This window comes from Asticcacaulis sp. P4_H10, from assembly GCF_056400965.1.
Genome location: NZ_JBFUKH010000011.1, coordinates 54,756 through 111,549, shown reverse-complemented (window position 1 = coordinate 111,549; position 56,794 = coordinate 54,756). Strand labels below are relative to the sequence as shown.

Genomic DNA, 56,794 nt, shown 5'->3' with positions numbered 1-56,794 from the left:
TATCGGCGCCGAGCACGAGAAGTTCGCCTTCCATCTCGATACCCTGCGCCGCCCGGCCTATGAAGGCCCGAACGGCATCGAGGCCATGCTCAACGGCATGACGCGCTTTGGCTGGGCGCCGGTCTACGAGAAGGACAAGGTCATTGCCCTGAGCCGAAAGGGCGCCTCGGTGTCGCTCGAGCCCGGCGGTCAGTTCGAACTGTCGGGTGCGCCACTCGAGACCATCCACGACATCTGCGACGAGACAGGCCAGCATCTTACGGAGGTCAAGACCGTCGCCTCTGAACTGGGTCTGGGCTTTGTCGGTGTCGGGTTTTCACCGCTGTGGACACGCGAAGAAACGCCGGTCATGCCCAAGGGCCGCTACAACATCATGCGGTCGTACATGCCGAAAGTCGGCAATCTCGGCCTCGACATGATGCTGCGCACCTGCACCGTTCAGGCCAATCTCGACTATGAGTCGGAGGCCGACATGGTGCTGAAGTTCCGCGTGTCGCTGGCCCTGCAACCGATCGCCACGGCCCTGTTCGCCAACTCGCCGTTCACAGAAGGCAAGCCGAACGGTTTTGTGTCGGCACGCGCCAATGTCTGGACCGACACTGATCCCGACCGTACCGGCATGCTCGATTTCGTCTTCCAGGACGGTTTCGGCTTCGAGCGCTATGCCCGCTATGCGCTTGATGTGCCGATGTATTTCGTCAAGCGCAATGTGCCGGCCAATGGCGGCTATATCGACGCTTCGGGCCAGGATTTCAAAGCCTTCCTCAAGGGGGACCTGCCGGCGCTTCAGGGCCAGCGCCCGACCATGGACGACTGGGCCGATCACCTGACGACCCTGTTCCCGGAAGTCCGTCTCAAGAAGTATCTCGAAATGCGCGGCGCCGATGCCGGGCCGTGGAGCCGCCTGTGTGCGCTTCCGGCGCTGTGGGCCGGCCTGCTGTACGATCAGACCGCGCTCGAAGCCGCCTGGGAACTGGTCAAGGACTGGACCGTCGACGACCACAACACCCTGCGTGGCATGGCGGCTAAAACCGGCCTGAAGGGCGAGATCGCCGGCCGTCCGGTCAAGGACTGGACGATGGACGTGCTCAACATCGCTCGCGAAGGCCTGAAGGCGCGGGGACGCCTGTCCGGGGGCTTCGTTGATGAAACCGGCTATCTCGGTGAGCTGTTCGATATCGCCGATTCGGGGCTTACGCCGGCCGATCGCCTGCTCGAAAAATACCACGGCGAATGGCAGGGCGACCTGAGCAAACTCTACGCCCAGGAAGCCTATTAATCGGCCATGGGAAGGCTGGTTGCATTCGCAACCGCACGAGTGTCGTGATTTTGAAGTCCGTGCGATTTTGATATCACGCTCCGAGACGAACTTCGAAATCGAGAACGACACTAGAATCAATAAGTTGCTAGTGTCCTTTCGATTCTGAAATTCGCCTTGAGGCGATATCAAAAGCGCGCGAATTTCAGAATCGGGACACTAGAGATCGTTGCTTGCAAAACGATCCAATTGCTGATCTTCTCGCAAAAAAGTCGCGCGCCCGACAGCGCGACGCAATGCCCTTTGCGAGATCAGTATGCTCAATATCGTCCTCTGTGCCGGGATCCTCGTCACGATCCTGACCGCTATCCCTGTGCTCCTGCAGATGCGAAAACACCCCAAGGGGCTGTATGTCTGCTTCTTCGCTGAGTTCTGGGAGCGGTTTTCCTACTACGGCATGCGCGCCCTGCTGATCTACTACATGGTCAGGCATTTCCTGTTCAGCGATGAACGCGCCAATTCCGAGTACGGCTCCTATACGACGATGATCTACCTGATGCCCCTGCTCGGCGGCCTGATCGCCGATCGGTGGCTGGGCACGCGCAAGGCGGTCATGCTGGGCGCCGTCCTGCTGGTCCTGGGGCATTTCGGCATGACCTTCGAAGGCAAGCCGCATATCCAGACTCTGACCTATCAGGGCGCGACCTATGAGTTTGTCACCGAAGGCATCGGCCAGTCGCGTGTGGTCAAGCTGGATGTCGGCGGCAAGCAGTATGTCACCATCGGCCGTTCCGATGGCGGCCAGAGCATTCAGGGCCTGCCTGCAGACGCGCCTCTGCCGGCCGAGTTACCGGCGGGCACGTTCGAAAAGGGCGTCAAGAAGGTAACGCCGTGGGCCGAACAGGCCTTCTATCTGTCGCTGTCGCTGATCATCATGGGTGTCGGCTTCATGAAGCCCAATATTTCATCGATCGTTGGCCAGCTCTATCCGGACAAGGACCCGCGCCGCGACGCCGGCTTCCAGTTCTACTATTACGGCATCAATCTCGGTTCTTTCTGGGCGGCGGTCGTGTGCGGCCTGGTGGGGGAAACGGTCGGTTGGTGGGCTGGCTTCGGTCTTGCCGGTATCGGCATGCTGGCCGGGTTGATCTTCTTCACCCTGGGCAAGCCGTGGCTGGCGGGAAAGGGCGAGCCGCCGTCGCCTGAGACGCTGAAGGAAAAGGTCGGGCCGGTCAGCAAGGAATGGCTGATCTACCTGTTCGCCTTTGCCTGCGTGCCGGTCGTCTTCCTGATGGTCCAGCGCAACGCCATCGTCGGCACGACTCTCACCGTCGGGACAGTGGCGATCATCGGCTATGTCATTTGGCAGATGTTCACCAAGTACAATGTCCAGGAAAGATTCCGGCTGCTGCTGGCCATGACGCTGTCGGCCTCGTCCGCCGTCTTCTATGCCATATTCGAGCAGTCCGGCTCGTCGCTTAGCCTGTTCGCCGAACGCAACACCAATCTCAATATCCTGAGCGCGCCGGTGATCATCGGCAACTGGGTCCTGGCGTCGCGTGACCAGCTGGCGGCCATGACCCTGCCGGCCAATCATATCTGGGTCGACATGGGGCTGACGCCATCTCAGACCCAGACCTTCAATGCCGGCTTCATCCTGATCGTGGCGCCGATCTTTGCCTGGCTTTTCACCTTCCTGGGGCGGCGCGGGCAGGACCCGGATCCGTTGAAGAAATTCGGCTTTGGCCTGGTCAATGTCGGGCTTGGCTTCCTGGTGCTCGTCTGGTTCGCCGGCATGGCGGACGCGCAATGGCGGATGCCGATCTACTTCCTCATGCTGACCTACTTCTTCCACACGATCGGGGAGCTGACCCTGTCGCCGATCGGCCTGTCGCAGCAGACCAAGCTGTCGCCGCCGACGATCGTTGCGACCATGATGGCCATCTGGTTCCTGGGACAGTCGAACGGCCAGTACGTCGCCGCCATCATCGCGCGGTTCGCATCGACCGAGACCGTTGGCGGCGTGGTGCTCGACAACAAGGCGGCGCTGATGTCGTCGCTGAATGTCTTCAACTATATCGGCTGGCTGGGTGTCGTCGTTGGTGTGCTTCTATTCGGGCTCAGCTTCGTTATCGGCAAGTGGGCCTATGGCGCGAACGACACGACGGTTGATGAGGCGGTGACGAAAGAGCACTGAAAAACTTATGGGGTGTGGGGTCCGTGACCCCACGTCTTCCCTGATCCAATAAAAAAAGCCCGCCCCTAAAAGGGCGAGGCTTTTTTATTGGAAAAGAAAGGCTTGCGGGGGCACAGCCCCCACACCCCATAAGTTTACAGGTCCTTGCGTACGCGCACGATCACCCACGGCTTCTGTTCGTAGTGCGTATACTGCTGCTGCTCGACCGCGCTCTTCTCGCGCAGGTCCGCCCAGGTCGTCCGGTACTGCTCATAATGGCGGCGCTGCGGGTTCTGCAGCACAATGCCATAGGTCAGGCCGTTGGTCGTCTTATACTCGGCCCACCAGGCATACCAGGGTGTCGACCTGTTACGGTACAGCTCACGCGCATGGTACTGCGACGCGTTGTTCATGCTGTTGATTTCAACACCCCAGCTGGTCCGGTACTTCACCAGGTTCTGGCTGAAATTGATGTTGTAGTTGTCCGGGTTGATGTTCGAGATTGGCCGGCCGGCCCCCGTGATCGGATCGGTGACCTGCGTCCAGCGCCGCGTATAGTCGAGCTTGAGCAGGCCGCCCTTGATCTTCAGCTTGTCGAGCGGCAGGTTCAGGGTCGTTGACACCGCGTCGATCCGGCCGTTGCCGATATTGCCGCGGGCATCATAGACGCCGTCAGCCGTGACGATGGCCAGCCGGTCGAGCGTGTCCTCAAGGTCATTGCGCTCGAACGTCACCGAGATCGCGCCCTTGTCCCAGAACTTGTAATCGAAGGTCAGGGCGTGCTGCCATTGCTTCTGCGGCACGACGCCGGGATTGCCGGCCTTGATGACCTGGTCCAGCAGCGACACGGACGACGCGAAGTCGCCAAAATCGAGCTGGCCCAGGATACGTTCCGACCGCCAGGTCAGTTTCCACTTGTCGTTCGGTGACCACACCGCCTGGATCTTCGGCTTGGGGTAAACGAAGGACTCGGACCGGTTTTCCTGTTTCACCGAAATGGTCGAGGTCTCGACCTTCAGGGCCGCCTCGATATTCAGTTTCGGTGTGGCCTGCCAGTTGGAGACGACGAAATATTCGTTGCGGTCTTCCTCGACGGTCACGACGTCGGAGGGCACATTCTGTTCATTGCCATCCTCGGTATAGAGCGAGGCGTTGTCGAGGCTGTTATAGACGCTCTCGGCGCCGAACTTGAAACTCAAGCGTTGGTTCAGCTGCCAACTCAGCTTGGCGGAAAAGATATGCTCGTCTGTCAGGGCCAGGGCGGTGTAGGTCGCCTCGAAACCCGGTTGGCTATAGACGTCGGTCTGGCTTTCGCGCTCGTGCGTGCGCAGTGCGTTGAGTTCCAGGGTCAGCGACTTGGTCAGCTTGCGTTCCCATTGCACGCCGATCTCGCTGTCGATCTCCTTGAAATCGAGGTGCTCGGTACCGTCATTGGTCGAATCGTACCGCGAATCCATGTCGTAATAGATCGGGTTATAATTGCCGTTGAAGGCCAGCTTGCCGCCCATGAAGGGCCGCGAATGTTCAGCCTTGATCATGTTGCCCTGGCCACCGCCGATCTGGTCGATATACATGTACTCCGGCATCGTATCCGACATGTCGGGCGTATAGGTGTAGCGGTGGCCGTTGAAGACGCCGTTGTCATTGAAACGGAAGGCTTCGACGTAGATATCCGTCGTCTTGCCGTCGCGATTGCGGCTGTACGAAAAGAAGCCCGCGGGCAGTTCGTCGTGCGGATAGAACTTGACGTTGCCGCCGAAATTGATCGTCGCCTTGCCGTCCTTCTTGCGGACGATATTCACGACCTTGCCGTAGCCTTGCATGTCGATGCCGGGGGCGCCGCCGCTGATCAGCTCGATATACTCGACCTGGCTGGCGCTGATCGTGTTCAGCGTCGTGTCGAGACCGCCCTTGCTCACCGGACGCTGGCCGTCGACCAGCACATTGCCCGCCGCGCCGGCGAAGCCGCGAACTTCCTGTCCCGACGAAAAGCTGAAGCCCGGCACGTAAAAGACCATGTCGAGCGCAGTGGTGACCTGGAATGGCTTGAAATAGTCGGGTTCGTAGCGGACGACCTGATTTTCCCCGGCAACCGGCTGAGCGGTTTGCGCACTGACAGTGGCGCAGGCCGCGAAAGCGGGAAACGCCACGCAGGCAAACAGGATGGCTTTTCGCAAAGACGAACGCATACGGCGAGGACTTCCAGGATGGACGGCGGTGGGAAGCCCGGTGCCCCCACGTGCTCAGGGATTATGTTTCAACAGCAATTACACAAGTTAAATGGCTGTAATGTTAATGCCCGGCCATTGATGCAAATTGCACGGCTGAAACAAAAAACACCGATTTTCTGAATATTATTCAGGCGTTCCTACGGCGCTCTTCGTAGAGGAAAATCGTATATGATGACAAAGATTTAATGTGAAATCGTGTGGGTATTAGCGGCGCCTGCGGAATGTGCTGCGCGTCGAGCGCATATCGTTCGTAGCCGTGGCGTGCAGCTCATAGGCGTCGCGCGCCTCCGAAAAGTCGAAGCGGGGCGGCGCCTCGACCGGCGCAGGTTCGGTACGCCACAGGCGGCGGGCGAGGTTGCCGAGTATCATCATGGCAGGAAACATGTTGTCCTCCGTTCGATCATTACGAACGGTAACAGCAAGCCGCGTGCCACACCCCTTATTGTATCAGGCGCTCGTGCCGCCGACCGTTAAGCCTCTGATGCGCAAACTCGGTTGGCCGATGCCGACAGGCAGGGACTGACCCGCCTTGCCGCAGGTGCCGACGCCTGGGTCGAACTTGAAGTCGTCGCCAATCATATCGACTTCGCGCATCGCCGCCGGACCGTCGCCGATCAGGGTGGCGCCCTTGACCGGCGCGCCGATCTTGCCGTCCTCGATCAGGTAGGCCTCGGTGCACTGGAAGACGAACTTGCCATTGGTGATATCAACCTGGCCACCGCCGAAATTGACGGCATAAAGCCCGCTTTTGGTGTTGGCGATCATGTCGGCCAGCTTGTCCGAACCGCCGCGCATGAAGGTGTTGGTCATGCGCGGCAGGGGCTGGTGGGCATAGGACTGGCGGCGGCCATTGCCGGTCGCCTTGACGCCCATTTGCCGCGCCGACAGCCGGTCGTGCATGTAGCCGACGAGCGTACCGTCCTCGATCAGTGTGGTGCACGAGGTTGGCGTGCCTTCGTCGTCGATATTCAGCGAGCCGCGCGCGTCGACAACCGTGCCGTCATCGACAATCGTGACGCCGCGTGCTGCCACCTGGGTGCCCATCTTGCCAGAAAAGGCCGAGGTGCCCTTGCGGTTGAAGTCGCCTTCGAGGCCGTGCCCGACGGCTTCGTGCAGCAGGACGCCCGGCCAGCCTGGCCCAAGCACGATATCCATCTCGCCGGCAGGGGCCGGCACGGCCTCGAGATTGACCAGGGCCTGGCGAATGGCCTCATCGACCTGGGCCTGCCACTTTTCCGGCGCGGTGACGTCGAGCCACGAGATGCGCCCACCGCCGCCGCTCGAGGCGGTTTCGCGCCGGCCATTCTTCTCAAGCGATACGCTGACATTGATGCGCACCAGCGGGCGATAGTCGTGATAAAGCTCGCCGTCCGGGCGGATAATGGTGATCGCGCGCTTGTCGGCGGCCATCGAGGCCGAGACCTGGACAACGCCAGGGTTGCGATCGCGGGCATAGGCGTCGATGGCCTGGAGCAGGGCGATCTTGTCGGCGAAGGCCATCTCGCCCAGCGGATCGTGCGCCTTGTAATAGCTCTGGTTGCTGCGCACCGGGTTATCGCGGGCGATCGTCACATCGACATTGCGGCCGCGCTTGGCGAGGACGGCGGCCTCGGCGGCGCGCTTGACGGCTTCGACCGACAGTTCGGCGCTGTTGGCAAAGCCGATGGTCTCACCGGCGACGACGCGAAAGCCGAATCCCTGGTCGGCGCCGTAGTTGGACGACTTGAGGCGGCCATCGTCGAACAGGAGTGATTCCGTCTCGCGCTTCTCGACGAAGATTTCACCGTCGTCAGCACCTTCAAGCGCCTCTTCCAGCACGGTCTGAGCGGCGTGCAGATCGAAGTCGCCCCAATCGGTAGGGGAGGTCATGGCGGTGTCGGGCATGGAGAGACTCAAAAGTATGAAAGTGCATCTGTTTGCGTCTATTTAGGCACAGCACACGCAAATGGCTAGGGAAAGGCGATCTTCCTTTCGGAATAGCGTGATCCGGGCACGAAGCGGGGTGCGCCCAGGGCAGGTGCGCACCGCGCTGCGACAAAAGACCGCATTGGCGACATGGATACGCCAAGCCGTCCTCAGAAAGCATCAAAACCGTCTAGAGAAAGCGAATGTGGCGCGAATTTGCCCTTTGCATTTGACTGCGAACGCATTATGGGAACGTTTCGGATCAGGTGGGACATTCACGTCCAATGCGTCCGCGCATGTCTGCGTTTCGACGCAGGCCCATCCGCGAACTTTCCGGCGCAAGGCCACGGCCTTGCGCGGCATCTCACAGTAGGGGCCTCAGGCTTGCGCCTTTCCAAAGGCGCCCGTGGTCAGTCAAGACGAGGATTTGCGAATGCGCAACAGAGGGCTGTTCGGGGCCAAGAGCCTGACAGGGGTCGTGTCCGGGGCCGCGATGTGGCTGGCCGCCACCGCTGCTCTTGCCGCCAAGCCGGTGAACTATGGTCAGCCGACGGACGGTGAGATGGGCCTTCAGCCCGGCGTCACCGAACTGAAGCATGATGTGACCTGGTTCTACAACGGGCTGCTGTTCCCGATCATCACCGCCATCAGCCTGCTGGTCCTGGGCCTGCTGATCTGGATCGCCATCCGCTACAACACCAAGGCCAACCCCAAGCCGGCCAAGTTCTCGCACAATACGCTGATCGAGATCATCTGGACGGCCGTTCCGGTCCTCGTCCTCGTGGTCATCGCCTGCTTCTCGCTGCCGCTGCTGAAGAAGTTCAACGACATGCCCGAGCCGGACGTCGTCGTGAAGGCCACCGGCAACCAGTGGTTCTGGACCTATGACTACCCTGAACTGGGAGTCACCGACGTCGAATCGCGCCTCCTGCCCGAAGCCAACGACATCAAGAAGGCCAAGGCCGCCGGCGTCCTCTACCTGCTGTCGACCGACAACAAGCTGGTCGTGCCGGTCAACAAGGTCGTTCACGTCCAGACGACCGCTGCCGACGTCATTCACGCCTTTGCTGTTCCGGCGTTCGGCGTCAAGGTCGATGCCGTTCCGGGCCGCCTGAACAACATCTGGTTCAAGGCCGAACGCATCGGCACTTATTACGGCCAGTGCTCGGAACTGTGCGGCAAGGACCATGCCTACATGCCGATCGAAGTCCAGGTCGTCTCCGAAGCCGATTTCGACGCCTATATCATCAAGGCCGGCGGCAAGACCCGCGCCATGCTGAAGTCTGAAGCGGCCGCCTCGGCCCAGGCTGAAGCCGCGGCTGCCGCGACCGCCGCGGCTGCGGCCTCCGCTTCGGCGGCAGCGCCCGCCGCTGAACCGGCGGCAACGCCGGCTGCTGCCACCACCGCTGCGGCTCCGGCCACTGCGGCCGCCAAGCCCGCTGCCACTGCTGCTCCGGCGGCGACGCCCGCCGCTTCGGCGACCGTGAACTAAGTTAAGTAAAGAGAGACACCTGACATGGCCACCGCTGCCGCCTCTCATGGTCACGACGACCACGATCACGACCACAAGCCGGGTTTCCTTGACCGTTGGTTCTTCACGACCAACCACAAGGATATCGGCACGCTCTATCTGATTTTCGCCATCTTCGCCGGCCTGGTCGGCGGTGCGTTCTCGGGCTTCATCCGCTGGGAGCTCTATGAGCCCGGTCTTCAGGTCTTCCAGGCTGGTTCTCTGCTGGATCACCTTGGCCTGTTCGACCTGAAAAACCCCGACAACGCCAAGCACGCCTTCAACTCGGTCGTCACGGCGCACGCCATCCTGATGATCTTCTTCATGGTCATGCCGGCCATGATCGGTGGTTTCGGCAACTGGTTCGTGCCGATCATGATCGGTTCGCCGGACATGGCCTTCCCGCGCCTGAACAACATTTCGTTCTGGCTGCTGATCGCCTCCTTCATCCTGCTGGTCGTTTCGGTCCTGACCCCGTCGGGTCCCGGCGCAGGCCAGCACGGTTTCGGCGGCGGCTGGACCATGTACCCGCCGATGTCGTCGCACACCGGCTCGCCTGGCCCCGCCATGGATCTGGTGATCTTCAGCTTCCACCTGTCGGGTGCGTCCTCGATCCTGGGCGCCATCAACTTCATCACCACCATCTTTAACATGCGCGCTCCGGGCATGACCCTGCACCGCATGCCGTTGTTCGCCTGGTCGGTTCTGGTCACGGCCTTCCTGCTGCTGCTGTCGCTGCCCGTCTTCGCCGGCGCCATCACCATGCTGCTGACCGACCGTAACTTCGGCACGTCGTTCTTCGATCCGGCCGGCGGCGGCGATCCGGTCATGTACCAGCACCTGTTCTGGTTCTTCGGCCACCCGGAAGTGTACATCCTGATCCTGCCGGGCTTCGGCATCATCTCGCACATCGTATCGACCTTCTCGAAGAAGCCTGTCTTCGGCTACCTCGCCATGGCCTACGCCATGGTCGCCATCGGCGTCGTCGGCTTCATCGTGTGGGCGCACCACATGTACACCGTGGGTATGAGCTTCGACCTGCGCGCCTACTTCGTCCTGGCCACGATGGTCATCGCGGTCCCGACCGGCGTGAAGATCTTCTCGTGGATCGCCACCATGTGGGGCGGCTCGATCTCCTTCACCGTCCCGATGCTGTGGGCGATCGGCTTCATCTTCCTGTTCACGGTAGGTGGCGTCACCGGCGTCGTCCTGTCGAACGCCCCGATCGATTACACGCTGCACGACACCTATTACGTCGTGGCGCACTTCCACTACGTCCTGTCGCTGGGCGCCGTCTTCGCAATCTTCGCCGGTTTCTACTACTGGTTCGAAAAGATGTTCGGCATCAAGTACAACGGCTTCCTGGGCGGCCTGCACTTCTGGATCATGTTCGTCGGCGTGAACATCATCTTCTTCCCGCAGCACTTCCTGGGCCTGCAAGGCATGCCGCGCCGCTATGTCGACTATCCCGTCGGTTTCACCTTCTGGAACCAGGTTTCGTCGATCGGCTATGCGATCACGGCTATTGGCGTCATCGTCTTCTTGATCATGTGCGTCGAAGCCATCATCGCCCGCCGCAAGGGCGTGGCCAATCCGTGGGGTGAAGGCGCAACGACGCTGGAATGGACCCTGTCGTCCCCGCCGCCTTATCACCAGTTCTCCGAACTGCCGGTGATCAAGGACGAGGACGAGCATCACTAATCTGGTCCTTTAAGGAGCAGATCACATTTCGGGGGTGAAGGTCTTCAAGGGTCTTCACCCCTTCGTTCATTGAGGTATAGACGTGCCAATGGCCGCTGCCGACGACAAGAAAAAGCCGCTGAAGTCCGACGCGGACTACATCGCCACCCTGCCGCAGGACTATGCCGCGACGGACCGTCGCGCGCTGCCGGGCGACTATTTCCAGCTGCTGAAACCACGTGTCATGTCGCTGGTCGTGTTCACCGCCCTGACCGGCCTGATTATTGCGCCAGGCAATATGGACCCGTTCCTGGCCTTCGTATCTGTACTGTGTATCGCGCTGGGCGCGGGTTCGGCCGGGGCGCTCAACATGGCGCTGGAAGGCACGACCGACGCCTTGATGCGCCGGACGAGGCTCAGGCCCGTTGCCGCCGGTCGCATTACCCGCAACGACGCCATGACCTTTGGTGGTGTCCTGGCCTTTTTGTCTGTCCTGACCATGGGCTTTGCACTCGATAGCTGGCTGGCGGCCGGGCTTCTGGCCCTGACCATCGTCTACTATGTCGTCTTCTACACCATGATCCTGAAGCGCCGCACGCCGCAGAACATCGTCATCGGTGGCGCGGCCGGGGCTTTCCCGCCGGTCATCGGCTGGGCCGCAGCAACCGGCGCCGCCCCCATGGAAGCGTGGATTCTCTTCGCCATCATCTTCCTGTGGACGCCGCCGCATTCGTGGGCGCTGGCGCTGTATACCGCTGAAGACTACGCCAAGGCCGGCATTCCCATGATGCCGGTGGCCAAAGGCGCCAAATCGACGCGGCTGCAGATCCTGCTCTACAGCCTGGTCATGGTGCCGGTCGCCTGCCTGCCGGCGGTGATCGGGCCCGAAGGCGGCAAACTCGGCGGTATCTTCTACGCCGTCGTTTCCGTGTTTGGTGGCGCGATCTTCCTGTACATGGCGCTCCGCGTCTTTCTGTCGCGGGCCGGGGACCACCCCGAAGGTGGCGAGCAGAGCCTTTACGATGTTAAAAAGGAAGCCTTGTCGGCGCGCAACCTGTTCGCCTTCTCCATCTTCTACCTGACCGCGCTGTTCGCGACCCTGTTGATCGAACATGCCCTGAAAGGGTTCTTCCAGTGACGGACGCCCCGAAAACCGTTGATGACAAGGCCGCCTATCTGAAGGCGCAGAAGCAGCGCAACCTGTTCATCGCGCTGGGTCTGGTGCTGTTCGTCGTGCTGATCTTCTTCATCTCGATGTCGCGTATGGCGACCGGGCTCAAGCGCGACGCCTATCTGCGCTCCGTCGCCGCCGAATCTGCCGCAGCCTCAAAGGCGGCGGCGTCCAAGGTATCGCAATGAGCAAAAATGGCCGCCTGGTGCTTTGGCTGGTACTGGCCACGGCGGCCATGGGCGGCCTGGCTTTCGCCAGTGTACCGCTTTACCGTGCCTTCTGCCAGGCGACGGGCTATAACGGTACCATCGGCAAGGCCGCGACCGCAGCGCCGACGACCGTCTCCGACCGAATCATCGAGGTCCGTTTCGACACCAACACCAATGGCGTGCCGTTCAAGTTCAAGGTCGACAAGCCATCGCAGCGCACGCGCGTCGGGCGTACGGCGATGATGAAATTCACGGTCACCAACATTTCGGACAAACCCGTGACGGGCAGGGCGGTGTTTAACGTGCTGCCCGAGCCCATGGGACCTTATTTCCGCAAGCTGCAATGCTTCTGCTATGACAATCAGACGATTGCAGCGGGCGAAACGCGCGAATTTCCGATGGTCTATTTCCTCGATCCGGAACTGCTGAAAAACATCGATACCCGCGATCTGACTGACGTGACCCTGTCCTACACCTTCTACGAGGCCAAGGGCGACGAGAAATAAGGCTACGCAAAGGCAAAAACCGAGGAATGAAGCTGGTCTTTGCATTGTGTTTCAGAATGAATTGGCATAAACGGAAAATTCCGATTTTCCGGCCACAAAGGCAACAGCCGCGCGGGCACCGACGCCTGCCGCGGACAATAAGGTGAGTAGACTGACACATGTCCAATCACGGCGTTAAGCACGACTATCACATCATCAACCCCAGCCCGTGGCCGCTGCTGGGTTCAGCCTCCGGCGTCCTGTGGGGCCTGGGTCTCGTCGTTTGGTGGCGCGGCCTGTTTGGCATCCCCAAGGGTGAGTGGTGGCTGTTCGCGATTGGCATCGCCGGCATCCTGCTGACCATGGTCTTCTGGTGGCGCGACGTCATCAAGGAAAGCCGCCGTGGCGACCACACCCCGGTCGTTCAGCTGGGCCTGCGCTATGGCATGATCATGTTCATCGCTTCCGAAGTGATGTTCTTCGCCGCCTTCTTCTGGATGTTCTTCGAAATGTCGTTATTCGCGGGCCACCGTTCGGGGGCCCACTCGGCCATCGAAGAAGTGCGTGCCGCATGGTCGACCTGGCCGCCGAAGGGCGTCGAGACACTTGATCCGTGGCACCTGCCGCTGCTCAACACCCTGCTGCTTTTGACTTCGGGCACGACTGCGACCTGGGCGCACCATGCGCTGCAGGAAAACGACCGCAAGGGTGCCGTTTGGGCGCTGGTCCTGACCGTGATCCTGGGTTCGGTGTTTACGCTGGTCCAGGTGTCGGAATACATGGAAATCATCCACCACCACCTGTTCTTCAACGAAGAGGCTGCCAATTCGGGCCTTTTCGGTTCGGTCTTCTTCATGGCGACCGGCTTCCACGGTTTCCACGTCCTGATCGGCACCATCTTTCTGATCGTCTGCCTGCTACGCGTCCTGGCCGGTCACTTCACGCCGAAGAAGCACTTCGGTTTCGAAGCCGCCGCCTGGTACTGGCACTTCGTTGACGTGGTGTGGCTCTTCCTCTTCGCCTTCGTCTACGTCGTGTTCGGCGGCTACAAGGGATGACAGAGGCCAATGGCCGCAAGGGCGGGTTCCTTGCGGCAGCCCTCGGCCGGTGTCCTGTCTGCGGGCAGGGAAGGCTGTTCAAATCCTATCTGAAGATCGCGGAGGCCTGTGGCGTTTGCGGTGTGGATTTCAAGGCGGCGGAGACCGGTGACGGTCCCGTCGTCTTCGTCATTCTGATCGCCGGCTTTGCCGCCTGCGTCGGACTGGTCATCAGCCTGCTGGGCCTGGGATGGCCTGTCTGGCTGTTGCTGAGTGTCTGGCCGGCCTTCGCGGTTATTCTCAGCCTGATCCTCATGCCGATGCTGAAGGGGCTGATGATCGCCTCACAACTCAAGCACAAGGTGCGCGACGAATGATGCGCCTGATCAATCCCCTGCCGCGCGGTCTGCTCGTGGCCACCGTCATTGCTTTCGCCATTCTTGTCGGTCTCGGCACCTGGCAGATGGCCCGCCTGCAGTGGAAGAACAATCTCATAGCCGAGATGGCGCGCACCGAAGCGCTGCCGCCAGTGCCGGTCGCGAAGGCGTTGGCAAAGGGCCACGCCGACTGGCGTTCGGTCGCGCTGCCATCGTGCCCCGTTGCGCCCGCGCGCATTATTCCCATGCACTCGACCATGGGGCCCGTCGCAGGCTACCGTCTGCTGACCGCGTGTCCGATCGCACCGGGCCAGCCCGACATGCTGGTTGACCTTGGGTTTTCGGAAAACGCGGACAGCGCGCCGGCCAATACGGCTATCTTGCCCGTCGGCCGTCTGCGCCCGGTCGATAAGCCGTCAGCCTTTGCCCCTCTCAACGATCCAGCAAAAAACGACTGGTACAGCCGCTCGACCGCCGAAATGGGCCAGGCGCTAAAAACGCAGCTGCGGACTGACTATTTCCTCGTGCTCGACGTCAAGGCTTCGAACCTCGCAGGTCCCGCCGTTCAACAGGCGCCGATGACCGCGCCGCTCGCCAACCGCCACCTTGAATACGCCCTGACCTGGTACGGGCTGGCCGTGACCCTGCTGGGTATGGTTTTCGCCTTCGCCGTCCAGCGTAATCGTAAGACATGATTTCCATACTCGACAATCAAACCCTCTATCGCTTCGACAACGGCCTGACCTTGCTGGTCGATCCCATGCCCGGCCTTAAGACCTTCGCGCTCAATGCGCTGATCCACGGCGGCACGCGCTTTGAAACCGAGGCGCAGTCCGGCTGGGCGCACCTGCTGGAGCACATGGTGTTCAAGGGCGCCGCCGGCCGTGACGCGCGGCAACTGGCCGAAGCCATCGAACACCGCGGCGGAACGATCAACGCTTCGACCGGCTATGAGCATACGCGTTTCGAAGTGCGGGGACTGAACGCGCTGTTGCCATTGGCGCTGGAAATCGTGTCGGACCTGATGTTCCGCTCGGACCTCAGGCTTGAGGAACTGAAGCGCGAGAAGAAGGTCGTCGAGCAGGAGATTCACGAAGCCTATGACACGCCCGACGACCATGTCTTCGACCTGTTGCAGGAGGCGATGTTCGAAGGCCAGGCGATCGGCCGTCCCATCCTGGGCACGCGTCAATCATTGAAATCGGCTGCGCCAGATAATCTGCGGACCTTCGCGCGCCAACTTTATGCGCCGCACCGGATCGTCATCTGTATTTCGGGCGGTGTCGATCCGGCCGAGGTCTACGCCGCCGCCAAGCCCTTGTTCGACACGGTGCCGGACGAGAAGGGGCTCGACGTCCCGGAAAAGCTACGCTTCACACCCGGCCATCGCCTGCAAAAACGCAAGATCGAACAGGCCAACCTGACGCTCGGTTTCGAAGCCGTCAGCCGCTATCACCCGGACATCATACCCTTGCGCCTGTTCAGCGAGATCCTGGGCGGTGGCATGGCTTCACGTCTGTTCCAGGAAGCGCGCGAGGCGCGGGGACTGGCCTACGCCATCGATGCCTGGGTGACGCCCTATCGCGACGGCGGCGTCTTCGGGCTTTACGCTGGCTGCGCGGCCAAGGACGTCGCGCCGCTGGCTGAACTGATCCGCAAGGTCATGGGCGAGTTGGCGGCCAATCCGACCGTGCCGGAGCTTGAACGCGCCCGGGCGCAGTTCCAGACCTCGCTGTTTCTCAATCACGAAGGGGCCGCGTCGCGCGCGGCGACCTTCACCAGCCAGTTGTCGACCTTCGGCAAGGTTTTCGGCCTCGACGAGGTTGCGGCTGAAATTGAGCGGGTCGGATTGGATGACCTGGTGCGCGTCGGTCAATCATTGAGTCAGCAGACTCAATTCGCCAGCGCCCTGCTTGGGCCAGCCGGCATGGCGGCGATCGCGGCTTAAGCGTTACCGGATGTTCCGGACAGATGGGCCGGATCGACGCCGAGGCTGGCCAGGGCGCGGACCCACAGATTTTCGGTATCGCCGCCGAACAGCAGTTCGTGCGTCGCCGGCGCGACAATCCAGGCATTCTGGCTGAGCTCGGCCTCAAGCTGGCCTGGGCCCCAGCCTGCATACCCCAGCGCGATCAGGCTGTGTTGCGGCCCCTGGCCCTGCGACAGGGCGACGAGGATGTCGCGCGAGGCGGTTAAGCCGACCGGATCGCCGTCGTCACCGGCAGGTGGCGTAAGTGGCAGGGTGGCCTCTTCAATCTGGAAATCAAGACTATGCAGGACAAAGCCGCGGTCCATCTGGACCGGGCCGCCGCGAAACACCTTTTGCCCGGCAAGCATGGGGTTACGCAACGCGCCGCCTTCGGGGATATTCAGTTCACGCAGCATGACGCGGAAGTCGAGGCCGCTAATCGGCTGGTTAAGAATAATGCCCATGCCGTGCAGCGGATCGTGGCGGCACAGATAGATAACGCTATGCGCAAAGGATGCGTCGCCCAGTGTCGGCATGGCGATGAGCAGGCTGCCCTGATACGAGGTGTACGCTTCGCCTGAAACAGGCATTTCGGGTTGTGAAACCGTACCGCCGCCGTGAATCATAGGATGTCCTTATCTTCGCGCCCCGGATGTTCGCGTCGGATGCAAACGTGCCGGGAATTTGCTTGGTATCCTATCACATTACCCTATATGTGGGGGCGTGTCGCGGGCGCACATTTTGCGTGATAACCCCGACAAAACATATCGAAAATTGATCCTGACCTGTCGCAACCAAGCGGCGAGTTCGATCAAAAAGGAGATGCACATGACAGTGAAACCCGGCGACGCCATCCCCGAAACCACACTGACCATCGTCGAGGAAGATGGCGGCAAGCCTGTATCCTCAAAGGATTTCTTCGGCGGCAAGACCGTCGTCCTGTTCGCCGTTCCGGGGGCCTTTACGCCGACCTGCAGCGCCCGCCACCTGCCAGGCTTCAAGGACCATGCTGCAGACTTCTCGGCCAAGGGCGTCGATACCGTCGCCTGCATCTCGGTAAATGATTATTTCGTGATGAAAGCGTGGGCGAAAGATCAGGGAATTGCAAACGAAGTGGTCATGCTGGCGGATGGCAATGCTGGCTTTGCCAAGGCGGTTGGGCTGGAACTGGACGGTACCGGGTTCGGCATGGGCCCGCGTTCGCAACGCTACGCCATGATCGTAAAGGACGGTGTGGTCGACAAGCTGTTCGTCGAGGAAAAGGGCCAGTTCAACGTGTCGTCGGCCGAGTACGTGCTGGAGCAGTTGTAAAGGCGAGGGGACAAGTCCCCTCGACCCGATAACGCGACAGCGTTTAAGCGTTTAAATAACAAAGAGCCGGGCACCTTAAGGGCGCCCGGCTCTTTGTTACTTAATGGGTTAGACTCTACCGGGTATCGAGGTCGAGGAGGCTCGCTTCCTCGCCTTTAAAACAACTCGTCTTCCAGCGCCATCAGCGCTTCCGCGCCACCCTTCATCTTGGCCAGGTGCGCATCGGCGTCCGGCAGGATGCGTTCCAGGAAGACACGGCCAACCGCCAGCTTGGTTGTGAAGAATGGATCGCTCAATCCATTATTGATTTCTTCCTGCGCCGCCTTGGCCATCATCGCCCACATATAGGCCGAGCAGGTCAACCCGAACAGGTGGAGATAGTCGAGCGATCCGGCTGCGGCATTGTCGGGATTGCCCATGCCGTTCTGCATCAGCCACATGGTGCCGTCCATCAGCTTGGCCTTGGTCTCCTTCAACGCCTTGATGTAGGCGGGCACGATCGAAGCCGACTCTTCGGCGGCGACGTAAGCATCGATTTCAGCAAAGAAGGTTTGCAAGGCGCGGCCGCCCTTGGACGGCAGCTTGCGGCCGACGAGGTCCAAAGCCTGGACGCCATTGGTGCCTTCGTAGATCAGGGTGATGCGGACATCGCGCATATATTGCGAGGCCGGGAAGTGTTCGGTAAAGCCCGAACCGCCGTGGACCTGCATGGCGTCCTGGGTGACTTTCAGGCCCTTTTCGGTCAGATAGGCCTTAATTACCGGCGTCAGCAGGCTCATGTAATCGCTTGCTTTTTCACGGGCTTTTTCGTCTTCGGCGACGTGCTGGAAGTCGGCCTGCAAAGCGCCCCAGACCAGGAAGGCGCGTCCGCCTTCGATATGGGCGCGGCTTTCCAGCAGCATGCGGCGGACGTCGGGATGTACCAGGATGCTGTCAGCGGGCTTGTCGGGCGATTTGGGGCCGGTGAGGGCGCGCCCCTGCAGACGGTCCTTGGCGAACTGGCTCGCGGCGACATAGGCCGCGTGACCGATGGCCAGGCCTTGCAGGCCCACGCCGTAGCGCGCCGAATTCATCATGTAGAACATGATCTTCAGGCCCTCGTGCTCGCTGCCGAGCAGGAAGCCCTTGGCGTCTTCATAGACCATGACGCAGGTCGAATTGCCATGGATGCCCATCTTGTGCTCGAGACCGGCGCACTTCAAGCTGTTGCGCTCGCCCGGATTGCCGTCGGCGTCGGGCAGGAACTTGGGCACCAGGAAGAGCGAGATGCCCTTGACGCCGGCAGGGGCGCCTTCGATGCGCGCCAGGACCAGGTGACAGATGTTCGAGGTAAAGTCGTGCTCACCGGCCGAGATCCAGATCTTCTGGCCGCTGATCCGGTAACTGCCATCACCATTCGGCACGGCCTTAGAGCGCAGCAGGCCGAGATCGGTGCCGCAATGCGGCTCGGTCAGGTTCATCGTGCCCGACCACTCGCCGGAGATCAGCTTGGGCAGGTACAGCGCCTTCTGTTCGTCCGTGCCGCCGGCATGAAGCGCCGAGATGGCGCCTTCGGTCAGGCCGGGATACATCCCAAACGCCGACGAAGCGCCCGACAGCATTTCCGAGAAGGCGGTGTTGACGAAATGGGGCAGGCCCTGGCCGCCATATTCGGGATCATTCGACAGGGCGGTCCAGCCGGCTTCGGTTAGGGCCTTGTAAGCTTCCTTGTAGCCCTTGGGCGCCGTCACGCTGCTGTCGGCATTGAGGACGCAGCCTTCCTTGTCGCCGGTGATGTTGATCGGGTGGACAACCTCTTCGGTGAACTTGGCGGCCTCTTCCAGAATGGCCATGACCGTCGCGCTATCGGCGTCGGCAAAGCCTTTCAGGTTGTTGTACTGGTCAGTCTTGAAGACGTTCTCGATGAGGAACTGATAGTCGCGAACCGGGGCCTTGTAGCTCATTTCGGTTATCCCTGTGTCTTAGGTTTATTGTCCAAGCGATATCCGAAAAGTGCGTAGCGGTTTTCGGAAAAATATCGCGTAAAAGCAAATAAATAGAAGCTGATCATCCAGTGTTGGATGATCAGCTTCTACGCTTTGGATTGTTGAAGGTTTTCGCCTTCGATCTTCTGAACCTGTTCCTCCAGCCAGACGCAGCCGGCCTGCATGTCGGAAATGGCCGCGTCGATGTCCTCGCGCTGGCGTTTGAGGGTCTCAATCTGTTTGCGGTACTTACCCAGGGTCGCCTTCATCTGCGAGGCGCCGTGGTCCTTCGGGGTGTAGAGGTCGAGGATTTCGTGGATTTCGACCAGCGAAAAGCCGAGGCGCTTGCCGCGCAGGATCAGTTGCAGGCGCGCACGGTCGCGGGCGCTGTACAGGCGCGTCTGGCCCTTGCGTTCCGGGCTGATGAGGCCCTTGTCCTCATAGAAACGCAGGGCGCGCGCCGTCACATCGAATTCTTTAGAGAGCTGGCGAATAGAGTAGGTGCGGTTGTCCATCTGGTGGTTGCCGTCCTTTTTGCTTTGTCGCGATATCAGGCCGACGCCGCACAGGCGTTCCTGGCACTTCCGGCATATCGCTCTTGGTTATGATGGAATATCTTTACATTGACGTAAACGTCAAGATATTTGTATTCGTGATCACGGTCAAGCAGCAAGTGACCGCAACGTCAACTTTTCCGCATAAGGATGCCATAGGAGCTTGTATGATTGACGCCGTCTGGCAGGCCGTGTCATCTGCTTACCGCGTGGAACCCGGAGCGCTGAGATGGCCAATACACACAGCCTTATGACGGCGCTGGGCGTGGCTTGCCTGACGGGGCTGTTCGGCTGCGCGACCCCGACGCCGCGCAAGCCGAAGACGATCGATCCTGCCGTTCTGGCCGCCGGCATGTGCGGATCGCCGCAAGCCGCAGCCACGACCAGCACGAAGACTATGCCGGTGTTCAAAGGGCTGGCGCAGGTCCATTATCCGACGGGCGCGAAGGACCCGCAGGTCCAGGTCTATTTCGATCAGGGTTTGGCGTTGCTTTACGGCTTTGAGTACAAGACCGCCTACGACAGCTTCAAGGCCGCGCGCGACCGCGACCCGGAATGCGCCATGTGCGCCTGGGGGATGGCTATGGCGTTGGGGCCAAATATCAATAATGGAGCGATGAGCGAAAAAAACGCCGCGGAGGCGCGGGAGCTGGTGGCATTGGCGCTCAAGGCTAAGGATCTGAGCGCCAGGGACCGGATGCTGATCGATGCCCTGGCGATCCGCTACACAGAAAAGCCACCGGAAAAGCAGGGCGGGGGCTTTGCCGAAAAGTACGCCGATGCCCTGTTCGCCGGATCGGCGCGCTGGCCTGAGGACGACTTTATCGCGGTGCTGGCGGTTGAGGCGGCGATGACGGCGCGGCCATGGGATTACTGGGAGCCGGGCGGTCACGTCGCCCGGCCGTGGGCCGCCAAGGCCATGGCCCTGGTTGAGACGGTGTTGAAGCGCAACCCGGACCATCCCGAAGCCATTCACCTCTATATCCACCTGACCGAAGCTTCGGACCGGCCGGAACGCGCCGAGCCCTATGCCGACCGGCTGGGTGTCGTGGCGTCCAATTCGCCGCATCTGGTGCACATGCCCAGCCACACCTATTACCCCATCGGGCGGATCGGCGACGCGATCGACGTCAATCTCAAGGCCATCGCTGTCAATGAGGGCATGGCGCGCGATCTGGGTGAAAAACCGGCCTATTATGGCTACTATTACCACCACGCCACCTTCATCATGTCGGCGGCGCAACAGGTCGGCGATGCTGCCAATGCATTGCGGTTGGCCGGTGAAATCGAAGCTGGGACGCCGCAATCCAGCATCAAGCCGGGAAGCTGGGATGAGGCCAAGCTGCTGATGACCTTGCAGGCGCGCGCTCAGTTCATGACGCCGTCAGAGGTTCTGGCGCTCAAGGCGCCGGCGGCAAAATTGCTTATACTGACGACGGTCTCGCGGTCGGCGCGTATTGAGGCGATGGTGGCCCAAGGCAATGTCGCGGGTGCGCGCAAGGAGCTGGTCGCGTTGAAAAAGGCACGAGCGGCCAATAAGGAAACCGGCGATGCGGCGCTAATAGCGGAGCGCCACGAGCACCTGGCATCGGGGCGTATCGCCATGGTGGCGGGGCAGATGGCCGAGGCAGAAACATACTTCAAGGCCGCAGCCGAGGCTGAAAAGCGCCTGAGCTATAATGAGCCGCCACTGGCCGACCGACCGGCGCAGATCGACCTGGGTCGGCTCAAGCTTGCGGCCGGGGACGGGAAGGCCGCCCTGGCGGCGTTCGATGCGGCTCTGAAGGTACGTCCCGGCAATGCCTATGCTTTGTGGGGCAAGGCGCAGGCGCAGAGCCTGCTTGGCGATGCCGCGGGCAGCCAGGCGACCACCGCTGCGTTCCATCGTGTCTGGCGCGGCGGCAAGGCGCCGGTTGTCCTTTAACATTGACGCCTTTGACCATGGGCCGTAAAGCGGACGCCTCTTCGGTATCAGAAAGGCTTTCGGTTCATCATGTCGTCACTTGCCACCCTTGCTTACGCCGGCCGCGCATGGCCGTTTGAACAGGCCCGCGCCCTGATCGCGCGCCTGATCAAATCGCGTCTCAAGGATGCGGCCGAGCAGAAACGGGCACTTAGCCTGATCGAAGCCGGCAAGACGGATGAGGCGCTGCATGAAAATGAGGCGCTGGGCCGGCCGGTGATCTTCGAGACCGGCTACGGGCCTTCGGGCCTGCCGCACATCGGAACCTTCGGCGAAGTGGCGCGCACGACCATGGTGCGTCAGGCGTTCGAAGCCATGACGGGCGGGCACTGGAAGACGCGCCTGATCTGCTTCTCGGACGATATGGACGGCCTGCGCAAGGTACCGGAAGGTATCCCCAATCCTGAGATTCTGCGTGAAGACCTGTACAAGCCTTTGACCGTGGTGCGCGATCCGTTCGGTGAGCACCCTTCGTTCGGCCAGCACAATAATGCGCGACTGAAGAAATTTCTCGATGGCTTTGGATTCACTTATGAATTTCTGTCGTCGACCGATTGCTACAAGGGCGGTGTCTTCGACCAGACCCTGCTGACGGCGCTTGATCGTTTCGACCAGATCCAGGCGGTTATGCTGCCTACACTTGGGCCGGACCGGCGCGCGACCTATTCGCCCTTCCTGCCGATCTCGCCGAAGACCGGCCACGTGCTTCAGGTGCCGACCCTGGAACGTGATGTCGCGCGCGGCACGATCGTGTTTGAAGAAAATGGTGAAAAGTTCGAGGTTCCTGTAACCGGCGGCCACGTCAAGATGCAGTGGAAGCCGGACTGGGCAATGCGCTGGGCGGCCCTGGGTGTCGATTATGAGATGGCCGGCAAGGACCTGATCGACTCGGTCAAGGTGTCGTCTCAGGTCTGCAAGGTGCTTGGTGGCATTCCGCCCGAGGGCTTTAATTACGAGCTGTTCCTGGACGAGCAAGGACAGAAGATATCGAAGTCCAAGGGCAACGGCCTGACCATGGAAGACTGGCTCCGTTATGGTGCACCGGAAAGCCTCGGCTACTACATGTTCCAGTCGCCGAAGTCGGCCAAGAAGCTGTATTTTGATGTCATTCCGCGGGCGACGGACGAGTTCTTCCAGCAACTGGATGCCTTCCCCAAGCAGGAAGAGGCCAAGCAGATCGAAAACCCGGTTTGGTTTGTCCTGCGTGGTGACACGGCTATCACGTCGCCACCGGTGACCTTCGGGCTGATGCTCAATCTCGTGTCGGCGGCCAATGCGTCGGACAAGGAGACGCTATGGGGCTTCCTGCGCGCCTATATTCCAGGCGCGACTCCGGAGAGTGAGCCGGTGCTGGATCGTCTGGCGGGCTATGCGCTGAACTATTTCGAAGACTTCGTGAAGCCGTCGAAATCGTTCCGTTTGCCGGACGACAAAGAGAAGGCGGCGTTTGAAGACCTCATCCAGCGCTTTAAGGCGTTGCCGGCGGATACGCGCGATGCTGAGGCCTTGCAGAACCTCGTGTTTGAAGTCGGAAAGGTCCATGAATTCGAACCTTTACGCGCGTGGTTTCAGGCGTTGTATGAAGTTTTGCTTGGGCAGTCGCAGGGGCCGCGATTCGGGTCGTTCGTGGCGATCTTCGGGCTGGAGCGGACGATTGCCTTACTGGAGCAGGGCGTGCGCGGGGAGCTTGTGGTAGCCGCTTAAGCGCCGTATGACTAAGGGGGCGTGGGGTCCGTGACCCCACAAACCTTTCTTAGTTCCTTGTCGTGGCCTTCGCCCTTATGGGCGAGGCCTCGACAAGGAACTAGGTAAGACTTGGGTCACAGGCCCCACACCCGATAAGTTATCCGCGCCAACGGAGGCCCCATGCTGCGTCGTGCCCTTGCGTTCAGTTGCGTACTCCTTGCTCCCACCCTTGCCCACGCCGCGCCGAAACCGGCGGCCATTGATGCCGAGGTCCGCAAGGTCCTCGATGCGACGAAAGCCAATGGTCTCGCTATCGCCGTGATAGACAACGGCAAGGTCGGCTACACCCAGGCCTATGGTATTCGCAATGCCAAGGGGGAGCCGCTGACCCCCGACACCGTCATGTACGGCGCCTCGCTGACCAAGGCGGTTTTCGCGTACGCGGTTCTGCAACTGGTAGACCAAGGCAAACTTACGCTCGATACTCCGTTGCCGGAACTGCTTGATAAGCCGTTGCCCGAATACGACCCGGAAGCCATCTATCCCGACAAGTATGGACCTTACAAAGATCTGGCCAATGAACCGCGCTGGAAGCAGATCACGCCGCGCATCGCCCTGACGCATGCGACCGGCTTTGCCAACTTCTCCTGGCTGGAGCCCGATCAAAAGCTGCGCATTCATTTCGACCCCGGCGCCCGATATGCCTATTCCGGTGAGGGGCTGATCCTGCTGCAGTTTGCTATCGAGAACGGCAAGATCAAGCAGGATCTCGGCGACCTGACGCAAGCCAACTTCACGCGATTAGGCATGACACGGACCAGCCTGAAATGGCGGGATGACTTCCGGCCCAACCTGGCCGACGGCTGGAACGATGCCGGAGAGGTGGGCGAACACGATGAGCGGTCAAAGGTCCGCGTTGCCGGATCGATGGATACGACCATTACCGACATCGCCAAGTTCACCGCTGCCCTGGTGCGTGGCGATGGGCTTACGGCCAAATCGCGCGCTGAAATGGTCAGGCCGCAGCTGAAAATCACAACGGCGCACCAGTTCCCGCCGTTTGCGCCAGAATTGCCGGCGGATCAGCAACGCAAGGACCTCTATGCCGGTCTGGGTGTCGTCGTGTTCGATGGGCGGCAGGGCCATGGCTTCTACAAGGGTGGGCACGACGGTCAGACGGCCAATACAATGGTCTGCGTCGAAAAAGGTCGGCGTTGCGTTGTCATCCTGTCGAACGATGTCCGCGCCGAAGCCGGCTTTGCCGATCTGGTAAAGTTCGTGCTCGGTGACACGGGCGTGCCGTATGAATGGGAGTATGGCGACCGCGCCGGAAAGTCGTGACTCGGTCGACTTATGGGGTCTGGGGTCTGGGGCCTGTGGCCCCAGGCCTTCCCCGATCCAACATAAAAGGCTTGTGGGGGCACGAACCCCAAGCCCTGTTAGCGATCCGAGAGCAGGAAATGCGTCTGGAGTGTCGCGATCGGATGTGACTTCTGGTCCTGCCACGCCTGGACCTCGACATTGGCCACCGTTCGCCCGACACGATTGATGACAGCCCGCGCAAAGGTATCAACCGGCCGGCCGGTGCGCAGGTACTGGATGCTGACATCGATCGGCTTGGGCACATGGTGGAAGGTTTCGCTCAGGAACAACTGCGCCATGGCCGTCATCTCCATGAAGGCGCTGATGACGCCGCCATGCAGGGCAGGAATCATTGGATTGCCGATCAGGTGCGGCGCGTAGGGCAGGCGCGCCGTCAATTCATCGCCGGCGAGATCCAGCCGCATGCCCAGAAAGCCGGCGAATGGAATGGCGTTCAACACGTCTTCGGGGTTCAGGCGCTCGATGGGGCGGGAAAGTGTCGGGGCAATATCCTGTGTCATGATCCTACCCTTTCGGCGTCAGGGACGGCGACGCGATGATAAAGGCCGCCTGGGCCGCCGCCACAGGATCGTCCGGCGTGTCTTCATAGGCGAAGGCGCGCACGAAACCGATCGAGCGTGTCAGCTTGTAGCATTTCGCAGTCACCAGCAGGTCGCGGTCCGGTTCGGCGGCGCGCATATAATCGATGCGCAGGTCGAGCGTCGCGATCGGTTTGAACTCATTGATCAGGTCCCACACTGCCATGCCCGATCCATTGTCGAGCAAGGCCGTGACCACGCCCGACGCAATGACCCGCGTTTCCGGATCGCCGATCAGGTCGGCGCGCCACGGCAGTCGCATGGTTACGCCATCATCCGAACGGCCGTCATAGACGGCGCCGATGGCCTTCATATAGGGCGTGTTGTCGATGATGGTTCCGAACATGTCGGAAAAGGCAGCCTGGTCCATGGCGTCACCGTGTGTAAACCTGCCCGATTTTCGCGCATCTTGACGCGAACGTCAAAGGTTTCGCGTCAAAAATACCTTGCAATCGACGGCCAAAGGGCGTTTTTAGAAACCTGTACTCCCCATTCCTTAAAGGTTTCCGCTCGTATGTCCGCGTCTCTGGATCAGGTTCCCGCCAATCGTTCCGCCCTTGTCCTGTTTTCGGGCGGGCAGGATTCGAGCGTATGCCTGGCGTGGGCGCTGAAACACTATGATCGCGTGGAAACCATCGGTTTCGACTACGGTCAGCGCCATTCGATCGAGATGACGACGCGCCTGTCCGTGCTGGCCAGGTTCCGCGAGGCCTTCCCGCTGGCGGCCGAAAAGCTTGGCGAAGACCATGTCTGTGATCTGAAAGGCTTCGGCGCCGTGGCGGAATCGTCGCTGACGCGCGAAAGCGAGATCGTCATGACCGAACGCGGACTGCCGTCTTCGTTCGTGCCGGGGCGCAACCTCGTCTTCTTCGTCTATGCGGCGGCCGTTGCCGACCGGCGCGGCATCGACCACCTGGTCGGCGGCATGTGCGAAACCGACTATTCCGGCTACCCCGATTGCCGCGCCAATACGCTCGACGCCATGGAAAAGACGCTGGTCCTGGGTGTCGAGCGGCCGTTCCGCATCGATACGCCGCTCATGCAGCTCAACAAGGCCCAGACCTGGGCGCTGTCGTTCGAGCTGGGCGGCGACCCACTGGTCCAACTGATCCTTGAAGAAACCCACACCTGTTACGTCGGCGCCCGCGGTGAGCGCCACGCCTGGGGCTATGGCTGCGGCGAATGCCCGGCCTGCCAGTTGCGCAAGACCGGCTTCGAGCACTTCCTCGAAATCCGCCAGGCATCGCAGGGTAGCTTCGCGAAGTAGTTTCGATGTATAGCTTCAAGGAAATCTTCCTGACCCTGCAGGGCGAGGGCGGCCAGGCCGGCCGCGTCAATGTCTTTGCACGCTTTGCTGGCTGTAACCTGTGGACCGGCCGTGAGCAGGACCGCATCACCGCCGCCTGCGACTTCTGCGACACCGACTTTGTCGGCACCGACGGCGAAAACGGCGGCAAGTTCGCGACACCTGCCGACGTCGTGGCGGCTATGGATGCCGTCTGGGGGCCGGGGACAACCAACAAGGCCGTAGTCTTCACCGGCGGCGAACCCCTGCTGCAACTCGATCTGGAGCTGATTGCGGCGGTCAAGGCAGCCGGCTATTTCATCGCCGTCGAGACCAATGGCACGATCGCGGCGCCGGCTGGTATCGACTGGGTCTGCGTCAGTCCCAAGGGGCAGAACCGCCTGAAACAGACGCGCGGCCAGGAGCTGAAGCTCGTCTGGCCGCAGGACGGTGTCGACCCTGCCGAGTTCACAGGCCTCGACTTCGAACGCTTCTACCTGCAACCCAAGGACCCGCTGGGGTCCGACAAGTCGCTGACGCCCGCGCACAATCAGGCAGTTATCGACTATTGCCTTACGCACCCGCAATGGCGGATGAGCGTCCAGACCCACAAGCTGGTCGGCCTTAAATAATCCGTTCCGGCGAATCTGATGCGCACGGGACGCGGCCCTCGTGAAAATGGCATCCGATATGAAAGCTGCTGTTGCCGGACACGACCCCAAATTATAGGACTTTTTGCAAACGCAGCCGAACGGTGCGATCAGAACGAAGGCAGGGGACGGATGAACAGGCCAATCTTAGCAGCGCTTGCGGCGACACTTATCTTCATGGCCGGCAATGCCTCTGCCGCCGAGCCGACGCCTGCGCCGACCGTCGCACTCACCGGCGAAAACGCGCTCGAGGAGATGTCGCCGGGCTGGAACCTCGGTAATTCGCTGGAGGCTATCGGCGGCAATCCACCTTACAGTGTCTCGCAGGAGAGCGCCTGGGGCAATCCCAAGGTGACGCAAGACTTGATGAACAGCGTCAAGGCGGCGGGCTTCAAGAGCGTGCGTATCCCGGTGTCGTGGAACCAGTATGCCAATCGCGACGCTACGATCCGTCCGTTCTGGCTGAGCCGCGTCCAGGAGGTCGTCGACTATGCCCGCAAGGCGGGGTTGTACGTCGTCATCAATGTCCATTGGGACGGCGGCTGGCTGCAGCCGACCTATCAGGACCAGGACCAGGCCAATGCGCGCCTGGTTGTCTTCTGGAAACAGATCGCCACCCATTTCAAGGATTATGACGATCACCTGCTGTTCGCCGGCACCAACGAAGTCATGGTCACCAATGTCTATTCGGCGCCGACGACTGAGAACTGCAAGGTGCAGAACGGCTTCAATCAGATGTTCGTCGCTGCCGTGCGCACCACGGGCGGGAACAATGCCGATCGCTGGCTGGTCGTGCAGAGCTACAACACCAATATCGACCACGCGGTGTCATGTAACATCAAGATGCCGGGAGACACGGTCGATCACCGGCTGATGATGGAGGTCCACTATTACGACCCGTACAATTTCACGCTGAACACCAACAGCAAAACCTGGCAGTGGGGCAAGAACGCGACCGACAAATCCGCGACCGAGACCTGGGCCAACGAAGTCTACACCGATGCCCAGTTCAAGAAGATGCAGGTCAACTTCGTCGACAAGGGCGTGCCGGTCATCCTGGGCGAATACGCCGCCAGCGAGCGCAACGAGTACGATCCGGAAGGCAGGTACCGCAATTATTGGGACGCCTACGTCACACGCTCGGCCCATGCGCATGGCTTGGTACCGATGTACTGGGACAATGGCGTAATCTCGAACCATTCGTCTGGTCTGTTCAACAGAACCACCGCGGCGCAGGCTTTCCCTGAAACCATATCGGAAATCGTCAAGGCAGCCAAATAGGACCAATTTTTTATAGTTGAAACGCCGGCTTGCGCACGTGGGGACTGCCGCCTATGACGGACGAAATGTCATAATTTGGGAGGTGGGAATGCGTAAATCACTGCTGCTGGCGGCGGCTGTCATGGTCCTCGCGTTTCCGGCCGCGGCCGGGGAACTGACGGCGCGCATCGATGCTATCCCCTATGCGCTGAGCCTGGCCAATCCGGCGGTGAAGGCCGAGGTGACGAAGGACAAGCTCGTTCTGGTTTCGCCAAAGGGCACCGACCTTTACCATTCGCCGCGTGGCGAGTCGGTCGCGACGGCGCCGCGCGTCACGTTTGCGCCCCAGGGCGATTTCATCTTCTCGGCCAGGGTCGATGCCGCGTTCGGCGCCGATTACGACGGCGGCGCGCTGGTGGTCTATAGCGACGACGGCTACTGGCTCAAGTTCCTGTTTGAACGCATCAATGCCAACGAATACGCCGTGACGTCGAGCTTTGCCTCGCCGGTCAGCGACAACAGCTATCACGTCCGTGTGCCTGCCGCACCGGTCTGGTTGAAGATCGTCCGCGTCGATAACACGATCCTGCTCTATATGGCGACGGACGGCAAGAACTGGCAGATCCTGCGCGATTTCGCGGTCGATCCGGCGCGCAAGCTGTCGGTCGGCTTTGCCGCCCAGGCACCGCTCGGCGAGAGCTATACCGGCACCTTCTCAGACATCCGTTTCGAAGCAAAAAAGCTCACTAAGTACTGGTCAGGCGAATAGGAGCAAACCGGAATGCCCGACACCATTCTTGTTGCCGCCGATCATCGTGGCTTTTCCCTTAAGGCAAAGGTGATGGTGTGGCTTGGTGAAAACAGCTTCGTGCCAAAGGACCTTGGCACCCACGCAGACGAACGTTGCGATGCATTGGATTTCGCCATGACTTTGGCAGGCGAATTGAGAGCCTATCCTGAGCAGCGCGGCATTCTGATATGCGGCAGCGGCCAGGCGATGGCCATGACCGCCAACCGGTATCAACATATTCGCGCCGCATTATGTACGGAGACAACCAGCGCTAGGCTGTCGCGCGAACATAACGACGCGAACGTGCTGGTGCTTGGCGCCGATATCATGACGCCGGATATGGCGCTTGAATGCATTAAGACGTTTGTCCAAACACAATTTCTTGGCGGCCGGTACATCGAACGCCGCGACCGTTTGATGGAGTTGGGCGGCTTATAAAGCGAATCGAATTGTAGGTTTGATTTCGGAAGCCCCCCTTCCGTCATTTGCTCTGCAATGCCACCTTCCCCGTGAACGGGGAAGGAAAAGGTAATAGCAATGAAGCTTCCTTCCTTCCTTCCCGTTCACGGGGAAGGTGGCACGGCGCCTGCGCTGTGACGGAAAGGGGGCTTTACGACAAGCGACTTAGCCTAAGGTTTCGTCTTATCCATTTCGGCCTTGGACACGGCGCAGCCTTTTAGCACAGCATCATCGAGACGGACTTCGGCGGTTAACGGATATTTCCGGTCGCTCATGCCGTCCGAACACGGACCTGGCGTCAGCACGATGCTGAGCGTTGTCGAGCGCAGTTCGGCCTGGTTGCCGGCGAGGTGGAAGCCGGCTGGCGTGAAATGGCGCGCGGCTGCGTCAGGGCGTTCGAGCAGGACATCATTGTCGTCTGTCGTGATCGCCCAGAACGGCTCGGTACCGAGGATGCGCAAGGGTTGATCAAGTGCAACCCCGGCCAGTGTCGTGGTCTCGGTTTGCGCGATGTTGTCGGCCGACGCGGCGGCGGGCTCGACTTCGGAGATTTCAGGCGTGCAGGCGCAGAGCGCAGACAGCACGAAGAGGCAGGCAATGCGGCGGAGCATGTCGGGACTCAACAAAAAGTAGCGGCGGTATAAGCTTATGCCTATACCGCCGCTGCGTCGAGTGCACGAAAGACACGTTTCAGGTGTATCTATAAGGCCTTAAGCGGCGTCGAGCAGCACCACTTCGGCGTCTTCCAAAGCCCGGATATCGAGCAGGGCCTCGTCCTTGATGGCGGCGCCATCGCGTTCATTCAGCTCAACGCCATTGACGCTGACCTTGCCCCTCGCGACCACCAGGTAGAGGTGGCGGCTTTCGCCATTGGGCGCCGTCACCGGCGTATAGCTTTCCGCCTGGTCCTTCAGCAGCGTCGCGCCGAGAAGGCGGGCCGGGGTGCGGATCGGCAGGGCATCGCCGTCATCGGCAAAGCCCGAGGCCAGCGCCACGAACTTGCCGGAACGGTCGCCCTTGGGGAAGGGCTTGGCGCCCCAGCTTGGCGGCGCGCCGCGTTCAGACGGAATGACCCAGATCTGGAACAGCGTCGTCTTGCCGGGTTCGACATTGTACTCAGCGTGACGAATGCCGGTGCCAGCAGACATCACCTGCACGTCGCCGGCTTCGGTACGGCCTTCGTTGCCCAGCGAATCCTTATGGGTAATGGCGCCTTCGCGGACATAGGTGATAATTTCCATATTGTCGTGCGGGTGGGGCGGGAAGCCAGAATCGGGGGCGATTTCATCGTCGTTCCACACGCGGATCGAGCCCCAGCCCATGCGGGACTGATCGTAGTAGCTGGCGAAGGAAAAATGGTGCTTGGCGTTCAGCCAGCCGTGATTGGCGCCGCCCAGGGTGTTGAAGGCTCTCTTGTCGATCATCGGAAATCTCCTCTCGGCGCACCATTTATGTGCGCTGCGTTGAGGCCTATATAAGTGTAACTGTGTTAATTACAATAGCTCGTCTGAAGGGATCAACCGACGCCGTGGACGCCGCCGCCGGTTTGGCCGCGATGGCGCAGATATGCATCCAGCAGGACGCAGGACATCATGGCTTCGGCGACCGGGACGGCGCGGATACCGACGCACGGATCGTGGCGGCCCTTGGTCATCAGTTCGACCTCGTTGCCGGCCAGATCTATCGAGTCGCGCTTGGTCAGGATGGAGGAGGTGGGTTTCAACACCATGCGCGCCACGACGGTCTGGCCAGTGGAAATACCACCCAGTATGCCGCCGGCGTGGTTCGAGCGGAACTCCGGACCATCCGGGCCCATGCGCATCTCGTCGGCGTTTTCCTCGCCCGACAGTTCGGCGGCGCCAAAGCCTTCGCCGATTTCGACGCCCTTGACGGCATTGATGCTCATCAGGGCCGAGGCCAGTTCCGAATCGAGCTTGCCGTAGAGAGGCGCACCCCAGCCGGCGGGCACGCCCTCGGCCTGGACTTCGACGACCGCGCCGATCGACGAGCCCGCCTTGCGGATGCCGTCGAGATAGTCCTCCCACAGCGGCACACCCGCCGCGTCGGGCGAGAAGAACGGGTTCTGGTCAACCGTTGACCAATCCCAATTGTTGCGGTCGACACGGTGTTTGCCGAGTTGCACAAGCGCGCCGCGCACTTCGATCTGGCCAACCAGGGTTTTGAGGACCTTGAGCGCCACAGCGCCGGCGGCGACACGTGCTGCCGTTTCACGGGCACTTGAGCGGCCACCGCCGCGATAATCGCGCACGCCGTACTTGGCGAAATAGGTGTAGTCGGCGTGACCGGGGCGGAACTGACGGGCGATTTCGCCGTAGTCCTTGGAGCGCTGGTCGGTATTCTCGATCAGGATCGAGATCGGCGTGCCGGTGGTGACGCCCTCAAAAACACCCGACAGGATCTTGGCCTCATCGGCCTCGCGGCGTTGGGTGACGAAGCGCGATCCGCCCGGCTTGCGGCGATCCATGGCCCATTGGATGTCCTCTTCTGTCAGCGGGATGCCGGGAGGGCAGCCATCGATGACGCAGCCCAGCGCCGGACCGTGGCTTTCGCCCCAAGTGGTGACGCGGAAGAGATGACCGAAGGTGTTGTGAGACATGGATTTATCGCATTGTTCTGGTTAGGCGTTCGCTTAAACCAGAACGTCTCAGGGTGCAATGAGCCTCGCGTCGACCTTGGCGTTGCGATCGACACTAAGTTTGCCGTCGGCATATTTCAGCTCGGCGACCTGAAGCACTGTGCGCTGATTGTAGTAGGGATCGGTCTTGGCTTCGGGCGCGTTCGACTGGTGGACGAAGTAGTAGATAAAGGCGCGTCCATTATTGACGACCACGTCCGGGTGCTGGCCCTTGGCGTCGTCGGTCGGCTGCGTGCCGGGCACTTCGAGCAGGCGCGTGTCCTGGAGCGTCCAGGTCTGAGTATCCTTGGACGACAGCACGATCAAGCCCTTCCAGGCGTCGGCGATCATCCAGTACTGGCCCTTGAACTTGAAGACCTTGGGACCTTCGGCGGCGATATCGACGACCGGTGTCGCCCGGCGCGTCCAGTGGATGAGGTCCTTGCTGTCGGCGGCGAACAGGCGGCTGCCCTTGCGCTCGTCCTTGAACCACAGGCGATAGCCGGTCTTGAGCTTGACGACGCTGGCGTCGATGACGCGGTCGGAGCCGAGGTCGAGTGTTTCGCCGCACGTCCAGGTATCGAGGTTCTGGCTGGTCAGGTGCACGATGGTCCGGCTGCCGTTCCAGTTAGAAAAGACGCCGGGCACGACGGTCAGCCACATATGATAGGTGTCTCCGAACTTTTGCAGTTCCGGCGCCCATAGGGTTTCACCCGTGCATTCCAATGGGATTTTCGCCGTGCCGGAATAGCTCCAGTTCTGGCCGTCCTTCGACGTGGCAACGCCCAATGCCGTGCCGTGCACCCAGGCGACGTCCTTCGGATCCGCTAGTCTCATGTCGGCGCGGCGGTTGGTGTAGAACATGCGCCAGGTCTTGCCGGCCTTATCGTACATGATTGACGCGTCGGCGGCGCCGTCATGAACCGGGTCGCGGAAAAGGGGTTTTGGCGCCATTTCTGCGCAGGCCGCACCGGCGACGACACTAAGGCAGAGGGCGAGGGCTGCGGCGCGCATGACGGCGTCCTTCAATTGTAGGATATTTTAGCAGATTTAGCCCTGTTCACCTGACGGCACAATTTTTTTCGTGTGTAAACGTGCGGCGCCGGGCCCATATCTGTGGGACTGGTTTCACGCGAAAGCATCGTCATGCTCAAATTTCTCGGCAAGGTGCCTTTCTGGCTCAAGACGGTCATCGCCTTCGCCGCCGGCATTGCCGTGGCGCTCGTTTGGGGTGAGGCGGCCCTGCCGGTGCTCGATCCGATCGGCAATACCTTCGTCAAGGCGATCAAGATGCTGGTCGCACCGTTGGTCTTCTTCACCATCGCTGCCTCGATCGCGCGGCTGGGCCACAGCGAGGACAATGGCGGCGGGCGCGCCGTGCGGCTGGGCGCCTACACGATCGGCTGGTTCATGGTCACCTCGGCCATCGCGGTTTCGATAGGCCTGGCCATCGGCATCTATTTCCAGCCGGGGCAAGGGATTGCCCACCTGCCGTTCGAGGCGCAAGCCGTAAAGGACATCCCGACACCGGTCGAGGTCGTCACCGGCATCGTGCCGTCGAACATCTTCCAGAGCTTTGCCGAGGGCAAGGTCCTGAGCATAGTCCTGTTTGCGATCCTGGTCGGTGCGGCGCTTGGCGCTTTAGGTCAGAAAACCAAGGAGTTAAGTGCACTTGTTGAGCAGGGCTCTCAGGTCATGTTCAAGCTGACGCGCTGGATCATCCAGTTGACTCCGATTGGCGTCTTTGGCCTGATCGGTTCGGTGGTGGCGTCGCATGGCCTCGACTCGCTGCGGCCGCTGATCCCTTACATTGGCCTGGTTTATCTCGGCTGCCTGACGCTGATCTTCGTCGTCTATCCAACCCTGCTCAAATTACATGGCCTGCGCGTGAGGGGCTTCTACCAGGGCATCTTCACCGCCCAGCAAACTGCCTTCTTCACCTGTTCGTCGATTGGCACCCTGCCGGTATCGCTGCAGGTCGCGGTTGATAATCTCAAGCTGCCCGCGTCCTATGCCGGCTTTGCCCTGCCCTTGGGCGCCAACATGAAGATGGACGGTTGCGGCGCCATCTATCCGGCGATCTCGTCGGTCTTTATCGCCAATTATTTCGGCATTGAACTGACGACCTCGCACTATGTCATCATCGCTCTGAGCTCGATCCTGGGCTCGCTGGCGACGGCCGGTGTGCCGGGCGTGGCGACGGTCATGCTGACCGTGACCCTGTCGGCGGCGGGCCTGCCATTGGAAGGCATCGCGCTGCTGGCTGCCATCGACCGCATCCTCGACATGATGCGCACCGCCACCAATGTCACCAGCCAGATACTGGTCCCGACGCTGGTGTCGCGCGAAAACGGCTTGATCGAAGCGGGCTCTCCGTTGTTATCAGGCGCGCGGAAGGCTGAGGCCCAATGACGGGCTGAAGCGGAAGTGTTCGCGGTCGTAGCTGTATAGCTCCGCCGGGCGGCCGCCGGTATCGTCGCGCGTGACGCCCAATGGCTGGACGAAGCCTGTACGGTCCAGCGCGCGGCGGAAGTTCTGCTTGTGCAGCCGAACCCCCGACAATGCCTCGAGCGAGCGTTGAAGCTCCAGCAAGGTAAACCGCTCGGGCATCAGCTCAAAAATCACTGGCCGGTATTTCAGCTTGCCTCTCAGACGCGACAGGCCGGTCGCGGCGATACGACGGTGATCCGATGCCATGGGTTGGCCAGTCGGCGCGTCGGGCCCGCCGTCATCTTTAACGCGGCGTGCTTCGCCGATCAGGCCGGCGCTGTAGAGCAATTCATACCGGTCCAGCACGCGCTCTTCATTCCAGTTATCGAAGTCATCGGGGAAGAGGGTTTCCACGCGCCGCTGGCGGGTGGCCTGGTCGTCGCCCTGCTGGCACCAGCCCTCAAGAAATTTCCGCAAGCCTTTGACGGGGTTAATATCTCCCCGCCAGTCTTCCCACGGGAAAAAAGCCTTGAACGGCACCCATGTCGCGTCGAAGCGCGCCTGGAAGTCGCGATTGGCCGTCAGAGCCAGATAGCCGATCGACACGATATGGTCGGCGCCGCGCGCTTCCGGCAGGACGGCCTCGCGGTCGAGATCGCCGAAGCTGTAAAGCTGTTCGACATAGCCTATATCGAAGCCGGTCTGTTCACGCACGAAGGCGCGCAGGGCGAGATCGAAGGTGCGATGGCTGCGCGGCACGAACAGGCCCGACGGCAGGGCATGGGCGGGATCGCCGGACTGGGCGCGCGGCAGGTTACGGCACAGGACGAATGCCTCATTATCCTTGACCGTGACGACGACGGCCGAAAGCTCGATCGTCAGCGCCATGTCATTTCAGCCGTGTCAGTTGGATTTGGGCCATGAGTTCTTCGAACCGCGCCACGAAGCGTTCGCGGGCGACCTGACCCGGCAATGGATCAATGTTGAGATGATAGCCCTCGGGCGGTTCGCCGAAGAACTGAAGCGCCTCGGCCTCGCTGAAGCCGACCAGTTGCGTTGCTTCGAAATAGGCGCAGGCGTGATCGGCCTGCTTGATCAGTGTCTTGAGCGCGGCCGGGATCGTCGGCGGCAGGCCGAAGCGGATATGGATGGCGTGTTCCAGGTGGCTTTCGAAGCGCTTGTAGTCGAGGCCCAGGGCGGCCTTGAACGGTGAGATCATGTCGCCGATGACGTATTCCGGCGCATCGTGCAAAAGTGCGATCAATCGTTGAGCGGGCGTTATTGCCGGATCGATATGCGCGCAGATCTCCTCGACGATCAAGGAGTGCTGGGCGACAGAAAAGCCGTGTTCGCCCAGTGTCTGGCCGTTCCAGCGGGCGACGCGTGCCAGGCCGAGCGCGATGTCGTCGATCTCGATATCGATGGCGTGCGGGTCGAGCAGGTCCAGCCTGCGGCCCGACAACATGCGCTGCCAGGCGCGTGGCGCCGGGTTGTTGACCGTCTTGCGTTTGGAGGTGGGGCGGGGACTGTCGGCCATATTTGTCACATCGGCATTTTATCGCGAGCGGTATATCCTACAGGACAGATAAGCGCATGTCCGATGATTCCCGCGCTGTACACAGAAATTCACGGAGGAAGCCATGCCGGCAACAGGTCAGGCCTGGTCACGGGTCACAATTCCGGTCAGCGGTCACGCCCATGAGGCAACCGCGCTCGATATCGCCGCGCGCATCGCGGAAGCGTTCGAAGCCGAACTCAACGTGCTGTTTGCACCGGCCGATCCGGCGGAACTGTCGCCGTGGCTGGGCGAGGGCTTCATGGGCACGGTCCAGATGTCGACGCTCGATACGCTGAAGGCCGCATCCGAAGAATCCGAACTGGCGGCGCGCGCGCAGTTCGCGACGGTCGGCTTTGCAAAAAAGGTCTTTTCCGCCTTGGAATCGCCGGTTTGGCAGGACCTTGCCGAAGAGACGCGGCTGTCCGACCTCGTCGTCTTCGGCGAGACGAGCGCGAAAGGGCAGGGCATGTTGTCCGAAGCCTTCCAGCAGGTGCTGATGGAGGAGCGCGCCGGGGTCTTCGTGGCGCGGCAGCCGCTGAATGTCGCCGGTACCGCTGTCGTTGCCTGGGATGGCAAGGAGCCTTCGTCGCGTGCCGCGCGCCGGGCCGTGCCACTGCTGAAGAAGGCAGCCAAGGTTGTGGTGGTCGGTGCGCCGGTCGGCGACAGCCCGGCCAATCTCGACCGGCTGGCCAGCTATTACGCCGCCCACGGCATAGCGGCGCAGATCGATTCCTTCCCGAAGGGCGAAATCCATAACCAGCTCGCCGATGCCTGCGAACGTCATGGCGCGGACTATATGGTCGCCGGCGCCTATGGCCGGTCACGCCTCAGGGAATTTGCCTTCGGCGGCACGACGCGGCATCTGCTGCAGAACACGTCGATCAACCTTTACATGGCGCATTAAGTGCCTGCCATGGCCGCCAAGCTCTCGGCGATCGACACCATGACCGGCGCCCAGTCGTCCACGCCCGGCGCGATGAACAGCTGTGAGCGCGGATACCAAGGGTAGTAGGATTCGCCGAGCGCCAGCCACGGATTGGGCGGCAGTATCAGCCAGATCGGCGTCCCGCAGGCGGCAGCGATATTGGTCGTCGCTGTCGATGGGCCGACCACCAGATCGAGCGCAAAACACAATGCCGCCAGGTCGTCGAGATCCTGCTTGAGGTCGATGCCCTCGGGCGTGTGGATGTTGAGGCCGGCAGCGCGCATAGCTTCGCGCTCGGAATGGGTGTCGCCATATTGCAGGTCGATGAACTGGATGCCTGGTGTCGACAGGACGCCCTGCCATGCCTCGAAGGGCGAAAAGGCCCGGTCGCGCAAGGCGCTGGACTTGAGGCTCTTCCACATTACCCCGACCTTGGGAGTGGTGCCCAGGGCGGCGAGATAGCTGCGCCAGTGCGCTATGCGTGCCGGATCGGCCGTCAGGAAGGCGGGGTTTCGAGGAAAGTCACGCACAGCGCCTCTGATTGCCGGCAGGAAGTCGCCCATCAGCGCCCACAGGTCGAAGGCTTTCGGATCGAGATCTGGGAAGTCGCGGCGGATCCGGCCGTCGCGTGTCTCGGTATGGTGCGCGACGACGGTGGCCTGCGGGAAGCTGCGGCGGAATAAAGGCACCAGGCGCGGCTCGACGCCGACGCCCAGGCGGTCTTCGCCCAGTTCGGCGATCAGGTCGGGCAGCATTGAGGCATAGAGCACCTCGTCGCCCAGGCCCTGCTCGGCGCTGATGAAAAGCCTTTTGCCGGCAAGGCTTTGGCCGGGTTTCCAGCGGGGCAGCTTCAGGCGGTAATCGACCTCGCGCACCGTGCCGTGCATGTGGCGCGCCTCGTACCGCTGCCAGCCGGCCTTGAGATCGCCGAGCGCCAGCGCGGCGTGGGCACTGGTCAGTTCGGCGCTCAGGCGATTGCCGGCGTCCTTGAACCGCCGGGCGCAGTCGCTGACGTCTTCGAGGCCGCGGGCCAGATCGCCCTTTTCCATGCGGACGCAGCCTCGATTGAACCGGGCGGGCAGGTTGGAGGGCTCAAGCCGCAGGGCCTCGTCGAGGAAGACCAGCGCCATGTTGCGGTTACCCTGGCTGACCATGACGCTGCCGAGCGCCTCCCACAGGGCAGCGACTTCCGGGCGCTGGCCCAGGGCGGATTTGAGGATTTCGATGGCCTCGTCGTAGTGGCCCTGTTCGCGCAGGGATGCGGCATAGCCGGTGAGGGCGGATACATCCTGGTCATTGCGGCCGATCAGGTGGGCATAAAGCTTTTCGGCGACGTCCCATTGGGTCAGCCGAAAGGCCAGGTCGGCCAGATGGTGGACGATCTCCAGCGACTCCGGCGCGAGGCTGAGCGCCTGCTGATAGGCGTCGAAGGCCGCCGGCAGGTCTTGCGCCGTCTCATGGCCGCGGGCGCGCCTGAGCCATCCGGCGGCGTCCGTGGCATCCTTACGCGACATCGGCCTTCGGCGTCTTGCCGACGAAGGTGTCGATCAGGGCGTCACGCATCTCATTCATGGTGGCGGACCAGTCGATCAGGGACGACGAGAAGAAGACGCGGGTCGAGGGATACCACGGCCAGCGGTTAAGGCCCAGGCAGTTCCACGAATTGCGCGGGGCATTCATCCACACCGTCGTGCCGACGGCGCCGGCGATATTGCTGGTGGCGTTGGCCGGGCCCATGACGCAGTCCATCGCCGCGCAAAGCGCCGCAAGGTCATCGAGATCCATCTTGAGGTCGATGCCGGGCGGCGTCCATATGTCCAGCCCCATCGCCTTCGCCTCGGCCAGCTCCGCAGCCGTATCTCCGTACTGGAGGTTGACGATCTGAACGCCTTCGACATTGAGCACATCCGCCCATTGCTGGAAGGGCGAGTAGTAGCGATCGCGGCGCGAATGCTTGATGGCGGACTTCCACAGCACGCCGATCTTGGGCTTGTCGTTCAGGGCGTTCAGCATACTCTTCCAGTGGGCGACGCGGTCGGGGTCGGGAACAAGGAAGGCGCCTACGCCGTCGAAATCGGCAGGCTTGCGGCGATAGCGCGCCAGGAAGTCGCCCATGATTGCCCAGTAGTCATATTGCGACCAATCGTTCATGTCCGGGAACAGGCGGACCGTCATGGCCTTGTGCTTGGTGGTGTGATGCCGGAAGACCGTGCAGTTCGGGTAGGAGCGGCGATACAGCGCCACCAGGCGCGGTTCGACCCCAATGGAAACGTGACCGTCCGGCCCGACCTCTTCAATAAGGTCGGACAGGAGGTTGGACAGCATGACTTCGTCGCCCAGGCCCTGTTCGGCGGACACGAAGATACGCTTGCCGCGCAGGTGATCGCCCAGCTTCCAGCGCGGCCGGTCGATCAGATAGTGCATCTTGTCGATCGTCTCTTCCTGTTCGCGCGACGTGTACCACTTCCAGGCATTGTCGTAGTCGTGCAGCAGCATGTAGCAGAAGGCGATCGACAGCTTGCAGGTGTGGATGTTGGCTGCATCGCTGAACATCGGCAGCGCTTTCAGGTGCATTTTAAGCGCAACCGCCGGATCGCCCAGAAACGCCTCTATGCCGCCGTAATTGTAGATGGCGTGGACATGGTTGGGATCGTGCCTGAGGGCTTCCTGATAGAAGATTGCGGCGTTTTCCATATCGCCCTGGCCGTTGACCACGGTGCCCAGGGCATTCCAGAGCTGGGCGTCGGTCGGATTGTCGCCGATGGCCGAGCGCAGGAGGTCGATCGCTTCGTCGTAGCGGCTTTCCTCGCGCAGGACGGTCGCCAGGTTGTTGATGGCTTCGCCATGACCGGGCACCTTTTCAAGGAAGTACCGGAAGAATTTCTCGGCGACGTCCGTAATGCCGAGACGATAGGCCAGGCGGCCGAGATCGTTGGCGATGTAAGGATTGTCGGGCGTCAGGCGCAGTGCCGTCTCATAGCATGTCAGGGCGGTCGGCAGGTCGAAACACTTTTCCCGCGCGATCGCCAGGAAGTGCCAGGCTTCGCCGCACTTTTCATCGACGTGCAGGGTCTTGAGCGCGAGTTGACCGCCTTCCTGCCAGTTGCCTTCCTTGAAGCGGAGCATGGCCTCGCGAAGCAGGGTCAGCGTCTCCACCTTCTTGATGTGCGCGGTTTGCTCATTGAGGATGCGCAGCGCTTCGCTGGACGCGGAATCGCCCATGATCTGTGCCGCCACATTGAACAGCTTCGGCGCCTCGAACGGCGTTTCGGCCGACATAGCCGGTTGCGGAAGCGCGGCATCCGTGGCCGTCGTGTCCAGTTGCAACGCAAAAGCCGGTTTCTGGACCATAAGCGCGTGGCCCGGCTTCGCGCCTGACTTTGCGCCGGGGCGGGTGGGCTTGGAAAATGCCTTGGGCATGCGATCGAGCTTCCTGGGAATACCTGACTGCTTTTTAAACAGGGATTCGCTTAACACTCCTTAAAGAAAGTCTGCGTCAATTAACCGTAATCGTCACGCCGCTCCCCTGATTGTCGGACTGACGAAACCTGGTGTTAACTCGGCGCGAGTATAGTCGGCCCAAAGTGACGGCCTGCAACCCTGCGCAATCGTCTGAACTGCGCGTGAATTGCGCCTGAACTGCAAAGGAAAACAAATGCCTTTGAAACTGTCGTTGAAGCCCGGAGAGCGCTTCGTTTTGAACGGCGCCGTGGTGCAGAACGGCGATCGCCGCTGCTCGCTGGTGCTGCAGAACAAGGCGTCGGTCTTGCGCGAAAAGGACATCATGCAGGCCGAAGAGGTTACTTCGCCGGCACGTCACGTCTATTTCCCCGTCATGATGATGTATCTCGACGAGGCCGGGGCGGACAAATATTACGACGAATTCCTGCGCCGCATGACAGAATTCATGGGCGTCATCTCCAACCCGCTGGTGCTGGCCGAGTGTGTCACGATCTCGAAAGGCATCATGGTCCAAGAGTACTACAAGGCGCTGATGGGCGCCCGTAAGCTCATCGAATATGAAGACGAACGTCTCGGAAGGAAACCTGAGTAACATGTCTCTTAAGGCGTATCAGACCACCGCTGCCCGCGCGGAGAATCCGCGGCAGACAGAATACCGTCTCTTTGGCCAGGTCACGCGTGCCCTGATGGAGGCTGAGAAGATGGATCGTTCGATGATCCGCGAGCGCATGGACGCGCTGGACTGGAACCGCCGCATGTGGTCGGTCCTGGCGGCGGACTGCTCGGTAGACGGCAATGGCCTGCCCGATCAGGTGCGCGCCAATATTATCTCGCTGTCTATCTGGGTGAACAAGCATACGTCGCTGATCATGCGCAACCAGGAAGAGATCGCGCCATTGATCGAAATCAACCGCATCATCATGCAGGGCCTGGCGCCGCAGAGCGACGAGCAGGGTGCGGGAACGTACCAGTCCGCCGGCTAAAGCGACAGCCGCAATCCAGAATACCGAAGCCCGGGCAGAAATGTCCGGGCTTTTTGCTGTCTTGCCGGGCGCTGGGGCGCTTACGAAAAGGTCTCCCGGCATGCTCCAGAAACAGGAACCTGTTTTCGGGCCAGGCATGTGGCCGTACGGTCTGATACCCGGCTAAAATTGCCGGGCGTGGTAGGATTTGCCGCCAAAACGTGCAGCCTTATCAAGGGCTTTTGTGATTCCGGCTTGATGGCAAGTGTGGAAAATCCTTCAAATTCAACATGGTAAATAATTTCTTCACGACAGTTCCGCTGGCACCCGGTTTGCTCTGTGTGGGGCAAGCCAAAATGGCTTTTGGGACAAAAGTCCTTAAATCCCCGTCCAGAATGGAAAGGAACGCCGATGCTTACTTCGGTCAATACGAACATTGGCGCCATGGTGGCGCTGCAAAACCTCAACTCGACCAGTGCGAAGCTGCAGGAAACCCAAAACCGCATCTCGACCGGCCTGAAGGTCGGCAGTGCCAAGGATAACGGTGCGTCTTACGCAATCGCGCAGACGCAAAGGTCCACGGTGCAGTCGTTGAATGCGGTTGTGGACTCGCTGAACAGGGGTACGTCCGCCGTGGACGTGGCCATGTCGGCGGGCGAAAGCGTTTCGGACATGCTCACTCAGATGAAGGAGAAGGCGCTCGCCGCTTCGGACACTTCGCTCGACACGACCAGCCGGGTAGCCCTGAGCACCGATTTTGAGGCTTTGCGTGACCAGATCACCAAGACCGTCAATAACGCGAAGTTCAACGGCATCAACCTGCTGGATGGGAGTATAGCGGGAGGTCTCGAGATTCTGGCCAATGCCGACGGCACATCCGTGCTGACGGTGATGGCGCAGACTCTGGGGGTCGGGCAGGGGATCGTTTCTATCTCGGCCGCTGCCACGTTCGCATCCGCCACTTCGGCGGGCCTGCTGCTGACCACGATCGATACATCGATCAGCAATGTGTCGGCGGCCCTGGCCAAGATGGGAACCGCCGCCAAGGCTATCGAAGCGCACTCCACCTTCATCACCAAGCTGCAGGACTCGATCCAGGCGGGTATCGGCAACATTGTCGATGCCGACATGGCCAAGGAAAGTGCCCTGCTCCAGGCGCTGCAGACCAAGCAGCAACTGGGTGTGCAGGCTCTGTCGATTGCCAACCAGGCGCCGCAGACCGCACTCAGCCTGTTCCGCGGGTAGAGGTAAATTGCCGGGAAGGGGCCTTATCGGGGCCTCTTCCCGGCCTCATTTTCGTCCGTCCGGAATGGTTTCCGTGGCGGGTTTTGGTGTTGGCTGGAGGCCGAAGTTCGATAGGAAAATAGTGCCGGGTAGGCAAAATTTGCCGGGATGCGGCAAAAAGTGCCGGGTAAAAACGTAGTTAAAGTGACGTTAAAATGATATTTTTCAACATCTTATAATAATTTCTTTTAGTGCTTTTTCTGGCCCTGTGCTTGCATCAGCGTGGGCAGGCAAAATGCCCCCGGTCGACAAAATGTCACCGGTTCATCCAGAAAAGGAATGACCTAAGATGCAAAGCGTCAACACCAATGTCGGGGCCATGGTTGCCCTGCAAAACCTGAACCGCACCTCCTCGGACCTGATGAACACCCAGAACCGTATTTCTACGGGCCTGAAGGTTGCGTCCGCCAAGGACAACGGTGCGGCCTACGCCATCGCTCAAACCCAACGCGCTACGGTTTCGTCGCTTGACGCTGTCAAGGACTCGCTGTCGCGCGGTGTTTCGGTTGTTGACGTTGCCATGTCGGCCGGTGCGGCCGTCTCGGACATGCTGACGCAACTGAAGGAAAAGGCCCTGGCGGCTTCGGACACCTCGCTCGACACCACGTCGCGCACGGCTCTGAAGAACGACTTCGAGTCGATCCGTGACCAGATCACCAAGACCGTCGACAACGCCAGCTTCAACGGGATCAACCTGATTGGTAGCGGCGCTGCGAACATTACGGCTCTGGCCAATGCGGACGGTTCGAGCGAAATCACCGTTGCCGCCCAGACTATGTCCCTGGGTGGTTCGGTTATTACGCTGTCGTCGACCGACACGTTTGCGAACGCCTCTGACGCCAACAGCCTGCTGAGCACGATCGATACGTCGATCAGCAACGTCTCGGCGTCGCTGGCGAAGCTCGGTACGTCGTCGAAGGCGCTGGATAACCACATGACCTTCGTTGGCAAGCTTCAGGACTCGATCACGCAAGGGATCGGCAACCTGGTGGATGCTGACATGGCCAAGGAAAGCGCGAAGCTGCAGGCACTGCAAACCAAGCAACAGCTCGGCGTGCAGGCCCTGTCGATCGCCAACCAGTCGACCGGTACTGTCTTGAGCCTGTTCCGCTAACAGGCGAGGGGAGCGCGTCACGTGAAGGGCGCGCTCCCTCTCTTCTTCGCTTCACATAGAGGGCGTTTCGGATTTCAGAACGAGGTCCAGGCGTTATATGGAGATGATCAATAATGTCGTAAACTTCCCGCAAATGCCGGACCCGTCTCAGGGGCGGATGCCAGTTGTTCTTCCGAAGGAGGTCGTAGCAACCGAGCCGTCTGGCAAGAGCAAGGATGCGGGAACTCAAAGCAATCTGTCGCAAGGCCGTGGTGAGCCCACGCCGGAATACAATCTGCGTCTGACTGTCGACAAGGATCCAGACTCGGGAGATTGGGTGTACAAGGCCCTTGATCGCTACACCGGAGAAGTCGTGCGGCAGTTTCCCCGCCAGGAAATTCTCGACCTCAAGGCATCGAGGAACTACCAGGCCGGGACTGTTATCAAGACTGAAGTTTAAAAGGTCTGTTGAGTATTTAATTTGTGTGCCGCGCATTTTTTTTGATGCGTGGTTGAAGTCGTTTAGCAAGGTATGTGTATTATTAATAGAATTTAGGCATTTCTTTAGTTTTTTATTAATCTTGATTATCAGTTTTTCTTAGCAATAACAATAAAATACCACCTATCGCTTCAATTTTTTAAATTCTTCTTATTCATAAGTAGCTATTCTGGACGGTGGGTAGAATGCCTATGGCCGGTAAAATACCGTCCATCACCAGAAAGATAGGTGTATTACGATGCAAAGCGTCAATACAAATGTGGGGGCCATGGTTGCCCTCCAGAACCTGAACCGCACCTCCTCGGACCTGATGAACACTCAGAACCGTATTTCTACGGGCCTGAAGGTTGCGTCCGCCAAGGACAACGGTGCGGCCTACGCCATCGCTCAAACCCAACGCGCTACGGTTTCGTCGCTTGACGCTGTCAAGGACTCGTTGTCGCGCGGTGTTTCGGTTGTTGACGTTGCCATGTCGGCCGGTTCGGCCGTCTCTGACATGCTGACGCAACTGAAGGAAAAGGCCTTGGCGGCTTCGGATACCTCGCTCGACACTACGTCGCGTACGGCTCTGAAGAACGACTTCGACTCGATCCGTGACCAGATCACCACGACCCTCGACAATGCCAGCTTCAACGGGATCAACCTGATTGGTAGCGGCGCTGCGGACATTACGGCCCTGGCCAATTCTGATGGCCAGAGCAAGATCACCGTTTCTGCCCAGACCATGTCCCTGGGTGGTTCGGTTATTACGCTGTCGTCGACCGACACGTTTGCGAACGCCTCTGACGCCAACAGCCTGTTGACCACGATCGATACGTCGATCAGCAACGTCTCGGCGTCGCTGGCGAAGCTCGGTACGTCGTCGAAGGCGCTGGATAACCACATGAACTTCGTGGGCAAGCTCCAGGACTCGATCACCCAGGGTATCGGCAACCTGGTCGATGCCGACATGGCGAAGGAAAGCGCGAAGCTGCAGGCACTGCAAACCAAGCAACAGCTCGGCGTGCAGGCCCTGTCGATCGCCAACCAGTCGACCTCTACCGTCATGAGCCTGTTCCGCTAACCGCGGCGCCAAAAGCCCATTTCGTCCTTAATGAAAGCCCGGCGGATAAGGCTCCGCCGGGCTTTTTCGTCCCTGCTGTCAACTTTTTATTAATTATTTTTGCGGCACATTAGGCCTATCCACAGCGGAAAATCCGCAGGCGATAGCGTATATTATCGCAGTAGTTTCAATGACATAGTCGCTAATTCTGACATCCCGGAGCGTATAGGCGCGCCGCGTTTTCGCCTGTCCGGGGTGAAAAGTGGTTGTTCGCATTAACCTTTTGCTTACCATAATCGTTAAGACTCTACTGAGTCGGCCTATTATGGAGGTATACGGGCTATGTCCGTGAGCTTGCACACCAATACATCAGCAATGGTGGCGCTTCAGAATCTGAACAACGCCAACCTGCAGATGGAAGACGTCCAGCAGAAGATCTCGACGGGTCTTGCGGTGTCCACAGCCAAGGACAATGCTTCGGTCTATGCCATCGCGCAGGGCCAGAGGTCGGACCTGGGTGGGCTTAACGCTGTCAAGGACAGCCTCAACCGCGCCGCCTCGATCGCCGATGTGTCGATGGCTGCCGGCGAGTCGGTTTCGGACCTGCTCAATCAGTTGCGCGAAAAGGTCGTGGGCGCGATGGACACCTCCATCGATACGACGTCGCGCAATGCCTTGAACGGCGATTTCGTTTCGATCCTGGGGCAAATCCAGCACATCGTTGAAAACGCCACCTTCAACGGCTCGAATATTCTCGACGGCTCGCTGTCCAATAATATCCAGTTCATTGCCAATGCCGACGCCAACTCGGTCATCACCTTGTCGGTGCGCACCATGGCGCTGGGCGGACCGATCCTGACTATCAGTGGGACTGCACAGCTATCGACCGCCACTTCGGCGTCAAACATCCTGACCTCGCTGGACACGTCGATCCTGAACCTGAACTCCAGCCTCGGCGCGCTAGGTTCGCAGGCCAAGCAGATCGAGGGGCATCTTGGCTTTGTTGAAAAGCTGGGGGATGCCATCAAGGGCGGTATCGGCAACATGGTCGACGCTGACATGGCCAAGGAAAGCTCACGCCTGCAGGCCCTCCAGGTCCAGCAGCAGTTGGGGGCACAGGCCCTGTCGATCGCCAATCAGTCGCCGCAGCAGATACTGGCGCTCTTCAAGTAGGATAGGCAAAGAGTACCGCAGACATGGGCCCGCGACGTCGTTCGCGGGCTTTTTCTTTAAGGGCTTTAACCCTAGAGGTTTACGACTCTTAAACATTAGTAAGAGAAGCTGAGGGTTCTGATTCTACGCCCGTATTGGGCAAAGGACCCGTCGTGATTGGTTTCGATTCATCTTTGATATCGAGCTACTACAATGCGAAGATTGGCCTCGGGTCGTCTTCGTCGTCGGGTTCGGCTGGGCAGACGGGCGGTAGCGGGGCGACCAAAACCTATTCTCCGACTGGATCGGGGACCGCGCCGCGTTCGCCCTGGGCGGTCGGCTCGAAAATGCCCCAGGAAGACGATCTGGTCAGCCAGGTCCTCAAGGGGCACCGCTTCATCAATTCGCGCTCGGTCACGATCGATGCCGCCGGCGCATCTCCGGACTATTCGAAACTCTTCACGCTCTATCAGGGTCTGTCGGCCTTGCAGGGGCTGGCCGAAAAGGCCCAGGACGACAAGATTTCCACCAATGTGCTGGCAGACGTGAAGCGGCGCTTCAACGCCGGCATGGAAGAGGTAACGGAGTATCTTGGCGACACCAGCTTCGATCACGTCGCGCTGAGCCAAGGCACCCTGACCGAAAAGACGAAAAGCACGGTCGGCGTGCCGCGCACCGACACGGTCTATGCCGCCGATGCCATCCACACAGGCTCGGCCTCGACCTCGGTCAAGGCGTTCGAAGGCAATGACGTCCAGTTTTCGATGTCGATCAAGAAGATCGGTACGGCGACGCCGTTCACGGTCAATATCGACCTTAACGAGATGGACCCGGGTACGACGCGATCGATGTCGAACGTCGTCTCCTTCATCAATACCAAGCTGAAAGAGCAGGGGCTCTTCACCAAGTTCGAGGTCAATCGCACCGCCGCCGTGCCGACGACCACGGTCATCAACGGCAAGACCGTAACCCTGTCCAAGGGCCAGGAAAGCTATGGCCTCAAACTCAAGGGCGTGTCGTACGAGGCTGTGAGTTTCAGCGCGGCGTCGAAATCGGATTCGGTCTTCGTCATGCAGTCGTCGGGCGACAGCGCAATCAAGAAGACGACGACGACCAAGAAGACGGACGAGGCCGAAAAGGATCCCAAGACGCCCAAGGTAACGGCGCAACTGCTCAAGTTCCAGACCGACCAGAACGGTTCCGGCACGATCGCCGATCCGGTCTCAAAGGTCGGTGACAAGTACTGGGTCGAAGGGCAGTCGCAGCAGACCGCCATGCCGGATACTGTGGCCAATGTCCGCCAGTCGATCGCCGGGCCCGACGGCTCGGTTTACGTCCTGGCCGACGTCAATGGCCAGATTTCAAACCAGGACATCAAGGGTACGACCGATGTTGCCCTGATGAAGTACGATTCCGCCGGCAATATCGTCTTTACGCGCACGCTGGGCGCCTCCGACGCAGCATCGGGCTACTCGATGGCGGTGTCGGCCGACGGCAAGATCGCCATCGCCGGTTCGGTGACGGGCGGGCTCAATATTTCCAAGACGACGGTGACCACCTACGGCACCGCTCCCAAGCAAACGACCACGACGGCTACGATCCACGAAAGCACCAATGGCTACGATGAGTCCGTGTCGGACAGCTTTGTGTCGGTCTACGATTCGGACGGTGTCGAGAAGTGGACGCAGCGCAAGGGCGGCAACGGTGAGGACGAGGCGACGGCCGTGGCCTTCGGCGCGGATGGCTCGATCTATCTTGGTGGCCGGACGCGGACGTCGATGCCTGGGGCGACGACCTCGGTCAAGGGCGGCTGGGACGGCTATGTCATGGGCTTCGACGCTGCGGGCAAGTCGAAGTTTACCGTCCAGACCGGCACGGACAAGACGGACTCGATTTCAGGTCTCGTGGTCGACGGCAACACGCTATATACCTCAGGCATTGAGGATGGCAGCGCGACCGTGAAGACCTTTACGCTCGACGCCCAGCCCGCGACCCGCACGGTCAAGGATGCCAACGGCGTCGAAACGATCCAGAATTACACCAAGTACAGCGCCACTCAATCGGCTTCGCGCAACCTGGGCGGCATCGGCGGCGGTTCGATCAGCGGCATGTCGCTCTATAACGGCAAGCTCTATCTCGGCGGTTCGTCGGGTTCGAACAAGCTGCTGGAAGCGACGGGAGACGTCAAATCCAGCTACTCCGGCGGCTACGACGCCTACGCGTTGTCGATCGATGCCAATCTGGGCTCGACGGCCTCCGACAAGATCGCCTACTATGGCGGTGCGGGCGTCGAAAAGGACGCCAAGGTCCAGTTCGTCAACGGCAAGGCGTGGATCGCCGGCAGCACGACGGGCGCCATTTCCGAAGATGCCGACAACGACGTCGCTCTGATCGAGGCGGGCAAGAAGACGTCGGCGGGCACGACCAAGACCGATGCCTATCTGACGCGGATCAATCTCGATGCGGCTTCTAGCGATGTTGTAGAATATCAGACGCGCTATACCGGCAAGGACGGCGTCGTCCAGCCGAACGCCATTGCTGTCTCGGCCGGATCGTCGAGCGTGCTCGACCGCCTGGGCCTGCCGATGGGGACGGTCATGTACAAGGACTCGACTGCGATCGTGTCGGGCACCAGCGTCCGCACCGGCGACCAGTTCGCCATGGTCGATCCCAATTCGGGCATGAAGCGGACCATTACGATCGATGCCAGCGAAACGCTGGAGACCCTGGCGAAGAAGATCGTGCGCGCCTCCGGCTACAAGCTGAAGGTCGACGTCGTCAAGGTGATGGGCAAGGACTTCTCGCAACTGGATATCAAGCCATCTAACAAGTCTAGCAAGATGGAATTCGTCGCCGGGCCTTCCGGGCGTGACGCCCTGGAAGGGCTGGGGCTGGAGGCCGGTATCGTCAGCGCCGACGCCAAGAAGCCGATGGACGCCAGCGCCAGTGGTTACCTGGAATCGCAAAAGGCGATGGGGCTGAACTACGACCAGTCGCTGAACCTCAGCTCCGACGCCAGCATCACCAAGGCGATCGAGTCGCTTAAAGAGACGATCAAGAACGTGCAGAAGGTCTATAATTACCTGAAGTACGGCGATCCGCAGGATACCGATTCCAAGGCGGCGAAAAAAGCCTCTGGTCCGGCGCCAGCTTACCTGACCGACCAGATCAAGAACTACCAGGCCGGCCTCATGCGCCTGGGCATCTCCGCCTAGAGCGACATGGCGAAAAGTGTAAACGGTTTTCGCCTAAATATCGTGACAAAAGAAAAACTTAGATCGGTATGATGTTTTCGCTTAAAATCATACCGATCTAGGGTTTTGCTGCGCCTCTCAGGCCGCCGGCATAAAAACGCCTCAAATACCAAATAGCTCATGCGGAAGGCTTGAGCCTCCCTGCCGGCTCGCGTAGACTGGCGGGATCGACGATCGCATGATGTGCGAAAATGAGGGGGACTTCATGACACCAGAACGTAAGCGCATGATTGCCATAGGCGCCGGGGCGGTTGTTGCCATCGGCGTGGCCGTGGCGCTGGCGGTCGGAATGTCGAAGAGCCACAAGGACGAAGAGAAGATGAATGACCAGCCGCCGGGCCTGGTCTTCAACGTCAATGACGAGCCCGCCAAGCTCGATCCCAAGAAGACGCTGCGCTGCTACGTAAGCGGCACCTATGTTGGCGAACTGACCCTGGCCGAATGTGCCAAGAAGAACGGTGTCGCCGCCCAGGCACTGGATGTTGGCCTGGACGATTCAGGTAACGTCGTGGCGGCGCCGACCGGCTCGCTGACGCCGGTGCCTGGCGCGCCGGCTGCGACTTCGGCCGATCCGGCACTGCCAGCCGGTGGCGGCGAGGTCGTGCCGGATACGGGCGCGGGGCAGGGGCCGACCGCGGCCTGTCTGCGTTACAGCGGCAACCAGTGGAATACCCTGTCAGACAATCTGTCGCTTAATCAGTGCGCGCGTCTGCTCTACGATGGCCGCTGCGTGACACCGGGCTCGGCGCAATATGGCCGCTGGGGCGACAAGACGCTGCGCCTGGTGCCCAAGCGTGTCGAAATCTCCGACGACAACACCAACTTCCGCACCCTGGTCGACCAGGGGCAGGGCTGTTCGGTCCGGTAACACAAAATCAGGTTCAGGGGTGTTCCCGCGCCGATGAACCAAACAGGGAGGCTGGCATGCGTATCGTTAAAGCACTGGTACTGGGTGGTTTGGGCGTGACCGCCGTGGCCCTGACGAGCTGCGAGAAGGAGCTGAAGGCGCCCGTCGCTGACGATGTCTGCTACTTTATCGGCCATCCGCCCGGCGCCAAGGAGCCCAAGTTCAACCCGGTCGCGCGCGACGTTCCGTCGATAGAGAAGTGCGCCGTCGAGCTTTTCACCGTCCGCACCAATATGCGCGTGACCGGCACGGCCGGCCCGATCACCGAGGGCGCCTATAACGGCAACTTCCTGTTCGTTGACAATACGACGGTCGAGTTCGGCACCAAGTACGAAGGTATCCGCATGACCCTGCTGGTCAAGGCCGGCAACAAGCTTGTCCAGCCAGGCGCTATCGTCCAGGAAGAACCGCGTGGCAATGAGCCGCGTACAGTTGAGGTGCCCAAGAACCTGCCGGAGAAGAACGCCGACGGCAAGGTTGTAACCCCAGGCCAATAGGCGTAAGGGATTTGCCAAATCCTCGGGTGTGGATTATACGATGAGAACAAGTCGAGAACATTCGTCTTGGTCCATCGTATAGGGCAGCCGTGCAGTTGATTAACAGGAATCGTTAACGCCACGCCCCCCGTCGGGGTGCGTAAGGCTTGGATTCATGCACGGAAGTCTTTAGAGTCACATCAACGAGTCGGGTCTGCGCGCCATTTTGCGCCTGCGCGGACCGTAGTCAGAAAGGCATATCCAATGGCGGGAAGCGTCAACAAGGTCATCATCATCGGCAATCTGGGCAAGGACCCGGAAATCCGTACACTGAATTCCGGCGAGCGCGTCGCCAACCTGACGGTTGCGACCTCTGAGCAGTGGCGCGACAAGGCTTCGGGCGAGCGCAAGGAAAAGACCGAGTGGCACCGCGTCGTCATCTTCAACGACAACCTGGCCAAGATTGCCGAGCAGTACCTGCGTAAAGGCTCGACCGTCTATCTCGAAGGCAGCCTGCAGACGCGCAAGTGGACCGACCAGCAGGGCCAGGAAAAGTACACGACCGAAATCGTCCTGCAACGCTTCAACGGCAACCTTACGCTTCTGGGCGGCCGTGGTGACACCGGCGGCGCATCGTCGGGCGGCGGCGGTTATAACGAATACGAAGACTCTTACGGCGGTGGTGGTGGCGCGCCAGCTTCGGCAGGCCCAAAGGCGCAATCCAAGCAGCCGGCGCAAAGCTTCGATCTCGACGACGAGATCCCCTTCTAGTCGAATTTTCGGCTGAAGCAGTAATTTAAGTACCAACAGCAAGACATTGATTCATGAGCGATAACGACAACGGCGATAATCTGGGTGGCGACATCAATCCGTACGAAGGTGCGGGTGGTGGCCTGCCGCCGGGCATCGGTTCGGTCACCATCGAGGATGAGCTGAAACGCTCCTATCTCGACTATGCCATGAGCGTCATTGTCTCGCGCGCTCTTCCAGATGCGCGCGACGGCCTGAAGCCCGTTCACCGCCGCATCCTCTACATGATGCAGGCGTCGGGCTACACACCGGAAAAGTCCTATGTGAAGTGCGCCCGTCCAGTCGGTGACGTCATGGGCCGGCTGCACCCGCACGGTGACTCGGCCATCTACATGGCCCTGGTCCGTATGGCCCAGCCGTTTTCGATGGGCCTGGTCCTGATCGACGGCCAGGGCAATTTCGGTTCGGTCGACGGCGATCAGCCGGCGGCCATGCGTTATACCGAATGCCGCCTGGCCAAGCCCGCTATGTCTATCCTGGCGGATATCGACAAGGACACTGTCGACTTCCAGCCGAACTACGACGGCAAGGAAGAAGAACCGACCGTCCTGCCGACGCGGATTCCGAACCTGCTGGTCAACGGCGCCGGCGGTATCGCCGTCGGCATGGCGACCAATATCCCGCCGCATAACCTGGGCGAGGTCATCGACGCCTGCCTGGCGCTGCTCGACAATCCGGCGGTCACGCTGGAAGAACTGCTCGATATCGTGCCCGGTCCGGACTATCCGACCGGCGGCGAGATTCTGGGGCGTTCCGGCGCTCGTCAGGCGCTTTTGACAGGCCGCGGTTCGGTCGTGACGCGCGGCAAGGCCAGCGTCGAAACGATCCGCAAGGACCGCGAAGGCATTGTCGTCACCGAGATTCCGTATCAGGTCAACAAGTCGGCCCTGATCGAGCACATCGCCGAACTGGTCCGTGACAAGCGCGTCGAAGGCATCAGTGATGTCCGCGACGAAAGCGACCGTCACGGCATGCGCATTGTCATCGAACTGCGCCGCGATGCCTCTGGCGACGTCATCCTGAACCAGCTCTACCGCTTCACGGCCCTGCAATCGAGCTTCGGCGTCAATATGCTGGCGCTGAACCACGGCCGCCCGCAGCAGATGGGCCTGCGCAAGCTGCTCGACATCTTCCTGGAATTCCGCGAAGAAGTCGTCGTCCGCCGCATCCGCTTTGAACTGAACAAGGCTCGCGATCGCGGCCATACATTGGTCGGCCTATCGATCGCGGTCGCCAATATCGACGAAGTTATCCACATCATCCGCTCGTCGGCCGATCCGACCGAGGCCCGCGAACGCTTGACGGCGCGCACCTGGCCGTCGGGCGACATGGCGCCGATGATCGCGCTGATCGCCGATCCGCGCTCTATCGTGCTCGACGGTGGCGATGTCCGCCTGACCGACGAACAGGCCCGCGCCATCCTGGCCCTGACCCTGTCGCGCCTGACCGGCCTTGGCCGCGACGAAATCGGCGACGAGATCAAGGCCCTGGCGGCGGCAATTGCCGAGTATCTCGAAATCCTCGGCTCGCGTGAGCGGATTCTCGGCATCGTTCGCCAGGAACTGGTCGACGTCCGGGCGCTGTTCGCCGTGCCGCGCCGCACAGCTATCCTCGACAGCGAAGGCGATATCGAGGACGAAGACCTGATCCCGCGTGAGGACATGGTCGTCACAGTGACGCACTCGGGCTACGTCAAGCGCACGGCGCTGACGGCCTATCGTGAGCAGCATCGTGGCGGCAAGGGCCGTTCCGGCATGGCCATGAAGGACGAGGACGCCATTACCGGTGTCTATTCGGCGACGACGCACCAGCCGATGCTGTTCTTCTCGTCGACGGGCAAGGCTTATAAACTCAAGGTCTGGCGCCTGCCGCTCGGCAATCCGCAGTCCAAGGGCAAGGCCTTTGTCAACCTGCTGCCGCTCGAAAAGGGCGAGACCGTCACCAACATCCTGGCCCTGCCGGAAGACGAGGCAGCCTGGGAACGTCAGGACATCATCTTCGCCACGCGTTCGGGCGATATCCGCCGTAACAAGCTGAGTGACTTCGTCAACGTCAATCGCGCCGGCAAGATCGCCATGAAGCTGGAAGACGGTGACGCCATTGTCGGCGTTGCCATCTGCACCGAAGACCAGGATGTGCTGCTGTCGACCGGTGCCGGGCGCTCGATTCGCTTCGCCGTCGATGAGGTGCGCGTCTTCAAGGGCCGCGACTCGACCGGCGTGCGCGGCGTCCGCCTGAATGGCGACGATACCGTCATCTCCATGGCTATCCTGCGCCGCGTCGATGCGACGCCGGCCGAACGCGCCACCTACCTCAAGGAAGCTGCGCGCCGCCGCGCTGCCGTGAGCGGTGAGGGCGAAGGCGAGGACACGTCAGCCGCTGTCGAAGACGATGGCGAAGATTCGGCTGAGGTCGTGACGCTCAGCGAAGAGCGCTTCAACGAACTGGCGGGCGCCGAGGAGTTCATCCTGACGATTGCCGATACCGGCTTCGGCAAGCGGACGTCTTCGTATGATTACCGCCGCACCGGCCGTGGCGGCCAGGGCATCGTCGCCATCGACCTGTCCAAGCGCGGCGGCAAGCTGGTGGCGTCCTTCCCGATCGAGGTCGGCAATGGCCTGCTGCTCGTCACCGATACCGGCCAGTTGATCCGCACCAATGTCTCGACCGTGCGCATCGCCAGCCGTAACACGCAAGGCGTGACCATCTTCCGCACCTCGGGCGGCGGCAAGGTCGTGTCGGTCGAGCGTATCGTCGAGGCTGCCGAAGACGACGCCGAAACGCCTTCGGTCAGCGACCAGGCCGATACCTAAGGTAAGGAAAAGACCGAATGCGGGTTGGGCTCTATCCAGGGACGTTCGATCCCGTCACCAACGGTCACAGCGATATCATCGAACGCGCGGTCAAACTGGTCGATAAGCTGGTCATCGGCGTAGCCAAAAACGCCGGCAAGGGGCCGACCTTTACCCTGGGTGAGCGCGTCGAGATGCTGAAGGAACAGGTCGCGCGCCACGGTGACCGCGTCGAGGTCATCCCCTTCGAAAGCCTGCTGATCCACTTCGCCCAGGACATCGGAGCGTCGGTCATTATCCGCGGATTGCGTGCTGTGGCCGACTTCGAGTACGAATTTCAGATGACAGCGATGAACCAACAGCTTAATCGTGAGATTGAGACCGTGTTCCTGATGGCCGATCCACGCCATCAGGCTGTTGCGTCGCGTTTGGTCAAAGAAATAGCCCAATTGGGCGGCAGTATCGCGCCGTTTGTGGCGCCCAGCGTGGCGGAACGCCTGTTGGCTAAGGTAAAGGGATAGATCGTTTATGTCAGGGGTGAAAACAAAGGCTGTTCATTGGGCAGTTCGGGGGGCCATTGCAGCCTTGCTGGCGTCGACATCGGCGATGGCGCTGGACCCCGGATATCGCGAACTTGATGCGCAGAACACCCTGGTCATCGACACTACCAAGGGGCAGGTCGTTGTTGAAATGTACCCCCAACTGGCGCCGGCTCACGCTGAACGTATGCAGACCCTGACGCGCCAGGGTTTCTACGACGGCATCATCTTCCACCGCGTCATCGAAGACTTCATGGCCCAGACCGGCGACCCGAAGGGCACGGGGCAGGGGGGCTCGACGCTTCCCAATCTGAAATCCGAATTCGTCGTCCGCAAGGACAACAGCTTCCCGATGAAGGTCGTGCAGCGCCAAGGCGGCAAGGAAATCGGCTATCTCGGCGCCATGCCGGTGCAGAGCCAGGTGCCGGAACTGGCCGCTATCACCGTGGATGGCAAGACCCAGGCCTGGGGCCTCTACTGCCAGGGCGTGCTTGGCATGGCCCGCGACAATTCGCCGGACTCCGGCAACAGCCAGTTCTTCCTGATGCGCGGCGCCAATGATGTGCTGGAAAAGCGCTATACGGCCTTCGGCACCGTCGTCAGCGGCCTCGATGTCGTGCGCAAGATCAAGATCGGCGAACCGGCGATCAATCCGGACAAGATGACCAAGGTCCGCCTGCTGGCCGATATCCCTGAGGCAGAACGCCCCAAGATCGAGATCATGGATACCAATTCGCCGCAGTTCCAGGCGGTGGTTGACGCCAAGATCAAGGAACTGGGCACCAACTTCTCGCCGTGCGACGTCACCGTGCCGGTCAAGCGCACCGACACGCCGCCTGCGACGACAACTGCTGCCGCTGCCAAGCCGGCAAAGCCCACTTCATAAGCGGTCGTACTTTCAAGCTGTCAAAGGGCGTCTTCGGGCGCCCTTTTTTGTGCCTGTTCCGTAACCCTGGGCTTTCCGCCACCCCGTCCCCGGCGGCGGCGCGGACGCTTCTTGGCCATCGACAGCAGCAGGCCTTCACGCAGGCCGCGGTCAGCAACCCGCAGGCGCTCGCACGGCCACAGGCGCTGGACGGCTTC

53 protein-coding genes (2 of these 53 only partly in view) are annotated in these 56,794 nt (G+C 60.7%); 36 read left to right on the top strand and 17 right to left on the bottom strand.

The window, feature by feature from the left end:
• Both AC1DON_RS19975 and AC1DON_RS19970 read left to right on the top strand, forming a co-directional pair.
• Positions 1–1,279 carry the 3' portion of a glutamate--cysteine ligase gene (locus AC1DON_RS19975; RefSeq protein WP_476936579.1) on the top strand. It extends 92 nt beyond the left edge of the window, so the window shows 1,279 of its 1,371 coding nt (coding positions 93–1,371); the start codon falls outside the window, past its left edge; its stop codon occupies positions 1,277–1,279.
• 295 nt (positions 1,280–1,574) lie between these two features.
• Positions 1,575–3,455, top strand: coding sequence for a peptide MFS transporter (locus AC1DON_RS19970; RefSeq protein ID WP_476936578.1), 1,881 nt, complete (start codon positions 1,575–1,577; stop codon positions 3,453–3,455).
• 134 nt (positions 3,456–3,589) lie between these two features.
• Here AC1DON_RS19970 and AC1DON_RS19965 read toward each other — a convergent pair whose 3' ends face one another.
• From AC1DON_RS19965 to tldD, 3 genes are all read right to left on the bottom strand, one after another.
• Positions 3,590–5,623, bottom strand: coding sequence for a TonB-dependent receptor plug domain-containing protein (locus AC1DON_RS19965; protein ID WP_476936577.1), 2,034 nt, complete (start codon positions 5,621–5,623; stop codon positions 3,590–3,592).
• A 246-nt stretch (positions 5,624–5,869) separates the two neighbouring features.
• The gene (locus tag AC1DON_RS19960) at positions 5,870–6,049 is read right to left on the bottom strand and encodes a hypothetical protein (protein WP_476936576.1); all 180 of its coding nucleotides are present in this window, start codon (positions 6,047–6,049) and stop codon (positions 5,870–5,872) included.
• 63 nt (positions 6,050–6,112) lie between these two features.
• Positions 6,113–7,549: a metalloprotease TldD gene (gene tldD / locus AC1DON_RS19955; protein WP_476936575.1), complete on the bottom strand. Its 1,437-nt coding sequence runs from the start codon at positions 7,547–7,549 to the stop codon at positions 6,113–6,115.
• A gap of 454 nt (positions 7,550–8,003) precedes the next feature.
• On the opposite strand from tldD, the gene coxB reads away from it, so the two are divergent.
• The 9 genes from coxB to AC1DON_RS19910 all read left to right on the top strand — a co-directional run bounded on the left by coxB (position 8,004) and on the right by AC1DON_RS19910 (position 15,987).
• Positions 8,004–9,062, top strand: coding sequence for a cytochrome c oxidase subunit II (coxB, locus tag AC1DON_RS19950; RefSeq protein WP_476936574.1), 1,059 nt, complete (start codon positions 8,004–8,006; stop codon positions 9,060–9,062).
• 24 nt (positions 9,063–9,086) lie between these two features.
• The gene (gene ctaD / locus AC1DON_RS19945; protein ID WP_476936573.1) at positions 9,087–10,781 is read left to right on the top strand and encodes a cytochrome c oxidase subunit I; all 1,695 of its coding nucleotides are present in this window, start codon (positions 9,087–9,089) and stop codon (positions 10,779–10,781) included.
• 88 nt (positions 10,782–10,869) lie between these two features.
• Complete coding sequence (gene cyoE, locus AC1DON_RS19940) at positions 10,870–11,898, top strand: heme o synthase (RefSeq protein ID WP_476936572.1); 1,029 nt, start codon at positions 10,870–10,872, stop codon at positions 11,896–11,898.
• Positions 11,895–12,119, top strand: a complete 225-nt coding sequence (locus AC1DON_RS19935; RefSeq protein ID WP_476936571.1) for a hypothetical protein — start codon at positions 11,895–11,897, stop codon at positions 12,117–12,119. The genes cyoE and AC1DON_RS19935 overlap by 4 nt, the downstream gene beginning before the upstream one ends.
• Positions 12,116–12,646 carry a cytochrome c oxidase assembly protein gene (locus AC1DON_RS19930; RefSeq protein WP_476936570.1) on the top strand — a complete coding sequence of 177 codons (531 nt, stop codon included), beginning with the start codon at positions 12,116–12,118 and terminating at the stop codon, positions 12,644–12,646. The genes AC1DON_RS19935 and AC1DON_RS19930 overlap by 4 nt, the downstream gene beginning before the upstream one ends.
• 158 nt (positions 12,647–12,804) lie before the next feature.
• The gene (locus tag AC1DON_RS19925; protein WP_476936569.1) at positions 12,805–13,683 is read left to right on the top strand and encodes a cytochrome c oxidase subunit 3; all 879 of its coding nucleotides are present in this window, start codon (positions 12,805–12,807) and stop codon (positions 13,681–13,683) included.
• Entirely contained in the window at positions 13,680–14,039 is a 360-nt protein-coding gene (locus AC1DON_RS19920; RefSeq protein WP_476936568.1) for a DUF983 domain-containing protein, read from the top strand. The genes AC1DON_RS19925 and AC1DON_RS19920 overlap by 4 nt, the downstream gene beginning before the upstream one ends.
• Entirely contained in the window at positions 14,036–14,734 is a 699-nt protein-coding gene (locus AC1DON_RS19915) for an SURF1 family protein (protein ID WP_476936567.1), read from the top strand. Before AC1DON_RS19920 ends, AC1DON_RS19915 begins: the two co-directional genes overlap by 4 nt.
• A complete protein-coding gene (locus AC1DON_RS19910) occupies positions 14,731–15,987 on the top strand; it encodes a M16 family metallopeptidase (protein WP_476936566.1) in 1,257 nt (418 codons plus the stop codon). Before AC1DON_RS19915 ends, AC1DON_RS19910 begins: the two co-directional genes overlap by 4 nt.
• Here AC1DON_RS19910 and AC1DON_RS19905 read toward each other — a convergent pair.
• Positions 15,984–16,634 carry a YqgE/AlgH family protein gene (locus tag AC1DON_RS19905; RefSeq protein ID WP_476936565.1) on the bottom strand — a complete coding sequence of 217 codons (651 nt, stop codon included), beginning with the start codon at positions 16,632–16,634 and terminating at the stop codon, positions 15,984–15,986. The genes AC1DON_RS19910 and AC1DON_RS19905 overlap by 4 nt on opposite strands.
• Before the next feature lie 202 nt (positions 16,635–16,836).
• Between AC1DON_RS19905 and AC1DON_RS19900 the strand changes: the two genes are divergently transcribed.
• A complete protein-coding gene (locus AC1DON_RS19900) occupies positions 16,837–17,319 on the top strand; it encodes a redoxin family protein (RefSeq protein WP_476936564.1) in 483 nt (160 codons plus the stop codon).
• A gap of 155 nt (positions 17,320–17,474) precedes the next feature.
• Here the strand turns inward: AC1DON_RS19900 and AC1DON_RS19895 are convergent, their stop codons facing one another.
• Positions 17,475–19,262 carry an acyl-CoA dehydrogenase C-terminal domain-containing protein gene (locus AC1DON_RS19895; protein WP_476936563.1) on the bottom strand — a complete coding sequence of 596 codons (1,788 nt, stop codon included), beginning with the start codon at positions 19,260–19,262 and terminating at the stop codon, positions 17,475–17,477.
• Positions 19,263–19,390: 128 nt separating this feature from the next.
• A complete protein-coding gene (locus tag AC1DON_RS19890; RefSeq protein WP_476936562.1) occupies positions 19,391–19,798 on the bottom strand; it encodes a MerR family transcriptional regulator in 408 nt (135 codons plus the stop codon).
• A gap of 268 nt (positions 19,799–20,066) precedes the next feature.
• Between AC1DON_RS19890 and AC1DON_RS19885 the strand changes: the two genes are divergently transcribed.
• From AC1DON_RS19885 to AC1DON_RS19875, 3 genes are all read left to right on the top strand, one after another.
• Positions 20,067–21,761: a hypothetical protein gene (locus tag AC1DON_RS19885; protein ID WP_476936561.1), complete on the top strand. Its 1,695-nt coding sequence runs from the start codon at positions 20,067–20,069 to the stop codon at positions 21,759–21,761.
• A 69-nt stretch (positions 21,762–21,830) separates the two neighbouring features.
• Complete coding sequence (locus AC1DON_RS19880; RefSeq protein ID WP_476936560.1) at positions 21,831–23,504, top strand: lysine--tRNA ligase; 1,674 nt, start codon at positions 21,831–21,833, stop codon at positions 23,502–23,504.
• Between the two features lie 162 nt (positions 23,505–23,666).
• The gene (locus AC1DON_RS19875; RefSeq protein WP_476936559.1) at positions 23,667–24,827 is read left to right on the top strand and encodes a serine hydrolase domain-containing protein; all 1,161 of its coding nucleotides are present in this window, start codon (positions 23,667–23,669) and stop codon (positions 24,825–24,827) included.
• A gap of 98 nt (positions 24,828–24,925) precedes the next feature.
• Here the strand turns inward: AC1DON_RS19875 and AC1DON_RS19870 are convergent, their stop codons facing one another.
• Both AC1DON_RS19870 and AC1DON_RS19865 read right to left on the bottom strand, forming a co-directional pair.
• Positions 24,926–25,369, bottom strand: a complete 444-nt coding sequence (locus AC1DON_RS19870) for a PaaI family thioesterase (protein ID WP_476936558.1) — start codon at positions 25,367–25,369, stop codon at positions 24,926–24,928.
• Positions 25,370–25,373: 4 nt separating this feature from the next.
• Complete coding sequence (locus tag AC1DON_RS19865) at positions 25,374–25,817, bottom strand: PaaI family thioesterase (protein ID WP_476936557.1); 444 nt, start codon at positions 25,815–25,817, stop codon at positions 25,374–25,376.
• A gap of 144 nt (positions 25,818–25,961) precedes the next feature.
• On the opposite strand from AC1DON_RS19865, the gene queC reads away from it, so the two are divergent.
• From queC to AC1DON_RS19840, 5 genes are all read left to right on the top strand, one after another.
• Positions 25,962–26,714, top strand: a complete 753-nt coding sequence (gene queC / locus AC1DON_RS19860; protein WP_476936556.1) for a 7-cyano-7-deazaguanine synthase QueC — start codon at positions 25,962–25,964, stop codon at positions 26,712–26,714.
• 5 nt (positions 26,715–26,719) lie between these two features.
• A complete protein-coding gene (gene queE, locus AC1DON_RS19855; RefSeq protein WP_476936555.1) occupies positions 26,720–27,364 on the top strand; it encodes a 7-carboxy-7-deazaguanine synthase in 645 nt (214 codons plus the stop codon).
• A 150-nt stretch (positions 27,365–27,514) separates the two neighbouring features.
• Entirely contained in the window at positions 27,515–28,663 is a 1,149-nt protein-coding gene (locus AC1DON_RS19850; RefSeq protein WP_476936554.1) for a glycoside hydrolase family 5 protein, read from the top strand.
• A gap of 88 nt (positions 28,664–28,751) precedes the next feature.
• Positions 28,752–29,411, top strand: coding sequence for a DUF1349 domain-containing protein (locus tag AC1DON_RS19845; protein ID WP_476936553.1), 660 nt, complete (start codon positions 28,752–28,754; stop codon positions 29,409–29,411).
• A gap of 12 nt (positions 29,412–29,423) precedes the next feature.
• Positions 29,424–29,870 carry an RpiB/LacA/LacB family sugar-phosphate isomerase gene (locus tag AC1DON_RS19840; RefSeq protein WP_476936552.1) on the top strand — a complete coding sequence of 149 codons (447 nt, stop codon included), beginning with the start codon at positions 29,424–29,426 and terminating at the stop codon, positions 29,868–29,870.
• 191 nt (positions 29,871–30,061) lie between these two features.
• Here AC1DON_RS19840 and AC1DON_RS19835 read toward each other — a convergent pair whose 3' ends face one another.
• From AC1DON_RS19835 to AC1DON_RS19820, 4 genes are all read right to left on the bottom strand, one after another.
• Positions 30,062–30,502 (bottom strand): COG3650 family protein, encoded by a 441-nt coding sequence (locus AC1DON_RS19835; protein ID WP_476936551.1) that lies wholly within the window; start codon positions 30,500–30,502, stop codon positions 30,062–30,064.
• A gap of 99 nt (positions 30,503–30,601) precedes the next feature.
• On the bottom strand, positions 30,602–31,315 hold the full coding sequence (locus AC1DON_RS19830) for a pirin family protein (protein WP_476936550.1): 714 nt from the start codon (positions 31,313–31,315) through the stop codon (positions 30,602–30,604).
• 92 nt (positions 31,316–31,407) lie between these two features.
• A complete protein-coding gene (aroC, locus tag AC1DON_RS19825; protein WP_476936549.1) occupies positions 31,408–32,508 on the bottom strand; it encodes a chorismate synthase in 1,101 nt (366 codons plus the stop codon).
• Positions 32,509–32,556: 48 nt separating this feature from the next.
• A complete protein-coding gene (locus AC1DON_RS19820; protein ID WP_476936548.1) occupies positions 32,557–33,540 on the bottom strand; it encodes a glycoside hydrolase family 43 in 984 nt (327 codons plus the stop codon).
• Positions 33,541–33,672: 132 nt separating this feature from the next.
• On the opposite strand from AC1DON_RS19820, the gene AC1DON_RS19815 reads away from it, so the two are divergent.
• A complete protein-coding gene (locus tag AC1DON_RS19815; RefSeq protein WP_476936547.1) occupies positions 33,673–34,938 on the top strand; it encodes a dicarboxylate/amino acid:cation symporter in 1,266 nt (421 codons plus the stop codon).
• Here the strand turns inward: AC1DON_RS19815 and AC1DON_RS19810 are convergent.
• Both AC1DON_RS19810 and AC1DON_RS19805 read right to left on the bottom strand, forming a co-directional pair.
• Positions 34,909–35,844 (bottom strand): NUDIX hydrolase, encoded by a 936-nt coding sequence (locus tag AC1DON_RS19810; RefSeq protein ID WP_476936546.1) that lies wholly within the window; start codon positions 35,842–35,844, stop codon positions 34,909–34,911. The genes AC1DON_RS19815 and AC1DON_RS19810 overlap by 30 nt on opposite strands.
• Before the next feature lies 1 nt (position 35,845).
• Positions 35,846–36,493, bottom strand: a complete 648-nt coding sequence (locus tag AC1DON_RS19805; protein ID WP_476936545.1) for a YfbR-like 5'-deoxynucleotidase — start codon at positions 36,491–36,493, stop codon at positions 35,846–35,848.
• Positions 36,494–36,596: 103 nt separating this feature from the next.
• Between AC1DON_RS19805 and AC1DON_RS19800 the strand changes: the two genes are divergently transcribed.
• Positions 36,597–37,418 (top strand): universal stress protein, encoded by an 822-nt coding sequence (locus AC1DON_RS19800; RefSeq protein WP_476936544.1) that lies wholly within the window; start codon positions 36,597–36,599, stop codon positions 37,416–37,418.
• Here the strand turns inward: AC1DON_RS19800 and AC1DON_RS19795 are convergent.
• Both AC1DON_RS19795 and AC1DON_RS19790 read right to left on the bottom strand, forming a co-directional pair.
• Complete coding sequence (locus AC1DON_RS19795) at positions 37,415–38,953, bottom strand: tetratricopeptide repeat protein (protein ID WP_476936543.1); 1,539 nt, start codon at positions 38,951–38,953, stop codon at positions 37,415–37,417. The two genes, AC1DON_RS19800 and AC1DON_RS19795, sit on opposite strands and share 4 nt — an antisense overlap.
• Complete coding sequence (locus AC1DON_RS19790) at positions 38,943–40,859, bottom strand: tetratricopeptide repeat protein (RefSeq protein WP_476936542.1); 1,917 nt, start codon at positions 40,857–40,859, stop codon at positions 38,943–38,945. The genes AC1DON_RS19795 and AC1DON_RS19790 overlap by 11 nt, the downstream gene beginning before the upstream one ends.
• Before the next feature lie 235 nt (positions 40,860–41,094).
• Here AC1DON_RS19790 and flbT point away from each other — a divergent pair, with 235 nt between their 5' ends.
• The 14 genes from flbT to AC1DON_RS19720 all read left to right on the top strand — a co-directional run bounded on the left by flbT (position 41,095) and on the right by AC1DON_RS19720 (position 56,597).
• On the top strand, positions 41,095–41,493 hold the full coding sequence (gene flbT, locus AC1DON_RS19785) for a flagellar biosynthesis repressor FlbT (RefSeq protein WP_476936541.1): 399 nt from the start codon (positions 41,095–41,097) through the stop codon (positions 41,491–41,493).
• A gap of 1 nt (position 41,494) precedes the next feature.
• Entirely contained in the window at positions 41,495–41,884 is a 390-nt protein-coding gene (flaF, locus tag AC1DON_RS19780) for a flagellar biosynthesis regulator FlaF (protein WP_476936540.1), read from the top strand.
• Between the two features lie 390 nt (positions 41,885–42,274).
• Entirely contained in the window at positions 42,275–43,108 is an 834-nt protein-coding gene (locus AC1DON_RS19775) for a flagellin (RefSeq protein WP_476936539.1), read from the top strand.
• 328 nt (positions 43,109–43,436) lie between these two features.
• Entirely contained in the window at positions 43,437–44,261 is an 825-nt protein-coding gene (locus AC1DON_RS19770; RefSeq protein WP_476936538.1) for a flagellin, read from the top strand.
• A 97-nt stretch (positions 44,262–44,358) separates the two neighbouring features.
• Positions 44,359–44,700 (top strand): flagellar protein FlaG, encoded by a 342-nt coding sequence (locus AC1DON_RS19765; RefSeq protein ID WP_476936537.1) that lies wholly within the window; start codon positions 44,359–44,361, stop codon positions 44,698–44,700.
• 277 nt (positions 44,701–44,977) lie between these two features.
• Positions 44,978–45,802 carry a flagellin gene (locus tag AC1DON_RS19760; protein WP_476936536.1) on the top strand — a complete coding sequence of 275 codons (825 nt, stop codon included), beginning with the start codon at positions 44,978–44,980 and terminating at the stop codon, positions 45,800–45,802.
• Between the two features lie 321 nt (positions 45,803–46,123).
• Positions 46,124–46,954, top strand: coding sequence for a flagellin (locus AC1DON_RS19755; protein WP_476936535.1), 831 nt, complete (start codon positions 46,124–46,126; stop codon positions 46,952–46,954).
• Between the two features lie 152 nt (positions 46,955–47,106).
• On the top strand, positions 47,107–50,148 hold the full coding sequence (locus tag AC1DON_RS19750; protein ID WP_476936534.1) for an autotransporter outer membrane beta-barrel domain-containing protein: 3,042 nt from the start codon (positions 47,107–47,109) through the stop codon (positions 50,146–50,148).
• 244 nt (positions 50,149–50,392) lie between these two features.
• Positions 50,393–51,055, top strand: a complete 663-nt coding sequence (locus AC1DON_RS19745) for a hypothetical protein (RefSeq protein ID WP_476936533.1) — start codon at positions 50,393–50,395, stop codon at positions 51,053–51,055.
• A 56-nt stretch (positions 51,056–51,111) separates the two neighbouring features.
• On the top strand, positions 51,112–51,591 hold the full coding sequence (locus tag AC1DON_RS19740) for a hypothetical protein (RefSeq protein ID WP_476936532.1): 480 nt from the start codon (positions 51,112–51,114) through the stop codon (positions 51,589–51,591).
• A 243-nt stretch (positions 51,592–51,834) separates the two neighbouring features.
• Entirely contained in the window at positions 51,835–52,341 is a 507-nt protein-coding gene (ssb, locus tag AC1DON_RS19735) for a single-stranded DNA-binding protein (protein ID WP_476936531.1), read from the top strand.
• A gap of 53 nt (positions 52,342–52,394) precedes the next feature.
• On the top strand, positions 52,395–55,193 hold the full coding sequence (gyrA, locus tag AC1DON_RS19730; protein WP_476936530.1) for a DNA gyrase subunit A: 2,799 nt from the start codon (positions 52,395–52,397) through the stop codon (positions 55,191–55,193).
• A gap of 17 nt (positions 55,194–55,210) precedes the next feature.
• Positions 55,211–55,693, top strand: a complete 483-nt coding sequence (coaD, locus tag AC1DON_RS19725; protein WP_476936529.1) for a pantetheine-phosphate adenylyltransferase — start codon at positions 55,211–55,213, stop codon at positions 55,691–55,693.
• 64 nt (positions 55,694–55,757) lie between these two features.
• Positions 55,758–56,597, top strand: a complete 840-nt coding sequence (locus AC1DON_RS19720) for a peptidylprolyl isomerase (protein WP_476936528.1) — start codon at positions 55,758–55,760, stop codon at positions 56,595–56,597.
• Positions 56,598–56,617: 20 nt separating this feature from the next.
• Here AC1DON_RS19720 and AC1DON_RS19715 read toward each other — a convergent pair whose 3' ends face one another.
• Positions 56,618–56,794, bottom strand: the final stretch of a protein-coding gene (locus tag AC1DON_RS19715; RefSeq protein WP_476936527.1) for a Ppx/GppA phosphatase family protein. It continues 1,059 nt past the right edge of the window; only the last 177 of its 1,236 coding nucleotides appear in the window; its start codon lies beyond the right edge, outside the window — the gene reads right to left on this strand; it ends in the stop codon at positions 56,618–56,620.

Coding starts and splice junctions, on each gene's coding strand:
- AC1DON_RS19745 (WP_476936533.1), top strand. CDS start 50,393: ATGACACCAGAACGTAAGCGCATGATTGCCATAGGCGCCGGGGCGGTT.
- AC1DON_RS19875 (WP_476936559.1), top strand. CDS start 23,667: ATGCTGCGTCGTGCCCTTGCGTTCAGTTGCGTACTCCTTGCTCCCACC.
- aroC (WP_476936549.1), bottom strand. CDS start 32,508: ATGTCTCACAACACCTTCGGTCATCTCTTCCGCGTCACCACTTGGGGC.
- AC1DON_RS19775 (WP_476936539.1), top strand. CDS start 42,275: ATGCTTACTTCGGTCAATACGAACATTGGCGCCATGGTGGCGCTGCAA.
- AC1DON_RS19850 (WP_476936554.1), top strand. CDS start 27,515: ATGAACAGGCCAATCTTAGCAGCGCTTGCGGCGACACTTATCTTCATG.
- tldD (WP_476936575.1), bottom strand. CDS start 7,549: ATGCCCGACACCGCCATGACCTCCCCTACCGATTGGGGCGACTTCGAT.
- AC1DON_RS19865 (WP_476936557.1), bottom strand. CDS start 25,817: ATGGACCAGGCTGCCTTTTCCGACATGTTCGGAACCATCATCGACAAC.
- gyrA (WP_476936530.1), top strand. CDS start 52,395: ATGAGCGATAACGACAACGGCGATAATCTGGGTGGCGACATCAATCCG.
- AC1DON_RS19890 (WP_476936562.1), bottom strand. CDS start 19,798: ATGGACAACCGCACCTACTCTATTCGCCAGCTCTCTAAAGAATTCGAT.
- coaD (WP_476936529.1), top strand. CDS start 55,211: ATGCGGGTTGGGCTCTATCCAGGGACGTTCGATCCCGTCACCAACGGT.
- AC1DON_RS19905 (WP_476936565.1), bottom strand. CDS start 16,634: ATGATTCACGGCGGCGGTACGGTTTCACAACCCGAAATGCCTGTTTCA.
- AC1DON_RS19870 (WP_476936558.1), bottom strand. CDS start 25,369: ATGACACAGGATATTGCCCCGACACTTTCCCGCCCCATCGAGCGCCTG.
- AC1DON_RS19965 (WP_476936577.1), bottom strand. CDS start 5,623: ATGCGTTCGTCTTTGCGAAAAGCCATCCTGTTTGCCTGCGTGGCGTTT.
- AC1DON_RS19920 (WP_476936568.1), top strand. CDS start 13,680: ATGACAGAGGCCAATGGCCGCAAGGGCGGGTTCCTTGCGGCAGCCCTC.
- AC1DON_RS19960 (WP_476936576.1), bottom strand. CDS start 6,049: ATGTTTCCTGCCATGATGATACTCGGCAACCTCGCCCGCCGCCTGTGG.
- queC (WP_476936556.1), top strand. CDS start 25,962: ATGTCCGCGTCTCTGGATCAGGTTCCCGCCAATCGTTCCGCCCTTGTC.
- ssb (WP_476936531.1), top strand. CDS start 51,835: ATGGCGGGAAGCGTCAACAAGGTCATCATCATCGGCAATCTGGGCAAG.
- AC1DON_RS19835 (WP_476936551.1), bottom strand. CDS start 30,502: ATGCTCCGCCGCATTGCCTGCCTCTTCGTGCTGTCTGCGCTCTGCGCC.
- AC1DON_RS19760 (WP_476936536.1), top strand. CDS start 44,978: ATGCAAAGCGTCAATACAAATGTGGGGGCCATGGTTGCCCTCCAGAAC.
- AC1DON_RS19915 (WP_476936567.1), top strand. CDS start 14,036: ATGATGCGCCTGATCAATCCCCTGCCGCGCGGTCTGCTCGTGGCCACC.
- flaF (WP_476936540.1), top strand. CDS start 41,495: ATGTCTCTTAAGGCGTATCAGACCACCGCTGCCCGCGCGGAGAATCCG.
- AC1DON_RS19815 (WP_476936547.1), top strand. CDS start 33,673: ATGCTCAAATTTCTCGGCAAGGTGCCTTTCTGGCTCAAGACGGTCATC.
- queE (WP_476936555.1), top strand. CDS start 26,720: ATGTATAGCTTCAAGGAAATCTTCCTGACCCTGCAGGGCGAGGGCGGC.
- flbT (WP_476936541.1), top strand. CDS start 41,095: ATGCCTTTGAAACTGTCGTTGAAGCCCGGAGAGCGCTTCGTTTTGAAC.
- AC1DON_RS19880 (WP_476936560.1), top strand. CDS start 21,831: ATGTCGTCACTTGCCACCCTTGCTTACGCCGGCCGCGCATGGCCGTTT.
- AC1DON_RS19765 (WP_476936537.1), top strand. CDS start 44,359: ATGGAGATGATCAATAATGTCGTAAACTTCCCGCAAATGCCGGACCCG.
- AC1DON_RS19895 (WP_476936563.1), bottom strand. CDS start 19,262: ATGAGCTACAAGGCCCCGGTTCGCGACTATCAGTTCCTCATCGAGAAC.
- AC1DON_RS19970 (WP_476936578.1), top strand. CDS start 1,575: ATGCTCAATATCGTCCTCTGTGCCGGGATCCTCGTCACGATCCTGACC.
- AC1DON_RS19800 (WP_476936544.1), top strand. CDS start 36,597: ATGCCGGCAACAGGTCAGGCCTGGTCACGGGTCACAATTCCGGTCAGC.
- AC1DON_RS19755 (WP_476936535.1), top strand. CDS start 46,124: ATGTCCGTGAGCTTGCACACCAATACATCAGCAATGGTGGCGCTTCAG.
- AC1DON_RS19840 (WP_476936552.1), top strand. CDS start 29,424: ATGCCCGACACCATTCTTGTTGCCGCCGATCATCGTGGCTTTTCCCTT.
- AC1DON_RS19845 (WP_476936553.1), top strand. CDS start 28,752: ATGCGTAAATCACTGCTGCTGGCGGCGGCTGTCATGGTCCTCGCGTTT.
- AC1DON_RS19930 (WP_476936570.1), top strand. CDS start 12,116: ATGAGCAAAAATGGCCGCCTGGTGCTTTGGCTGGTACTGGCCACGGCG.
- ctaD (WP_476936573.1), top strand. CDS start 9,087: ATGGCCACCGCTGCCGCCTCTCATGGTCACGACGACCACGATCACGAC.
- AC1DON_RS19790 (WP_476936542.1), bottom strand. CDS start 40,859: ATGCCCAAGGCATTTTCCAAGCCCACCCGCCCCGGCGCAAAGTCAGGC.
- AC1DON_RS19810 (WP_476936546.1), bottom strand. CDS start 35,844: ATGGCGCTGACGATCGAGCTTTCGGCCGTCGTCGTCACGGTCAAGGAT.
- AC1DON_RS19925 (WP_476936569.1), top strand. CDS start 12,805: ATGTCCAATCACGGCGTTAAGCACGACTATCACATCATCAACCCCAGC.
- AC1DON_RS19900 (WP_476936564.1), top strand. CDS start 16,837: ATGACAGTGAAACCCGGCGACGCCATCCCCGAAACCACACTGACCATC.
- AC1DON_RS19740 (WP_476936532.1), top strand. CDS start 51,112: ATGCGTATCGTTAAAGCACTGGTACTGGGTGGTTTGGGCGTGACCGCC.
- AC1DON_RS19830 (WP_476936550.1), bottom strand. CDS start 31,315: ATGATCGACAAGAGAGCCTTCAACACCCTGGGCGGCGCCAATCACGGC.
- cyoE (WP_476936572.1), top strand. CDS start 10,870: ATGGCCGCTGCCGACGACAAGAAAAAGCCGCTGAAGTCCGACGCGGAC.
- AC1DON_RS19770 (WP_476936538.1), top strand. CDS start 43,437: ATGCAAAGCGTCAACACCAATGTCGGGGCCATGGTTGCCCTGCAAAAC.
- AC1DON_RS19910 (WP_476936566.1), top strand. CDS start 14,731: ATGATTTCCATACTCGACAATCAAACCCTCTATCGCTTCGACAACGGC.
- coxB (WP_476936574.1), top strand. CDS start 8,004: ATGCGCAACAGAGGGCTGTTCGGGGCCAAGAGCCTGACAGGGGTCGTG.
- AC1DON_RS19795 (WP_476936543.1), bottom strand. CDS start 38,953: ATGTCGCGTAAGGATGCCACGGACGCCGCCGGATGGCTCAGGCGCGCC.
- AC1DON_RS19885 (WP_476936561.1), top strand. CDS start 20,067: ATGGCCAATACACACAGCCTTATGACGGCGCTGGGCGTGGCTTGCCTG.
- AC1DON_RS19805 (WP_476936545.1), bottom strand. CDS start 36,493: ATGGCCGACAGTCCCCGCCCCACCTCCAAACGCAAGACGGTCAACAAC.
- AC1DON_RS19820 (WP_476936548.1), bottom strand. CDS start 33,540: ATGCGCGCCGCAGCCCTCGCCCTCTGCCTTAGTGTCGTCGCCGGTGCG.